This is a genomic window from Brevibacillus sp. LEMMJ03 (genome assembly GCF_007197875.1).
Taxonomy (GTDB): Bacteria; Bacillota; Bacilli; order Brevibacillales; family Brevibacillaceae; genus Brevibacillus; species Brevibacillus thermoruber.
Genome location: NZ_VKJN01000005.1, coordinates 230,687 through 288,357, shown reverse-complemented (window position 1 = coordinate 288,357; position 57,671 = coordinate 230,687). Strand labels below are relative to the sequence as shown.

General features: G+C 61.1%; 51 protein-coding genes and 1 other annotated feature (2 of these 52 running past the window's edge). Of the genes, 44 read left to right on the top strand and 7 right to left on the bottom strand.

What is annotated here, in order from left to right:
- From rph to FOI68_RS09340, 10 genes are all read left to right on the top strand, one after another.
- On the top strand, positions 1–248 hold the end of the coding sequence (gene rph / locus FOI68_RS09385) for a ribonuclease PH (RefSeq protein WP_035300316.1). 535 nt of this gene lie to the left of the window's left edge; only the last 248 of its 783 coding nucleotides appear in the window; its start codon lies off the left edge, out of view; the stop codon is at positions 246–248.
- A complete protein-coding gene (locus FOI68_RS09380) occupies positions 241–843 on the top strand; it encodes an XTP/dITP diphosphatase (RefSeq protein ID WP_035300314.1) in 603 nt (200 codons plus the stop codon). Before rph ends, FOI68_RS09380 begins: the two co-directional genes overlap by 8 nt.
- A 40-nt stretch (positions 844–883) precedes the next feature.
- Entirely contained in the window at positions 884–1,408 is a 525-nt protein-coding gene (locus tag FOI68_RS09375) for a metallophosphoesterase family protein (protein ID WP_035300311.1), read from the top strand.
- A 131-nt stretch (positions 1,409–1,539) separates the two neighbouring features.
- A complete protein-coding gene (gene tig, locus FOI68_RS09370) occupies positions 1,540–2,832 on the top strand; it encodes a trigger factor (protein WP_029097523.1) in 1,293 nt (430 codons plus the stop codon).
- Positions 2,833–3,004: 172 nt separating this feature from the next.
- Complete coding sequence (gene clpP, locus FOI68_RS09365) at positions 3,005–3,592, top strand: ATP-dependent Clp endopeptidase proteolytic subunit ClpP (RefSeq protein WP_255309773.1); 588 nt, start codon at positions 3,005–3,007, stop codon at positions 3,590–3,592.
- Between the two features lie 20 nt (positions 3,593–3,612).
- The gene (clpX, locus tag FOI68_RS09360) at positions 3,613–4,878 is read left to right on the top strand and encodes an ATP-dependent protease ATP-binding subunit ClpX (protein WP_029097521.1); all 1,266 of its coding nucleotides are present in this window, start codon (positions 3,613–3,615) and stop codon (positions 4,876–4,878) included.
- A gap of 346 nt (positions 4,879–5,224) precedes the next feature.
- Complete coding sequence (gene lonB, locus FOI68_RS09355) at positions 5,225–6,916, top strand: ATP-dependent protease LonB (RefSeq protein WP_029097520.1); 1,692 nt, start codon at positions 5,225–5,227, stop codon at positions 6,914–6,916.
- A gap of 156 nt (positions 6,917–7,072) precedes the next feature.
- Entirely contained in the window at positions 7,073–9,412 is a 2,340-nt protein-coding gene (gene lon, locus FOI68_RS09350; RefSeq protein WP_029097519.1) for an endopeptidase La, read from the top strand.
- Positions 9,409–10,077: a ribosome biogenesis GTP-binding protein YihA/YsxC gene (yihA, locus tag FOI68_RS09345; RefSeq protein ID WP_143862936.1), complete on the top strand. Its 669-nt coding sequence runs from the start codon at positions 9,409–9,411 to the stop codon at positions 10,075–10,077. The genes lon and yihA overlap by 4 nt, the downstream gene beginning before the upstream one ends.
- 25 nt (positions 10,078–10,102) lie before the next feature.
- The gene (locus FOI68_RS09340; RefSeq protein WP_255433416.1) at positions 10,103–11,455 is read left to right on the top strand and encodes a protein O-GlcNAcase; all 1,353 of its coding nucleotides are present in this window, start codon (positions 10,103–10,105) and stop codon (positions 11,453–11,455) included.
- Positions 11,456–11,613: 158 nt separating this feature from the next.
- On the opposite strand, the gene FOI68_RS09335 is transcribed toward FOI68_RS09340, so the two are convergent.
- On the bottom strand, positions 11,614–12,555 hold the full coding sequence (locus FOI68_RS09335; protein WP_370512113.1) for a DMT family transporter: 942 nt from the start codon (positions 12,553–12,555) through the stop codon (positions 11,614–11,616).
- Positions 12,556–12,718: 163 nt separating this feature from the next.
- Here FOI68_RS09335 and FOI68_RS09330 point away from each other — a divergent pair, with 163 nt between their 5' ends.
- From FOI68_RS09330 to hemL, 7 genes are all read left to right on the top strand, one after another.
- Complete coding sequence (locus tag FOI68_RS09330) at positions 12,719–14,338, top strand: methyl-accepting chemotaxis protein (protein ID WP_143862934.1); 1,620 nt, start codon at positions 12,719–12,721, stop codon at positions 14,336–14,338.
- A 126-nt stretch (positions 14,339–14,464) separates the two neighbouring features.
- On the top strand, positions 14,465–15,826 hold the full coding sequence (gene hemA, locus FOI68_RS09325; RefSeq protein WP_035300304.1) for a glutamyl-tRNA reductase: 1,362 nt from the start codon (positions 14,465–14,467) through the stop codon (positions 15,824–15,826).
- A 30-nt stretch (positions 15,827–15,856) separates the two neighbouring features.
- Complete coding sequence (locus FOI68_RS09320) at positions 15,857–16,675, top strand: cytochrome C assembly family protein (protein WP_029097513.1); 819 nt, start codon at positions 15,857–15,859, stop codon at positions 16,673–16,675.
- 21 nt (positions 16,676–16,696) lie between these two features.
- Positions 16,697–17,641 carry a hydroxymethylbilane synthase gene (gene hemC, locus FOI68_RS09315; protein WP_143862933.1) on the top strand — a complete coding sequence of 315 codons (945 nt, stop codon included), beginning with the start codon at positions 16,697–16,699 and terminating at the stop codon, positions 17,639–17,641.
- Positions 17,638–18,462 (top strand): uroporphyrinogen-III synthase, encoded by an 825-nt coding sequence (locus tag FOI68_RS09310; protein ID WP_143862932.1) that lies wholly within the window; start codon positions 17,638–17,640, stop codon positions 18,460–18,462. Before hemC ends, FOI68_RS09310 begins: the two co-directional genes overlap by 4 nt.
- A complete protein-coding gene (gene hemB / locus FOI68_RS09305; protein ID WP_143862931.1) occupies positions 18,446–19,420 on the top strand; it encodes a porphobilinogen synthase in 975 nt (324 codons plus the stop codon). Before FOI68_RS09310 ends, hemB begins: the two co-directional genes overlap by 17 nt.
- 7 nt (positions 19,421–19,427) lie before the next feature.
- On the top strand, positions 19,428–20,711 hold the full coding sequence (hemL, locus tag FOI68_RS09300; RefSeq protein WP_143862930.1) for a glutamate-1-semialdehyde 2,1-aminomutase: 1,284 nt from the start codon (positions 19,428–19,430) through the stop codon (positions 20,709–20,711).
- 103 nt (positions 20,712–20,814) lie between these two features.
- On the opposite strand, the gene FOI68_RS09295 is transcribed toward hemL, so the two are convergent.
- Together FOI68_RS09295 and FOI68_RS09290 are read right to left on the bottom strand one after the other, a co-directional pair.
- Positions 20,815–21,738 (bottom strand): hypothetical protein, encoded by a 924-nt coding sequence (locus tag FOI68_RS09295; RefSeq protein WP_143862929.1) that lies wholly within the window; start codon positions 21,736–21,738, stop codon positions 20,815–20,817.
- Positions 21,739–22,027: 289 nt separating this feature from the next.
- On the bottom strand, positions 22,028–22,717 hold the full coding sequence (locus tag FOI68_RS09290; protein ID WP_143862928.1) for an alpha/beta hydrolase: 690 nt from the start codon (positions 22,715–22,717) through the stop codon (positions 22,028–22,030).
- Between the two features lie 187 nt (positions 22,718–22,904).
- Here FOI68_RS09290 and FOI68_RS09285 point away from each other — a divergent pair, with 187 nt between their 5' ends.
- Together FOI68_RS09285 and FOI68_RS09280 are read left to right on the top strand one after the other, a co-directional pair.
- Positions 22,905–23,696: an alpha/beta fold hydrolase gene (locus FOI68_RS09285; RefSeq protein ID WP_143862927.1), complete on the top strand. Its 792-nt coding sequence runs from the start codon at positions 22,905–22,907 to the stop codon at positions 23,694–23,696.
- Between the two features lie 88 nt (positions 23,697–23,784).
- Positions 23,785–25,662: a bifunctional metallophosphatase/5'-nucleotidase gene (locus FOI68_RS09280; RefSeq protein WP_143862926.1), complete on the top strand. Its 1,878-nt coding sequence runs from the start codon at positions 23,785–23,787 to the stop codon at positions 25,660–25,662.
- A gap of 99 nt (positions 25,663–25,761) precedes the next feature.
- Here the strand turns inward: FOI68_RS09280 and FOI68_RS09275 are convergent, their stop codons facing one another.
- Positions 25,762–27,399, bottom strand: coding sequence for an esterase/lipase family protein (locus tag FOI68_RS09275; RefSeq protein WP_143862925.1), 1,638 nt, complete (start codon positions 27,397–27,399; stop codon positions 25,762–25,764).
- 798 nt (positions 27,400–28,197) lie between these two features.
- Between FOI68_RS09275 and FOI68_RS09270 the strand changes: the two genes are divergently transcribed.
- From FOI68_RS09270 to FOI68_RS09230, 9 genes are all read left to right on the top strand, one after another.
- Complete coding sequence (locus tag FOI68_RS09270) at positions 28,198–28,749, top strand: HAAS signaling domain-containing protein (RefSeq protein WP_143862924.1); 552 nt, start codon at positions 28,198–28,200, stop codon at positions 28,747–28,749.
- 1 nt (position 28,750) lies between these two features.
- Positions 28,751–29,590, top strand: coding sequence for a DUF4097 family beta strand repeat-containing protein (locus FOI68_RS09265; RefSeq protein ID WP_143862923.1), 840 nt, complete (start codon positions 28,751–28,753; stop codon positions 29,588–29,590).
- Positions 29,591–29,708: 118 nt separating this feature from the next.
- Positions 29,709–30,746, top strand: a complete 1,038-nt coding sequence (gene hemE / locus FOI68_RS09260) for a uroporphyrinogen decarboxylase (protein ID WP_029097502.1) — start codon at positions 29,709–29,711, stop codon at positions 30,744–30,746.
- A 16-nt stretch (positions 30,747–30,762) separates the two neighbouring features.
- Entirely contained in the window at positions 30,763–31,704 is a 942-nt protein-coding gene (gene hemH / locus FOI68_RS09255) for a ferrochelatase (protein WP_143862922.1), read from the top strand.
- Positions 31,705–31,707: 3 nt separating this feature from the next.
- A complete protein-coding gene (gene hemY, locus FOI68_RS09250) occupies positions 31,708–33,126 on the top strand; it encodes a protoporphyrinogen oxidase (RefSeq protein ID WP_143862921.1) in 1,419 nt (472 codons plus the stop codon).
- A 132-nt stretch (positions 33,127–33,258) separates the two neighbouring features.
- On the top strand, positions 33,259–34,026 hold the full coding sequence (locus FOI68_RS09245) for a GNAT family N-acetyltransferase (protein ID WP_044899574.1): 768 nt from the start codon (positions 33,259–33,261) through the stop codon (positions 34,024–34,026).
- 131 nt (positions 34,027–34,157) lie between these two features.
- Positions 34,158–36,023, top strand: coding sequence for a LysM peptidoglycan-binding domain-containing protein (locus FOI68_RS23930; protein WP_255433415.1), 1,866 nt, complete (start codon positions 34,158–34,160; stop codon positions 36,021–36,023).
- A 13-nt stretch (positions 36,024–36,036) separates the two neighbouring features.
- Positions 36,037–37,035, top strand: coding sequence for an aminoglycoside phosphotransferase family protein (locus tag FOI68_RS09235; protein WP_065068127.1), 999 nt, complete (start codon positions 36,037–36,039; stop codon positions 37,033–37,035).
- A complete protein-coding gene (locus tag FOI68_RS09230; protein ID WP_143862950.1) occupies positions 37,022–38,017 on the top strand; it encodes a protein kinase family protein in 996 nt (331 codons plus the stop codon). Before FOI68_RS09235 ends, FOI68_RS09230 begins: the two co-directional genes overlap by 14 nt.
- Before the next feature lie 57 nt (positions 38,018–38,074).
- On the opposite strand, the gene FOI68_RS09225 is transcribed toward FOI68_RS09230, so the two are convergent.
- Positions 38,075–38,257, bottom strand: a complete 183-nt coding sequence (locus tag FOI68_RS09225) for a hypothetical protein (protein ID WP_029097496.1) — start codon at positions 38,255–38,257, stop codon at positions 38,075–38,077.
- A gap of 156 nt (positions 38,258–38,413) precedes the next feature.
- Between FOI68_RS09225 and FOI68_RS23925 the strand changes: the two genes are divergently transcribed.
- From FOI68_RS23925 to FOI68_RS09190, 7 genes are all read left to right on the top strand, one after another.
- The gene (locus FOI68_RS23925) at positions 38,414–40,519 is read left to right on the top strand and encodes a PP2C family protein-serine/threonine phosphatase (RefSeq protein ID WP_255433414.1); all 2,106 of its coding nucleotides are present in this window, start codon (positions 38,414–38,416) and stop codon (positions 40,517–40,519) included.
- Positions 40,516–41,754: an ATP-binding protein gene (locus FOI68_RS09215; protein WP_035300276.1), complete on the top strand. Its 1,239-nt coding sequence runs from the start codon at positions 40,516–40,518 to the stop codon at positions 41,752–41,754. The genes FOI68_RS23925 and FOI68_RS09215 overlap by 4 nt, the downstream gene beginning before the upstream one ends.
- 93 nt (positions 41,755–41,847) lie before the next feature.
- On the top strand, positions 41,848–42,159 hold the full coding sequence (locus FOI68_RS09210; RefSeq protein ID WP_029097493.1) for an STAS domain-containing protein: 312 nt from the start codon (positions 41,848–41,850) through the stop codon (positions 42,157–42,159).
- A 65-nt stretch (positions 42,160–42,224) separates the two neighbouring features.
- Positions 42,225–42,472: a binding site (T-box leader), on the top strand.
- 38 nt (positions 42,473–42,510) lie between these two features.
- Entirely contained in the window at positions 42,511–45,183 is a 2,673-nt protein-coding gene (locus tag FOI68_RS09205) for a valine--tRNA ligase (protein WP_143862920.1), read from the top strand.
- Positions 45,184–45,226: 43 nt separating this feature from the next.
- Positions 45,227–46,597, top strand: coding sequence for a bifunctional folylpolyglutamate synthase/dihydrofolate synthase (locus tag FOI68_RS09200; protein ID WP_143862919.1), 1,371 nt, complete (start codon positions 45,227–45,229; stop codon positions 46,595–46,597).
- A gap of 1 nt (position 46,598) precedes the next feature.
- On the top strand, positions 46,599–47,981 hold the full coding sequence (gene murC / locus FOI68_RS09195) for a UDP-N-acetylmuramate--L-alanine ligase (protein ID WP_143862948.1): 1,383 nt from the start codon (positions 46,599–46,601) through the stop codon (positions 47,979–47,981).
- 150 nt (positions 47,982–48,131) lie between these two features.
- The gene (locus FOI68_RS09190; RefSeq protein ID WP_044899567.1) at positions 48,132–49,124 is read left to right on the top strand and encodes a ketoacyl-ACP synthase III; all 993 of its coding nucleotides are present in this window, start codon (positions 48,132–48,134) and stop codon (positions 49,122–49,124) included.
- A gap of 64 nt (positions 49,125–49,188) precedes the next feature.
- Here the strand turns inward: FOI68_RS09190 and FOI68_RS09185 are convergent, their stop codons facing one another.
- Both FOI68_RS09185 and FOI68_RS09180 read right to left on the bottom strand, forming a co-directional pair.
- Positions 49,189–50,418: a cation:proton antiporter gene (locus tag FOI68_RS09185; protein ID WP_143862918.1), complete on the bottom strand. Its 1,230-nt coding sequence runs from the start codon at positions 50,416–50,418 to the stop codon at positions 49,189–49,191.
- A 2-nt stretch (positions 50,419–50,420) separates the two neighbouring features.
- Complete coding sequence (locus tag FOI68_RS09180; RefSeq protein WP_035300265.1) at positions 50,421–50,918, bottom strand: cation:proton antiporter regulatory subunit; 498 nt, start codon at positions 50,916–50,918, stop codon at positions 50,421–50,423.
- A 218-nt stretch (positions 50,919–51,136) separates the two neighbouring features.
- Between FOI68_RS09180 and FOI68_RS09175 the strand changes: the two genes are divergently transcribed.
- From FOI68_RS09175 to mreD, 9 genes are all read left to right on the top strand, one after another.
- A complete protein-coding gene (locus tag FOI68_RS09175) occupies positions 51,137–51,391 on the top strand; it encodes a hypothetical protein (RefSeq protein ID WP_035300264.1) in 255 nt (84 codons plus the stop codon).
- Between the two features lie 89 nt (positions 51,392–51,480).
- Positions 51,481–52,089 carry a prepilin peptidase gene (locus FOI68_RS09170; RefSeq protein WP_231558806.1) on the top strand — a complete coding sequence of 203 codons (609 nt, stop codon included), beginning with the start codon at positions 51,481–51,483 and terminating at the stop codon, positions 52,087–52,089.
- A 59-nt stretch (positions 52,090–52,148) separates the two neighbouring features.
- A complete protein-coding gene (locus FOI68_RS09165) occupies positions 52,149–53,393 on the top strand; it encodes a hypothetical protein (protein WP_143862917.1) in 1,245 nt (414 codons plus the stop codon).
- A 232-nt stretch (positions 53,394–53,625) separates the two neighbouring features.
- The gene (locus FOI68_RS09160; RefSeq protein ID WP_338010424.1) at positions 53,626–53,916 is read left to right on the top strand and encodes a DUF4321 domain-containing protein; all 291 of its coding nucleotides are present in this window, start codon (positions 53,626–53,628) and stop codon (positions 53,914–53,916) included.
- 12 nt (positions 53,917–53,928) lie between these two features.
- Positions 53,929–54,513: a Maf family protein gene (locus FOI68_RS09155; protein ID WP_143862916.1), complete on the top strand. Its 585-nt coding sequence runs from the start codon at positions 53,929–53,931 to the stop codon at positions 54,511–54,513.
- 106 nt (positions 54,514–54,619) lie between these two features.
- Positions 54,620–55,318, top strand: a complete 699-nt coding sequence (gene radC / locus FOI68_RS09150) for a RadC family protein (protein WP_035300258.1) — start codon at positions 54,620–54,622, stop codon at positions 55,316–55,318.
- 109 nt (positions 55,319–55,427) lie between these two features.
- Positions 55,428–56,471 (top strand): rod shape-determining protein, encoded by a 1,044-nt coding sequence (locus FOI68_RS09145; RefSeq protein ID WP_029097480.1) that lies wholly within the window; start codon positions 55,428–55,430, stop codon positions 56,469–56,471.
- A gap of 14 nt (positions 56,472–56,485) precedes the next feature.
- Positions 56,486–57,553: a rod shape-determining protein MreC gene (mreC, locus tag FOI68_RS09140; RefSeq protein WP_143862915.1), complete on the top strand. Its 1,068-nt coding sequence runs from the start codon at positions 56,486–56,488 to the stop codon at positions 57,551–57,553.
- Positions 57,553–57,671: the start of a rod shape-determining protein MreD gene (gene mreD, locus FOI68_RS09135; RefSeq protein ID WP_035300256.1), read on the top strand. The gene runs 406 nt beyond the window's last position; only the first 119 of its 525 coding nucleotides appear in the window; it begins with the start codon at positions 57,553–57,555; its stop codon lies off the right edge, out of view. The genes mreC and mreD overlap by 1 nt, the downstream gene beginning before the upstream one ends.

Here is a 57,671-nt window from a genome sequence, read left to right as displayed (position 1 = left end):
AAGATTCGACGGCCACGGTGGACATGAACGTCGTCATGACCGGACGGGGCAAATTTGTCGAACTGCAGGGCACGGGCGAAGAAGCGCCGTTTACCGGCGAGCAGCTTCAGGAACTGCTTTCCCTGGCGAAAAAAGGCATCGACGGACTGATTGCCGCGCAAAAGGAAGCGCTGGCCGACGTACCGCTGACGTTTGCGGACGACAACGAAAACGATCAGGAAACGGTGGCGGAGGAGAGTCATGTCTGAGCGAAAACGAGTGGTGCTGGCGACGCGGAACAAAGGAAAGGTAAAGGAATTCAACAGCCTGTTCGCCGAACTGGGCTGGGAAGGCGTCAGCCTGGACGCGTTTGAAGGCGTGCCGGAAGTGGTGGAGGACGGCGACACGTTTGAAGCCAACGCCTTGAAAAAAGCGATGACCGTTGCTACATACCTGAACATGCCGGCCGTGGGCGACGACTCCGGCCTGGAAGTGGACGCGCTGGAGGGACGCCCCGGCGTCTATTCCGCCCGCTATGCCGGCGAACACGCCAGCGATGAGCAGAACTGGCGAAAGCTGCTGGACGAACTGCGCGGAGTGCCGGCACAGCAGCGGACGGCACGTTTCCGCTGCGTGCTCGTCCTGGCGGAACCGGGCAGCGACCCCGTAGTGGCCCAAGGCACCTGTGAGGGCGTCATCGCCGAAGCCCCGCAGGGCACCAACGGCTTCGGGTACGACCCGGTCTTTTACCTGCCGGACAAGGGGCTGACCATGGCGCAGCTGTCGCCGGAAGAGAAAAACCGCATCAGCCACCGGGCGATGGCGATGCGCAATCTGCTGGCGGCGATCAAGCGGCAGGGATAGCGGTTCGCGGCAGAATACAGGCAGAAGGGAGTGCGGTACAGTGGGCATTCTGATCCTGAGCGACACGCACGGCTTGGTTCGCGAAGTGAAAGAGACGGTGGAACGCCACGCGGCGGACAAGGTCTTTCACTGCGGCGATTTTTGCGTCGACCGGCAGCGGGAACCCTTTGCCGGCATGGTTCTGGTCAAGGGCAACTGCGATGCGGCCGGGGACGTTCCCGACGAACAGCTGACCGAGTGGAAGGACCTGAAAATCCTGCAGACGCACGGCCACCTGTTCGGGGTGAAAAGCTCGCTCATGCGGCTGCACTACCGGGCGGAGGAAACGGGGGCCAACGTTGTGCTGTTCGGCCATTCCCACGTTCCGGTCTGCGGCGTCGAGCGGGGCATCCTGTTTCTCAACCCGGGCAGCCTGCAGCTCCCCCGCGGTTTTGACGTTCCCACCTACGCGTACTTGGAACAGCTTGAGACGAAAAAGCGGGAAGTGCGCGTCAAGGTCACCTATTACGACCACCGCGGCAACCCGTTGGACCGGCTGGGGGGGAGTTTTTCCCTGCGGCGCTGACTTCTTGAAAAATGGTGAATATGTGCTATACTTAAATGGTTATAATGGCTAGAATTGCATCGCCCGTGCCGACTGCAAACCGGTCACTGCGGGCGGTGTTCTGTGGATTCAATCTAGGAGGGGAAGTTTACGTGGCAGCAAAATGGGAAAAGTTAGAGAATAACCAGGGGGTCCTGACGGTTGAAGTAGATGCTTCGCAAGTGGATGCGGCATTGGATCAGGCGTTCAAAAAGGTCGTGAAGAACGTGCACGTTCCGGGCTTCCGCAAAGGAAAAGTGCCGCGCAAGCTGTTCGAAGCGCGTTTTGGCGTGGAAGCGCTCTACCAGGATGCTCTGGACATCCTGCTTCCGGCCGCTTACGGACAAGCTGTGCGGGAAACCGGCATCGAACCGGTTGACCGTCCCGAGGTGGACGTTGAGCAGATGGAAAAGGGCAAACCTCTCATCTTCAAGGCGACCGTAACGGTGAAGCCGGAAGTGAAGCTGGGCGACTACAAAAACCTGACCATCGAATCGAAAGAGTTCAACGTCACCGACGCGGACGTGGAAGCCGAACTGAAGCGCATGCAGGAGCGCCACGCCGAGCTGGTGGCCGTGGAAGAAGGCCCGGCGCAAAACGGCGATCTGGCCGTGATCGACTTCGAAGGCTTCCAGGACGGCGTTGCCTTTGAGGGTGGAAAAGCAGAAAACTACACCCTCGAACTGGGCTCCGGCACGTTCATCGCCGGCTTTGAAGAGCAGGTGGTGGGCATGAACGTAGGCGAGGAGAAGGAGATCAACGTAACCTTCCCGGAACAGTACCACTCTCCGAGCCTGGCCGGCAAAGACGCGGTCTTCAAGGTGAAGCTGAACGGCCTCAAGCGCAAAAACCTGCCGGCGCTGGACGACGAGTTTGCCAAAGACGTGAGCGAGTTCGACACGCTGGAAGAGCTGAAGGCTGACACCAAGAAAAAGCTGGAAGAAAAAGCGGCTCAGGAGAAAGAGCAGTACATCCGCGAGCAGCTCGTGCTGAAAGCGGCGGAAAACGCCGAAATCGACATTCCGGACGTAATGATCGAGCACGAACTGGACCAAATGGTGAACGAATTTGGTCAGCGTCTGCAGTTCCAAGGCCTGAACCTGGACCTGTACTACCAGTTCTCCGGCACCGATGAAAGCCAGCTTCGCGAACAGCTTCGCCCTGACGCGACCACCCGCGTGCGCACCGCGCTGACCCTGGAGGCAATCGCCAAGGCGGAGAACATCACCGCGACCGAAGAAGATGTGAACGAAGAGCTGAACAAGCTGGCGGGCGTATACGGTCGTCCTGCCGACGAACTGCGCAAAATCTTCACCGCTCAAGACGGTATGGCTGCCCTGTACCGCGACGTGCAGACGCGGAAGACGGTCGATTTCCTGGTTGCAGAAAACAAAGTCAGTGCATAAGCTTAGGAAGAACGCATGAACGACCGGCAGGCAGGTTCCCGCTTGACCCGACTGCCAAGCGATATACAAGGCACGATAATGTTCGTGCCTTGTTTTTCACCATCTTGCGTTTTTTCGGCCGCAGCCCTCGTACCGGCGGCTGCACACTACCTCTTTGACAGCAGAGGAGGAGATACATATGCTAATCCCCATGGTCATTGAACAGACGAACCGCGGCGAGCGCGCGTACGACATTTACTCGCGCCTGCTGAAGGACCGGATTGTCTTTCTCGGCAGCGAGATCGACGATGAAGTGGCCAACCTGGTGGTCGCCCAACTGCTGTTCCTGCAGGCGGAAGACCCGGATAAGGACATTCAGCTCTACATAAACTCTCCGGGCGGTTCCGTGACGGCGGGCATGGCCATCTACGACACGATGCAGCACATCAAGCCGGACGTGTCCACCATCTGCATCGGCATGGCGGCCAGCATGGCAGCCGTCCTGCTGGCGGCGGGGGCAAAAGGGAAGCGGTTTGCCCTGCCGAACAGCGAAGTGATGATTCACCAGCCGCTCGGCGGCGTACGCGGCCAGGCGGAGGACATCCGCATCCACGCGGACTGGATTTTGAAAACGAAGCGCCAGCTCAACCAAATCCTGGCGGAACGGACGGGTCAGCCATACGAACGTGTGGAAAAGGACACCGATCGTGACCACTTCATGAGCGCAGAGGAAGCCAAAGCGTACGGATTGATTGACGCCATTATTGAACGGAAAAACTGACCCGTTGTGAGGTGAAGCGCATGTTTAAGTTTAACGACGACAAAGGCCAGCTGAAATGCTCCTTCTGCGGCAAATCGCAGGAGCAGGTGCGCAAGCTGGTGGCCGGGCCCGGCGTGTACATCTGCGACGAGTGCATCGAGCTGTGCAACGAAATCGTCCAGGAAGAGCTGGGCACGGAAGAAGAAATCGACATGAAGGAAATCCCCAAGCCGATGGAGATCCGCAAAATCCTGGACGACTACGTGATCGGCCAGGATCTGGCGAAAAAATCCCTCTCGGTGGCGGTGTACAACCACTATAAACGGATTAACTCCGGCGCCAAGATCGAGGATGTGGAGCTGCAAAAGTCGAACATCCTGCTGATCGGCCCGACCGGAAGCGGGAAGACGCTCTTGGCCCAGACGCTGGCGCGGATTCTCAACGTGCCGTTTGCCATCGCCGACGCCACTTCCCTCACGGAAGCGGGGTACGTGGGCGAAGACGTGGAAAACATCCTGCTCAAGCTGATCCAGGCAGCCGATTACGACGTGGAGAAGGCGGAAAAGGGCATCATCTACATCGACGAGATCGACAAGGTGGCCCGCAAGTCGGAAAATCCGTCGATCACCCGCGACGTATCCGGCGAAGGCGTGCAGCAGGCGCTGCTGAAAATTCTCGAGGGGACGGTTGCCAGCGTGCCGCCGCAGGGCGGTCGGAAGCATCCGCACCAGGAGTTCATCCAGATCGACACGTCCAACATCCTGTTCATCTGCGGCGGGGCGTTTGACGGCATCGAGCAGATCATCAAGCGCCGTCTGGGCAAAAAGGTGATCGGGTTCGGCACCGACTTCAGCGACGGCGTCAAAGGCGACCTGAAGCCGGGCGAGTACCTGAAGTACGTGCTGCCGGAAGACCTGCTCAAGTTCGGGCTGATTCCGGAATTTGTCGGCCGTCTCCCCGTGCTGGCCACGCTGGAACCGCTGGACGAGGAAACACTGGTCCGCATCCTGACCGAACCGAAAAACTCGCTGGTGAAGCAGTACCAAAAACTGCTGAGCCTGGACGGCGTAGAGCTGGAGTTCGAACCGGGAGCGCTGACGCAGATCGCCAAGGAGGCGATCAAGCGGAACACCGGCGCCCGCGGACTGCGCGCCATCATCGAGCAGATCATGCTCGACATGATGTACGAACTGCCGTCCCGAGAAGACATCAGCAAGTGCGTGATCACCGAAGAAACCGTGCGCGACAAGGTGAAGCCGCAGTTGATGACCAAGGAAGGCCGCGAACTGAAAAACGAAAGCGCGTAACCGGCACCGCTGGAAACGCCAGCCATACCACCCCGATCGTCGGGGTGGTTTTTCGTTTGCGCTCCCGTCGCTCCCGTTCGCCCGGCCCGCTGCGCCCGCCGCCCAAGCGGCGGGGAATGCCGGATCGGCTTGTTTACGCCCGCGATTGCGAGGCAATACTACTCAATATAGTTCACGAGACGCTTTTTGATTGGATCACTGTATCAGGAAGGAACTTCTCGCGATCGCGGCCTGATACGGCAAACACAAGCATCCTCGAGGGAAGAACCGGCTTTTGCCGTGTTGACTGCAACAGAAGCGTTTCTTCCGGAAGCGGTGCGAACAGTGAGCGTGGGAGGGTTAACGGATGGACTATACCACATTGGTGATTGCCTGCATCGAAGTAGTCGTCGGGATCATCATAGGAACCTATTTCTGGAATTTGCTCCGCGCCCAGCGGACGACCAAAACATCGAGTGACCGGGAGTCGCGCAAGGACCTGGACCAACTGCGGCGGATGCGGATGATCGCCTTGACGGAACCGCTCTCGGAGAAGACCAGGCCGTCCAAGCTGGAAGAGATCGTCGGACAGGAGGATGGGCTGCGCGCCCTGCGTGCCGCCTTGTGCGGGCCTAATCCGCAGCATGTCATCATCTACGGTCCGCCGGGCGTCGGCAAGACGGCAGCCGCCCGCGTCGTGCTGGAAGAAGCGAAGCGGAATCCGCTGTCGCCGTTTTCCAGCGACGCCAAGTTTGTGGAAATTGACGCGACCATTGCCCGCTTTGACGAACGGGGCATCGCCGATCCGCTGATCGGCTCCGTGCACGATCCGATTTACCAGGGGGCAGGTGCCTTGGGGCAGGCAGGGGTTCCCCAGCCGAAGCCGGGGGCGGTGACCAAGGCGCACGGCGGCATGCTGTTTCTGGATGAAATCGGCGAGCTGCACCCGGTGCAGATGAACAAGCTCCTGAAAGTGCTGGAAGACCGCAAAGTGATGCTGGAGAGCGCCTACTACAGCGAAGAGAACACGCAGATTCCGTCCCACATCCACGAGATTTTCAAGTACGGACTGCCGGCCGATTTCCGCCTCGTGGGAGCGACGACGAGGATGCCGGAAGAACTGCCGGCGGCGCTCCGCTCCCGGTGCCTGGAGATCTTTTTCCGACCGCTCAAGCCGGCGGAGATCGGGAGCATCGTCCGCACCGCCGTCTCCAAGATGGACATGACGATGGAGGACGAGGCCGTCGGCGTCATCGAACGGTACGCCACCAACGGCCGGGAAGCGATCAACACCCTGCAGATCGCCGCGGGGATCGCGCTGACCGAGGGGCGTTCGACGATCCGCGCCGTCGACGTGGAGTGGGTCGTGCACAGCAGCCAAAAGTCGCCGCGCCAGGAAAAGCGGGTGCATGACTCGCCGCAGGTGGGACTGGTCAACGGCCTGGCCGTGTACGGCCCCAACATGGGCAGCGTGATGGAGCTGGAGGTGACCGCCAGCCGGGCGGCGGCACCCGGGGCCGGCCGCGTCACCATGACCGGCCTGGTCGAAGAAGAGGAAATGGGCAGCCGCAGCCGGACGATCCGGCGCAAGTCGATGGCCAAAGGCTCGATCGAAAACGTGCTGACCGTGCTGAACCGGCTGGGCGTCCAGCCGTACGATTACGACCTGCACATCAACTTTCCCGGCGGCGTGCCGGTAGACGGTCCCTCGGCGGGCATCACGATTGCCGCCGCCATTTATTCGGCGATCAAGGAGAGGCCGGTGGACAACCTGGTTGCCATGACGGGGGAAGTGAGCATCCACGGCAAGGTAAAACCGGTCGGCGGCGTGGTTGCCAAGGTGGAAGCGGCCCGGCAGGCGGGGGCGAAACGCGTGCTGATTCCCGAGGAGAACTGGCAGTCGCTGTTTGCCGATATGAAGGGCATCGAGGTGATTCCCGTCTCCACCGTCCAGCAGGCGATCGAGCTGGCCCTCCTGGCGGAACCGGAGACGGAGAGCGCCGGTTTCACCCTGCAGCTTCCTGCGGAAGATCTCGCCTCTTCGCCCCTGTCGTTGTAACGGCGGTGTGCCCGGAGATTAGACATCGGATTCCGTTTGCGCTACAATGATAAAAAGCTTCACTGCGAAGCTTCCGCGATGTTCAAAAACGGCTGTCGGAGCCGTTTTTGCATGTTAAGCAGGCAATTCGTACAGATCAAGGAGAGGTGCATAAGCTTGGGCGAACGTTCCGGTAAACGAGAGATACCGCTTCTCCCGTTGCGCGGGCTGCTTGTGTATCCATCCATGGTTCTCCATCTGGATGTGGGACGGGAAAAATCAGTCCGCGCCCTGGAGCAGGCCATGGTGGATGACAATCAGATCCTGTTGGCGACGCAGGAAGAAGTCCACATAGAAGAACCCAGCGCCGAGCAGATCTACAGCGTCGGCACCGTTGCGCGGGTCAAACAGATGCTGAAGCTGCCGAACGGCACGATCCGCGTCCTCGTGGAAGGCCTGCAGCGGGCCCGAATCGAGGAATACCTGCGGCAGGATGACTTCTTCCAGGTCTCGATCACGTACCTGGAAGAGGAAAAGGCCGACGAAAACGAAGTGGAAGCGCTGATGCGCGCCGTGCTGAGCCATTTTGAACAGTACATCAAGCTGTCCAAAAAGATTTCGCCGGAGGCGCTTACCTCGGTAAGCGACATCGAGGAACCGGGACGGCTGGCCGACGTGATCGCCTCCCATCTGCCGCTGAAAATGAAGGACAAACAGGAGATTTTGGAGACGACCAACATCAAGGAGCGGCTCAACATTCTCCTCGACATCCTCAACAACGAGCGCGAGGTGCTGGAACTGGAGCGCAAGATCAGCAACCGCGTCAAGAAGCAGATGGAGCGGACGCAGAAGGAATACTACCTGCGCGAGCAGATGAAAGCGATCCAAAAGGAGCTGGGCGAAAAGGACGGGCGGCAGGGTGAAGTGGATGAACTGCGCGCCCAACTGGAGAAATCCGACGCCCCCGAGCGGATCAAGAACAAGATTGAGAAAGAACTGGAGCGCCTGGAGAAAATGCCGACCACGTCCGCCGAAGGAGCGGTGATCCGGACCTACATCGACACGCTGCTGTCCCTGCCGTGGACGCGCAGGACCGTCGACAATCTGGACATCCGTCACGCGGAACAGGTGCTGAACGAAGACCACTACGGGCTGGAAAAGCCGAAGGAGCGGGTGCTGGAGTACCTGGCGGTGCAAAAGCTGGTCAATTCCATGCGCGGTCCCATCCTCTGTCTGGTCGGTCCTCCCGGCGTGGGGAAAACCTCGCTCGCCCGCTCCATCGCGCGTGCCCTGGAGCGGGAGTTTGTCCGCATCTCGCTCGGCGGAGTGCGTGACGAAGCGGAGATCCGCGGCCACCGCCGCACCTATGTGGGAGCGCTGCCGGGCCGCATCATCCAGGGGATGAAACAGGCCGGCACGATCAACCCCGTCTTTCTCCTGGACGAAATCGACAAGCTGGCCTCCGATTTCCGCGGCGATCCGGCTTCCGCGCTGCTGGAAGTGCTGGACCCCAACCAGAACGACAAGTTCAGCGACCATTACATCGAAGAGACGTATGATTTGACCAACGTGATGTTTATCACGACGGCCAACAGCACGCATACGATTCCCCGTCCGCTGCTGGACCGGATGGAGGTCATCTCCATCGCCGGCTACACCGAGCTGGAAAAGCTGCACATCATGCGCGACTACCTGCTGCCCAAACAGATGGAGGAGCACGGGCTGGGCAGGGATAAGCTGCAGATGAACGAAGACGCGATGCTGAAGGTGATCCGTCAGTACACCCGGGAAGCGGGCGTGCGCAATCTGAACCGGGAGGCGGCCAGCATCTGCCGGAAAGCGGCCAAGCTGATCGTCAGCGGCGAGAAAAAGCGGGTAGTGGTGACGCCCAAAACGGTGGAGAGTCTGCTTGGCAAACCGCGCTATCGCTACGGCTTGGCCGAGCGGGAGGACCAGGTGGGGTCCGTAACCGGCCTGGCCTGGACACAGGCGGGCGGCGACACGCTGAACGTAGAGGTGAGCATTCTGCCCGGCAAGGGGAAACTGACGCTGACCGGTCAGCTCGGCGACGTCATGAAGGAGTCGGCCCAGGCGGCGTTCAGCTACATCCGTTCCCGCGCCGCCGAGTGGAACATCGACCCCGAGTTCCACGAGAAAAACGACATCCACATTCACGTGCCGGAAGGAGCGATCCCCAAAGACGGTCCATCCGCCGGCATCACCATCGCCACGGCGCTCGTCTCCGCCCTGACCGGCATCCCGGTGCGCAAAGAGGTGGGCATGACCGGTGAGATTACCCTGCGCGGCCGCGTGCTGCCGATCGGCGGACTGAAAGAGAAGGCGCTGTCCGCTCACCGGGCCGGACTGACGACGGTGATCCTGCCCAAGGAAAACGAGAAGGACATCGAAGACATCCCGGAAAGCGTGCGAAAGGACTTGAAGCTGATCACGGTGGAACACATGGACGAGGTCCTGCGCCACGCGCTTACCCGGCAAGCGGTTGGTGAAACGCGATGAAGATCACATCGGCCGAATTTGTCGTCAGCGCCGTCGGACCCAAACAGTACCCGACAGATGGCCTGCCAGAGATCGCTCTGGTGGGTCGCTCCAACGTGGGCAAGTCCTCGCTGCTGAACAAAATGATGAATCGCAAGGGGCTGGCCCGCACCAGCTCCAAGCCGGGGAAAACGCAGACGCTGAACTACTTTCGCGTCAACAACATGCTCTACTTCGTCGACTTCCCCGGCTACGGCTACGCCAAAGTGGCCAAGTCGCTGAAACAGCAGTGGGGCAAAATGATTGAAAATTATCTGAAACAGCGCCAGGAGCTGCGGTTTGTCATCCAGTTGGTGGACATCCGCCACGCGCCCAGCAAGGATGATGTGGCGATGTACGACTGGTGCAAGGAAATCGGCATTCCCACCGTGGTCGTGGCCACCAAGGGGGACAAAATCGCCCGCGGCCGCTGGCTGCAGCATACGAAAGTGATCCGCGAACAGCTCCAGATGCGCGGCGACGATGCACTCATCATCTTCTCCTCGGAAACGGGACAGGGACGGGACGAACTGTGGGGCGAAATCGTCCGCCGCTTGCGGCAGGAAGACGAAACGGCCCCCGAAGCTGAGCAGGATCTCTCCGGCGCGGCGCCGGAAACGGCGGAAACGGGCAGCTCCCCGTCGTAACACCAGCGGGAAGAGAGGGGTGTCCGTGCACAACCGTGAGTTTTTTCCCGTTCGCGGGGTAATTGAAGGCTATTACGGCACTCCGTGGACAAACGCGGAGAGGCTGGACATGATCCGCTTTTTGGGGCGTCACGGGTTTAACGCGTACTACTACTCGCCCAAGGACGATCCCTATCTGCGGGAACGCTGGCAGGAGCCGCATCCGCCCGAGGCCCTGGAGCAGATGGAGGGCTGGATGGCGTGCGCCCGGGAGGCAGGGGTGCGATTTGTCTACTGCCTGAGTCCCGGCCTGAGCATGGAGTACGCCAGCGACGGCCATTTTTCCCGACTATTGGAAAAGTACCGATTCATGTACGAACGGGGCGTCCGCCACTTTGCCCTGCTGTTTGACGACATCCCGCTGGCCTTGATGCATCCGGCGGACGTGAGCCGCTACCGCACGCTGGCGGAAGCGCACGCGGATGTGGCGCTGAGGCTGCGCGAGGCGATGGACGGCTGGGAGGAGCGGGTGGAGCTGACCGTTTGTCCCGCCCAGTATCACGGCATGGGCGACGAACCGTACATCACGGAGCTGGGACGGCGCCTGCCGGCGGCGATCGACCTGTTCTGGACCGGCCGCTTTGTCTGCTCGCCGTTTTTGGCCGAGGCGGACGCCCGCTTTTTTGCGGAACGGACGGGGCACAAGCCGCTGATTTGGGACAACTATCCGGTAAACGACCTGGCAATGGCCGATGAACTGCACATCGGCCCGCTGCGCAACCGCGATCCTGGTCTGTGGCGGCACGCTGCCGGGTATGTGGCCAACCCGATGGCACGGGCGGAGAGCTCAAAAATTCCGCTGCTCACGACAGCGGCGTACCTACGAGATCCGGAAGGGTACGATCCAGCCTCGGCGTGGGCCCTGGCCGTGGAAGAGGTGGCCGGGCCGGAAGACGCCGCCGCCGTACTCCGCTTCGCCGACAACGTGCAGGGCTCGTTTCTCAACGAGACCGAATCGCCGGCTCTGCTGGAGGCGTTTCTGCAGTTTCGCTTTCAGTTTTTGTACGGGGACCGGCAGGCAGGACTGCGCATGCTCGGGCGTGTGTTTGCCGATATGGAGGAGACCGCCCTGCACCTGCTGGAGCGGATGCGCAACCGCAAACTGGCCGCCGAGATCGGCGGCTGGGTGGAGAAGTACCGGCATTGGGCCAAGGTCGGGCAGGCGGTCACTGCCATGATCGAGGCGGGCACAAGCGGCCGGACGCTCCGGGCGGCGTATCACCTGCTCCGGCTGAAGCACTGGATGAAGCGGACCGAACGGCTGCCGCAAAAGGTGTGCGGCAGCGTGATGAAGCTGTTTGTGGAAGCGGTGCTTCTGGAATTGAAACAGACGAGGTAGCAAACCGGGCTCCACGGTCAGCGTGGGGCCTGGTTTGTGTTTGGATGGGAGACGGTCGTCGGGAATGACGAGAGGGGGCAAACCAAACCGGACCGGGCGCCGCGAAAAAACGGGACTGGCATGCAAGCCAGCCCCGTTTTTTCATCCGTCACTGCCCATCACGCCGACTCCCGGCGGCCGGCTTCCTGATTTCTCCTGATGCGCCGGCTTTTCCACCACTCCAGGATCGGCAGCTCCGCCAGGATCATCCCGGAAAAGATCAGGAAGCAGCCCGCCAACTGCCGCGCCGTCAGCACTTCGTGAATCCACAGGTACGAAGTGAGGGCGGCAAACACCGGCTCCAGGGCGAAGATCAGCGCCACGCGGGTGGAGCTGGTCTCCTTCTGCAGCGCCGTCTGGGCCAAAAAGGCGAGCGCGGTGGCGAAGATGGAGGTCACGATCAGGCCGCGGACCACTTCCGGCGCAAACAGGACCGCCGGGTCGAAGGCGAGGCGCCAGTCTTCGAACAACAACGCGTACCCCCAGCTCAGCGCGGCCACCGTCCCCAACTGGACGATCGCCAGCGGGAGGGCAGGAAAACGCGGAGCGTATTTGCCGGTGGCGACGATCTGCAGCGCAAAGCAGATGGCGCAGCCGAAGACCAGCACGTCGCCGAGGTTGAACGCAAGCGTCGAGGTTTGCGTCAGCAGGTAGAGCCCGCAGGCGGCGATCAGGGTGCCGGCGATGGCGGCCGGTTTGACCCGGTCGCGCAGGATCAGAAAGGAAAACAGCGGGACCAGCACCACCGACAGGCCGGTAATAAAGCCCGCTTTGGACGGCGTGGTGTACATCAAGCCAACCGTCTGCAGGCCGTAGCCCAGACAGAGCCAAAATCCGATCAGACATCCGGCCTTGATCAGCGGGAAGCTCCAGCTCCGCAGCTGCTCGCGAAAGAACAGGCAGTGGATGGCGAGCAGAAAGAAAGCGGCGATGGTAAAGCGCACCGCGTTGAAGGCGTTGGGCGGCAGAGCGGCGATGGCCTGCTGGACGACGAGGAACGTGGCCCCCCACACAAACGCGATCACAAGCAGGGTCACGTCAGCCATCCATTGTTTTTTCAACGGTCGTTTCTCTCCTTCCGAATGATTCAGACGATTGCAAACGTTCCGGTTCCATGCCTGCATGATAAGGCAATCCGGCGGGGAAAGCAAGCACAAGCGGAAAACCGCTTGGCAACCGGGAGGAAATATCGGAAAATAAAGAAAAATAAAAAGGGGGATTCACATGAACCAGTCCGTACTTCGGTCGCGGCGGGCCCGCCGGGCGGAAGCCAAAGTGACCCGCACCGCCCAGCGGTTGGCCGAGCTTTTGGCGGGCAGCAGCGGGTTGGAGGAGAAACGGGAAGCCGTCCGGCAGATTCTGGACGAGCAGTTGGGGAATCGCGAATACTTCGTCATCGTCGACGAGACGGGATACGGTCACATCCATACCAACCGGCTGCGGGAGGGCATCGTGTTTGACGACGAGGTGGGGCGGCGGGCGGCCGCTGCGCGCGAGGTCCTGTCCCAGCTTTACCTGCGCAACACGGGGGAGCGGCTGATCGACACCGCCGCTCCGATCGGCACGTTTGGCGGCAGACGGTACGTCCTCCGGATGGGGACGATTCTGCACCGCCCGTTTTTGGGACCGGCGCTGGTCGGTCTCGGCTGTATCCCGCCGCTGTGCGGATGGGCGGCCATGCTTGGGAAGGGCCTGCCGCTTGCGGATGCGGCGGTGTGGGCGTTCGTTTCGCTTGGCGTGGGGTTGATCGGAGGCCTGTGGATGTACCGGACCATGCGCGCCAGCCTGCAGGAATGGCGGGAGCTGACCCGGGCCGTCTCGTCCGGCGATCTGACCCGGAAAGTCGTCACCCGCTCACGCAATGAATTCCACCAGACGGGGCTGGAATTAAACAAGATGGCGATCGGCATCCAGAACATCGTAAGCGAGATCGCGGGCGCGGCGGACATTACGGGGGAGATCAGCCGGAACCAGGCGCTGCAGGCACGGGAACTGCGGGACACCTTTGACGAGCTGAGCGGCATGATGCAGCAGTTTCAGTCGGGGACCGAGGAGCAGGCCCACGCGGCCGCCGCAGCGGTCGAGCGCCTGCAGGAAATGACGGCCATGCTGACGGAGATGCAGGCGGCGCTGAACAAGACGAGAGAGATGAGCGAGAGCGCCGCGATGACCACGGAGCGGGGCAACCATGCGGTGGAGACGGCTTCCCGCCAGGTGGGACAAGCGGAGTCCGGCATGGCCGAAACGGCGGAAGCGATCCGCCATCTGGCACAGGCTGCGGAACAGATCCGGCAGCAGGTGGCGGCGATCACCAAGATTGCCCGGCAGACCAACATGCTGGCGCTCAACGCATCCATCGAGGCAGCCCGCGCCGGGGAACACGGCCGGGGCTTTGCCGTGGTGGCGGCGGAGATTCGCGAGCTGGCGGAGGAGACCGCGCAGTTTGCGGACAACATCCTGTCCACCGCAGCCGCCATTCATGCGGACGTGACCGAGACCGCGGAAGAGGTGGAGCGCCAGTTGGGCGACCTGCGACTCTCCAGCCGTCACGTGCGGGAAGCGGGCGAGGCGATCCGCAGCCTGCAGGTGGTGGTGGACGCCAACCAGGCGCTGTCGGCCCAAAACGCCGCGAGGGCCGAGCGGCTTGTCCAGCACTGCGGGGCGATCGGGCAGACGCTGACCCAGGTGAAGACGATCGCCGGCCAGATTGCGGAGAGCGTCTCGGCGGCGGCCAGCGCGGTCGAGCAGCAGGCCGGCGGCGTGCATCTGCTGGCTGAGGAAGCGGGGACGCTGGCCGAGAAGACGATGGCGCTGCAGCGAATCACGAAGCGGTTTCGCGTGTAGCATAGAGACCCAGGTGCACCCGTTAATAAACTTTTCACAATTACAACTGGTCGTTTGGGGACATAATGTTATAATAATAGTGCATTTTACACAGAGCCGGCTGGCATGTAATACCGGGAGGACGTTATGGATATCCTTTTGCTGGGTCTCAATTACAAAACAGCACCAGTCGAAATTCGGGAAAAATTCACGTTCAGCGATGACGGGACGGCACGCGCTCTTCATCTCCTCTCCCAGACGAAGAGCATCGCGGAATGCGTCATTCTCGGAACGTGCAACCGCACGGAAATCTACGTGGTCTGCGACCAGTTGAACGTGGGGCGGGACTACGTGCTGAGATTTCTGGCGGAGTGGTTTGGGGTCGACAAAGAGTCGTTCAAGCAGCATCTTTATATAAAAGGAAACGAAGAAGCGATTGAACACCTGTTCCGCGTCGTCTGCGGCCTTGACTCCATGGTGGTGGGCGAGACGCAAATCCTCGGACAGGTGCGGGACGCCTTCCTGCTCGCCCAGCAGCTCGAGACGACCGGCACGGTGTTCAACATGCTGTTCAAGCAGGCGGTCACGTTTGCCAAGCGGGCCCACACGGAAACGGGGATCGGCCAAAACGCCGTCTCCGTCAGCTACGCCGCGGTGGAACTGGGGAAAAAGATTTTCGGCTCCTTCGCGGGCAAGGAAGTGCTGATCGTCGGCGCGGGCAAAATGAGCGAGCTGACCGCCAAACACCTGCACGCCAACGGTTCGCAGCACGTGCGGGTCGCCAACCGGACCTTGGAGCGTGCCCGGCTTTTGGCGGAGAAATTCAAAGGGGACGCCTGTACGATGGAGCAGCTCCCTGAGGCGCTGCTCACCGCCGACATCGTCATCAGCTCCACGGGAGCTGCAGGCTATGTGATCACCAAGGAACAGCTCATGCCGATCATGCAGCGGCGCAAACACCGTCCGCTGTTCATGATCGACATCGCCGTGCCGCGGGATCTGGACCCCAGCCTGCACGACCTGGACAACGTGTACCTCTACGATATTGACGATCTGGAGGGCATTGTCGCCAGCAACCTGGCGGAGCGTTCCCGCGAGGCGGAGCGGCTGGAAGGGATGATTGCCGATGAAATCGTCGCCTTCACCACCTGGTACCAGACGCTGGGCGTTTCGCCGCTGATCGCCGCGCTGCGTGAAAAGGCGGAGGCCATCCACAGCGAGGGGATGCGCAAAATGGAGAACAAGCTGTCCAACCTGACCGAGCGCGAGCTGCACATCATCCGCAAGACGACCAAGGGCATGATCAATCAATTATTGCACGATCCGGTCGTCCGTTTGAAAGAGCTGGCAGCCAAGTCGAACGGGGAAGACGTGTTGGACATGTTCTCCGCCATCTTTGCGCTGGAAGAGATCCTGGAGCGGTTCGAGCGGGAAGCCAACTGGGAAAAAGAGAAAAAAAAACACTTGTCCACTCGTGAGCAGGTCTTTGCGTCCCGCGTCCGCGAGTAGATACCGAAATGGAAAGAGAGGAGAGCGTACATGGCCGACGCGAGATGGATCTACGACTTGACGATCTTTCTCTACGCTGCAAGTGTTCTCTTCTATTTCAACGACTTCTTGCAAAGCAACCGGAAAGTCAACCGTCTGGCTTTCGGGTTGCTTGCTGTCGTTTGGGCCTTGCAATCCGCTTTTTTCGTCTCACAGATGGCGGAGAAATCCTACTTTCCCGTCATCACGCTGTTTGAGACGCTCTTTTTTTATTCCTGGGTGCTGGTCACCCTGTCGCTCGTGATCAACTATTTTTTTCGCATCGATTTGCTGGTTTTTTTTACCAATGTGATCGGCTTTGTCGTGCTGGTGCTCTCCATGTTTTTGCCGGAGACGCCGCTGACGGCCGTATCGGAGACGCTCACGTCGGAACTGCTCTTGATCCACATCACGCTGGCGATGTTCAGCTACGGGGCGTTTTCCCTGTCGATGATCTTTTCGGCCATGTATCTCCTGCAGCATAAAATGCTGAAAGAAAAGCGCTGGACGCCGCTTTTACGGCGGCTGCCCAGCCTTGACATGCTGGAAGTATACGCGTACCGGATGAACGTGGTCGGGGTGCCGATGCTGCTCTTGGCGATCATCCTCGGGATCATCTGGGGCAAGCTGGTCCTGCCGGAAAAGTTCTGGCTCGATGCCAAGGTGCTGCTGTCGATCCTGGTGCTGGGGGCGTATTCGTACTGGCTGTACAAGCGCTTCAGCGACACGTGGCAGATGCGGCGTCTGGCCCAGTTTAACCTGACGGCGTTTCTGCTGCTGCTGGTCAACTTTCTGGCCACCGACATCTCCAAATTCCACAGTTGGCTGTAACCGCCATGCAAGGAGGCTACCATGAGAAACTGGAAGGTGGGAACGCGCCGCAGCATGCTGGCGCTCACCCAGACCAATTGGGTCGTGGACCAATTGAAACGGCTCGCGCCCGAAGCGGCGTTTGAACTGCATGAAATCGTCACCAAAGGAGACCGCATCCTGGACGTCACGCTGTCCAAGGTGGGCGGCAAGGGGCTGTTCGTCAAGGAAATTGAGCAGTCGCTGCTGGACAAGGAGACGGACCTGGCCGTGCACAGCCTGAAGGACATGCCGGCGGAACTGCCGGAAGGGCTGGTGATCGGCGCGATTCCAAAGCGGGTGGACCCCCGCGACGTGCTCTTGTCCAAGGACGGCAAGACGCTGGATGAGCTGCCGCACGGGGCGCTGGTGGGCACGAGCAGCCTGCGCCGCTCCGCACAGCTTTTGGCCTACCGGCCGGACATCCAGATCGAATCGCTGCGCGGCAATATCGACACCCGCATCCGCAAACTGAACGAAGGCAATTTCGACGCCATCATCCTGGCAGCGGCCGGACTGGAGCGGGTCAAGTGGGACGGGACGATCAGCCAGTACCTGCCGGTGGAGATCAGCGTGCCGGCTGTCGGGCAGGGGGCATTGGCCATCGAGTGCCGGGCCGACGACGAGGAGACGCTCGCGCTTCTGCGCCGCCTGGACGACCCGCCGACCCGCCTGGCGGTGACGGCGGAGCGCAGCTTCCTGCACCGCCTGCAGGGCGGCTGCCAAGTGCCGATCGGGGCCTATGCCACCGTGGCGGAAGCGTCGGGCGATGCCGCGCCGACGGTGACGCTGACCGGACTGGTCGCGTCGCCCGACGGCAAACGGGTGTTCAAGCGGACGGCCACCAGCACCGATCCGGCCGCACTCGGCCGGGAGCTGGCTGAAACCCTGCTGGCGGAGGGAGCCGGCGAGGTGCTGGCAGAGGTGCAGAAGGAGAATCAGGGATGAACCGGCCGGCGCCGCTTGGAGAGGATCGCCTGCCGCTTTCCGGCGTCCGGGTGATGGTGACGCGGGCCCGCAGCCAGGCCCGCGAGCTGGTGGAAAAGATTGAGGCGCTGGGCGGCGAGGCATACGTGTTTCCGCTGCTGAAAATGGTGCCGCCGGCCGACACCGGACCGCTCGACGACGCGATCGCCCGCCTGGATGCGTTTGACTGGGTGATGTTCACCAGCGTCAACGGCGTCCGCTTCTTTCTGGAGAGAATGCGGCAGTTGGGCGTGAGCCCGGACCGGATGACCGCCCGCGTGGCGGCGGTGGGGCCCAAGACGGCGGCCGAACTGGACAAACACGGCTGGACGGCGGACGTCATTCCGTCCGACTACGTGGCCGAGGGAATGCTCGCCGCGCTCCGGGGGCGTCTGGCACCGGGCCAGCGGGTGCTGCTGCCGCGGGCCGACATCGCCCGCAAGACGCTGCCGGACGAACTGCGCCGCATGGGGCTGCAGGTGACCGAGGTGGACGCCTACGAGACGGTCATCGACGGCGAGGGCGCCCTGGAAGCGGCGGAGCGGCTGCGGCGGGGGGAAATCGACGCGATTGCGTTTACCAGTTCATCCACGGTGCAGCACTTCATGCAGGTGATGGCCCCGTACGGGTTGGACGGCTTGCTGGCCTCCGTGCGGATCGCCTGCATCGGGCCGGTTACGGCCAAGACGGCCAAACGCCTCGGCCTGCCGGTTCACGCCGTGGCCAGGGAGTACACGGTGGACGGCTTGTTGCAAGCGTTGACAGCAAATCTGGGAGGGGATGTACATGGCACTCACATTTGACCGTCATCGCCGGCTGCGTTCCAGCGCGGCGATGCGCAGTTTGGTACGCGAAAACCACGTTCGTGTGGAGGATCTGATCTACCCGATCTTCGTGGTGGAAGGATCGAACGTCAAGGAGGAAATTCCCTCCATGCCGGGCGTTTATCACTTCTCGCTGGACCGCCTGAACGAGGAGATCGATGAGGTGGCGGCGTTGGGCATCCAGTCCGTGCTGGTCTTCGGCGTGCCGGAGCACAAAGACGCCTGCGGATCGGAAGCCTACAACGACGACGCCGTGACGCAGCGGGCCATCCGTCAGATCAAGGAGAGACATCCGGAGCTGGTCGTCATCGCCGACACGTGTCTCTGCCAGTACACCGACCACGGTCACTGCGGCGTGCTGCACGACGGCGACGTGGTCAATGACGAATCACTGAAGCTGCTGGCGGCGACGGCTGTCTCGCAGGCGAAAGCGGGAGCGGACATCATCGCGCCGTCCAACATGATGGACGGCTTCGTGGCGGCGATCCGCGCGGAGCTGGACGAAGCCGGCTTTACCCACGTGCCGATCATGTCCTACGCGGTCAAATACGCCTCGTCGTTCTACGGTCCGTTCCGCGACGCGGCCCACTCCGCGCCCAAGTCCGGCGACCGCAAGACGTACCAGATGGATCCGGCCAACGCCCGCGAAGGGCTGCGCGAAGCGGCTTCGGACGTGGCGGAGGGGGCTGACTTCCTGATGGTCAAACCGGGGCTGGCGTTCATGGACATGGTGCTGCGCCTGCGGGAGTCCTTCCATCTGCCGATCGTCGTCTACAACGTGAGCGCCGAGTATTCGATGGTCAAAGCGGCGGCGGCCAACGGCTGGATCGACGAAGAGCGGATCGTGATGGAAACGATGGTCGGCTTCAAGCGCGCCGGTGCCGACCTGATCATTACCTATCATGCCAAAGACGTGGCAAAATGGCTGGCGAGGTGAGCGGACGATGAACATGGAGAAATCGGTCCGGCTGTTTGCGGAAGCGCAGCAGTACATACCGGGTGGGGTAAACAGCCCGGTGCGGGCGTTTAAAAGCGTGGGCGGCAATCCCGTCTACATCGCCAAAGGGGAGGGGTCCCGTGTCGTTGACGTGGACGGCAACACCTACATCGACTACATCGGCTCCTGGGGTCCGCTGATCCTGGGACATGCCCACCCGAAAGTGCTGGCGGCGATCCAGGAAGCGGCCGCGCTCGGCACCAGCTTTGGCGCTCCGACCGAACGGGAGACGGAGATGGCCAAACTGGTCTGCGAGATCGTCCCGTCGGTCGAAGTGGTGCGGATGGTCAACTCCGGCACGGAGGCGACGATGAGCGCGCTCAGGCTGGCGCGCGGCTACACCAAGCGGAACAAGATCATGAAGTTCGAGGGCTGTTACCACGGCCATGCCGACAGCCTGCTGATCAAGGCGGGGTCCGGGGTGGCCACGCTCGGTCTGCCCGACAGCCCCGGCGTGCCGGAAGCGACGGCCATCAATACGATCACCGTACCGTACAACGATCTGGAGAGCGTCAAGATGGCGTTCGAAGCGTTCGGCGACGATCTGGCCGCGGTGATCGTGGAACCGGTCGCCGGCAACATGGGCGTCGTGCCGCCGCAGCCGGGCTTTCTGCAGGGCTTGCGGGAGATTACGCAGCGCTACGGAACGCTGCTGATCTTTGACGAGGTGATGACCGGCTTCCGCGTCGCCCGCGGCGGCGCCCAGGAGCTGTACGGCATCACGCCCGACCTGACGACGATGGGCAAGGTGATCGGCGGCGGCCTGCCGGTCGGCGCTTACGGCGGCAGGCGGGACATCATGCTGCAGATAGCTCCTGCGGGACCGATCTACCAGGCGGGTACCCTGTCCGGCAATCCGCTGGCGATGGCTGCCGGATTGACCACGCTGCGGGAACTGGGGCAGGAAGGAGTCTACGAGCGGCTGGAAGCACTCTCCGCCCGGTTGGCCGAAGGACTGGCGGACAACGCCCGCAAGCTGGGCATCCCGCATACGGTGAACCGCGTCGGCTCCATGGTCTGCCTGTTCTTTACGGAGACGCCGGTCGTCAACTACGAGACGGCCAAGACGTCCGATTTGGAGCGCTTCTCCAAGTATTTCCGCCACCTGCTGGAAGAAGGCGTAATGATTCCGCCGTCCCAGTTCGAGGGCATGTTCGTCTCGCTGGCCCACACGGAAGCGGACATTGAGCGCACCATCGAAGCCAGCTACAACGCGATGAAAAAGCTGTAAGCCGGCACACGGCGAAGAAAAGCTGCAGGCGCCCGCACTGCCGGGAGCGTTGAGATAACAAAAGTCCCTGTCCGGTTGCGGCAGGGACTTTTGTTTTGGAGGATTATCTCCCCAGTTCTTTCCAGTATTCAAAGGAGTGGATCGCCACTCCCGCAAAGGAAGGGTGCTCCGCCATGAGTGCGGGCAGCTTGTCCAGTTCGCTGTCCATGTACGCGCTGCCTTCCTCGAAAAAGGTGATGAAATTGCCCTCGCTGCTCTGTTTCGTTTCGACGGCGACAAGCACCTTCTTGTCGTACCGGTCGGCCATCTCCAGTTCCTGGGTCACGATCGAGGAGATGCTGTTCGGTCCGGCCGCCCGGTCGCGGTAAGCCATCACGGTCACGTGATCGTGCTTGGCGATCATCCATTCGGCCAGCGAGGTGTCAGGGCTGCCGGGGATGGGGGTATTGTCCAGCCAAAATGGCAGATCACAGCCAATCTGCAGCGAGGGATTCTGCCTGATTTTGCCGACGTACGCCTCCACGTTGCCCATCCACTGCCGGATGACCGCTTCCCGGTCCGTTTTCCACGCGGGCAGGACGTACGGTTCGATGTCCAGGTGAATGCCGGTGATTTTTTCATGGTCGCCGGCCGCGAGATTGTACTGGTTGACCCAATCGACCAGGGCGAGGATGTCCTGCCGGTTTTGTTCCAGCCCCCAATCGGCTTTCCCGCCCAAGACATGCACGTCGATCCCGGCGGCGCGGGCTTTGCCGATGAACGGCCGGTAATACGCGGGGGTGAGCGAGGTGTCGATTTTCAGATACAGCAGGGTCACGCCTTGCTCCGCGGCAAACGAGAGGATCTGATCCGGCTCCGAGGCGGTCAGGTACGTTTGCCAGAGCCATGTGGCTTTCAGCGGCTTCTCTTCGGCAGGATTCACTTGGGCAGTTTTCACTTCGGCAGTGTTCTCTTCGGTGGAGAGTCCTGTCATAAATACGCTCAGCACGATAAGCAGGATAAGTGCCGGACGAGATACATGTGTCATGACGCTTCCTCCAGGTGTGATCAGAGTCGTGAACGCGAGGTCCCTTACTCATATCGGCACGAGGGGCTTTCGTCGTGAGCGTTTTTGCAGCGCAAAACGAGAAATGGGTCGAAAGTCTGAGGAGTGGGAACGCAATTCGGATTGTTTTCGGTGCCAAAGATCTGGGGGAGCGAAAAACGTGGGACAGGGAAAAGCAAGCGGCACGCCGCCGGAAGAGGGAAGGGGGACGGGCTGCGGCGAACCGCCGGCGGTGCCGGGAACAGACAGGGCGGCCTCCGCAGCCCGTATCCTATCGCGCCGGTATCGGGAGGCGGTCGGAGAGGAACAGGGCCATGTCCCGCATGAGGCTGCGCAGCACGTCGAGCGACGCCTCCGCGTCCAGACCGATTTCCAGCGCGTGGTTGGCCTGAGGGACAATGTGCAGCGTCACGTTTGGCCGGGTCTTGGCGAGCAGCCGGATCACCGGTTCGCTGTAATAGGGATCGCCGGTGCCGATGGCCAGAAAGACCGCCTGCGGGCAGGTGAGCAGATGGTCGGCAACCGTTTGAAGCGTCAGCAGGGGCGTAAGCAGGATGACGGCCGCCTGCGCATGCCGGGGAGAGCGGCAGACGCCGTTCACGATGGGCAGCGTGCCGATCGACTTGCCCAAAAACAATACCTGCTCGTAGTCAGAATGGTGCAGCACCCGCTCCGTGACGGCGCGGACATCCTCCTGCATCACCCGGCTGCGCTCGTCTTCCGGCAGGTTCCAAAAGACGGTGTTGTCCTTGCCGTACGCGTAGCGGACGTGCACCACGTCTGCCCCGAACCGGAGCAGCGTCATGGTGGAGAAGTGCAGGAGCGGCTTGTCAAACAGGTAGCTCGCTCCCGGGCAGACAAAGCAAACGGCGCGGCCCTGACCGCCATCCGGCCGAATCAGGGTATAGGGCACCTCCCGCTCGCCGCTGACCGGTGCGCTTCCTGTGATCGCCTGTACCATGGGAACCACCTCAGTTCATTACCGTGTTTTTCCAATCATACAGGGGCAGGACAAGCCCTGGCAAGGGGACTTGTTCCGCTCCGGATCATCGGGGTTTCGACGTGATCCGGTTTTCTCCCGGCAGGTTTATCGATCCGTCTGGCCGGGCAACACTTTGAAAAAAAGGACAGAAAGAAGGGGATTCACGATGATGAAACAGGCTTCCTTGCCAAACGGCGTTCGCCTCGCCTACACCGATGCGGGCAGCGGCGAACCGATTCTGTTGGTACATGGTTTTTGCGGCAGTTCCGCCTATTGGCAAAAAGTGATACCCGCTCTGGCCGAGCGGTTCCGCGTGATTGCGCCTGACCTGCGCGGACACGGCGGCAGTTCCGCGCCGGACGAGCCGTACACGATGGAACGGATGGCAGAGGACCTGGTCCACCTGCTGGATGCGCTGGAGGTGGAACGGGCGGCGCTGCTGGGCCACTCGCTGGGCGGTTACGTGACGCTGGCGTTTGCCGAGCGCCACGCGGACAGGCTGACCGGCTTCGGGCTCATCCACTCCACCGCGTATCCCGACGACGAACAGGGCAGGGCCAACCGCGACAAGGGCATGGAGAGCATCAGGCAGAACGGGATGGAGCCGTTCGTCAAGGCGCTCGTGCCCAAGCTGTTTGCCCCGGACAGCGCCGCGGCCCGTCCTGACGACGTGCGGCTGGCCAGGGAGATCGGCCTTGGGACCGATCCAAAGGGCGCGATCCACACGCTGCAGGGGATGAGAGACCGGCCGGACCGTCGGCACGTCCTGCAGGAAACGGGCCTGCCCGTCCTGCTCGTCGCCGGCGAACAGGACCAGATCGTGTCCCCGGCCAAGACCTTTACGGCAGACGGTCCGCACGTCCGCCAGGTGCTGCTCTCGAAAGCGGGCCACATGGGCATGCTGGAAGTCCCGGATGACCTGACGGAGGCGATTGACCAATTTATGAGAAGTTTCTGACAGAACATGGACAAATCGCAAGAAAATTTTGCTATAATCAGTAGTGCTGTCCTATCCTATCATTTTTGTTTTGGGGGGAGAAACAATCATGAAGAAAGCACGTCGCATCAGTCTGGCCGTTTTGGCCGCAGCGATCTGTTCGTCGCTGATGGCCGGGTCGGCGTTTGCCGCGCCGCTCCATCCGGTGCAGCACGTGGACTGGATGGTGAAAAAGTCCATCCTCTCGCCGGGACAAAACGGTGATCTGGCGCTGAACCGCAGCGTGACGCTGGCCGAAGCCGCCGTGGTCTTTGCCAAGCTGAAGGGAGCCAACACGGCCGCCCCGACCGGCAAAGGCACCCACTGGTCCGCCCCGTACCTGACTTGGCTGAAAAACCAGGGGGCGATTACCGAGAACGACGTCAAAAACCCGACGCAGCTTCTGTCCGCCGCCAAGCTGACGGATTTGGCGAAAAAGCTGGGCTACACGCTCAAGCTGGAAAACAAGGCGCAGGTGACCCGCGGCGAATTCTTCCAGGCGCTGGGGGACGCGGCCACCACGCACATCACCATCGCCCACACCAATGACACGCACGGACACATCCAGGAGGACAAAAACCTCAAGGAATTCGGCTTTGCCAAGATTGCCACGCTGCTGAAAGAGTGGCGCCAGGAAAACGAGAACTTCCTGCTGCTCGACGCCGGCGACACCTTCCAGGGCACCGTCTTCGTCAACCAGTTCAAGGGAGAGTCCGTCGTGCCGATTCTCAACCACCTCGGCTACAACGTGATGGCGGCGGGCAACCACGAGTTTGACTTCGGCTACGAACAGCTCCTGAAGCTGCGCGACATGCTGAAACACCCGATCATTTCCGCCAACGTGTTCAAGGCGGACGGCACGGAGCTCCTCGTGCCCACGTACAAGGCGGAGATCGGCGGCAGGAAGTTCGCGTTCGTCGGCTTTGTGGCGGAGGACACGCCGATTCTCACCCACCCGGACAACGTGAAAGGGCTGACCTTCAAGAATCCGGTGGAAGTGGCGAAGGTGGTCGTGCCGCAGTTGAAAAAGGAAGTAGATCACGTGATCGTGGTCTCCCACGTGGGGATCGACGTGGACCGCGAAATCGCGAAGAACGTGCCGGGCATCGACCTGATCGTCGGCGGCCACTCCCACACGCCGCTGAAGACGCCGGAAGTGGTGAACGGCACCTACATCGTGCAGGACTGGGAATACGGCAAGTCCCTGGGCCGTGCCGACCTGTACTACCTGGGCAAGGAACTGGTCGCGTTCAGCGGCGGGCTGAAAGAGTACGACGAGAGCGTACAGGCTGACCCGGACGTGGAGAAACTGGTGCAGGAGATCGTCAGCAAGATCGACGAAGTCATGGGCGTCGTGATCGCCAAGGCGGAAGTGGATCTGGACGGCGACCGCAGCCTCGTGCGCAAAAAGGAAACCAACGTCGGCAACCTGATCGCCGACATCATGCTGGAGCGCACGAAGTCGATCAAAGGACACGAAGCGGACGTAGCCCTGATCAACGGGGGCGGCATCCGCACCCAACTGAAAGCGGGCGACATCACGAAGAAGGACCTGTACACGCTGCTGCCGTTCCCGAACACCCTGACCGTGATCGAAGTGACCGGCGAAGAGCTGAAGAAGGCGCTGGAAAACGGCGTCAGCCAAGTGGAGGAAGGCGCAGGACGCTTCCCGCAAATCAGCGGCATGTCCTTCACCTACAACCCGAGCAAGCCGGCCGGCGAGCGGGTCGTGGAAGTGAAAGTGGGCGGCCAGCCGCTTGATCTGAAGAAAACCTACAAGGTAGCCACCAACGACTTCCTCGCGGCGGGCGGAGACGGCTACGAAACGTTCAACAAACCGGGGTTCAACACCGGCCTCACGCTCTATACCATCGTCGAAGAAGCGCTGACGAACAAAAAGACGGTAAACCCGAAGGTAGAAGGACGCATCGTGGAAGTCAACGAGTAATACGAGAAATTCGCAGCCAAAAACGCTGAAACCAAGCAGCGAGCAACAGCGAAAGCCCCCCGTCCGGACAAGCTGCCGGGCGGAGGGCTTTCCGTCGTCTTATTCGGGACGGGGGATCTCGCCGTCTTCATCCGTGACGGCAAAATTGTAGTTGACCGATCGCGTAAACGCTTCTCCCGATTCGTCCACGCCCGACACCTCAAACGACAGGTTGTAAACTCCCGGTTCGGACGGCACCTGGAACCGGACGTTCATCTCGCTGTCGCTGGCCGCATGGACGCGGAGCTGTTGCAGCGCCGTTCCCTTGCCGGAGCCGGCTCGACGCAGTGCGGCCTGCTGAAGCGAGGTCTGTTTCGCTTTTCCGCTGCGGGTCGCAAGCTGCAGCGAAGCGGTGTCGTTTTTCTTGAACACCTGCTTGTCCGCCCGCCATTTGAGGTCCACGCCTCCTTGGACGGCCGCCAGCAGGAAGTACGCGTCCCGCTCGCCGCTGATTCGCGCGGTCCACTCCCCTTTTTCCGGCTTGTCGAGCGAAAAGACGCGATGTACGGCTTTGCCGAAAATGCCGAGTTCGTCCGGCACCGCTTCCCCTTCCTCCGGCTTGTACACCTCACCCGACGGACTGATGAGTTCCACCGCCGTCGCTTTGTCGGCCACCATGATGTCGATCAGCACGTTTTCGATGCCGCCTTCCAGGGGAATGCGCTCCGTCTGCACGCCGTCCACTTCGCCGCCGCGGTAAATCGCGCCGGCAGCCTCGTCCCCGCTGCGCGCGGGTACCCGGACGGCCTGATCCGCTTCCTCGGCCAATCCAGCGTCGGCCCATTCAGCCTCGGCCGCTCCGGCTTCGCTCCATCCGGCGGAAGCCAGTTTCAGCTTGGGCCGGACCTGCTCCCAGGTCTTGGAGGCATATCGCAGCATGGAGTGGGAGAGCTTTTCCGAGCCGTTGTCCGTAAACGCCCGGATGCCGTACGGCAGACCGAACGCCGAATCGAGGGAGACGGCCCCGTCATCCGAGCCAGGGAGGACGGCATGGGCGAACCAGGTGGCGGAAAACCAGCCGTCGTCGCCGGTCGCCGCTCCCATGTACGTGGCGGCCTTGCGGGCTTCCGGCCGGCTGTCCGTCTGCTCGCGGAACTGGGCCATGTAGGAGGTTTGCAGCGAGTAGACGGCATCGTCGCGCATGCCCAGAATCTCCGCCAGCCACCACGTCCAATCGCTGTAGGCCAGGTCGGCCAGCTCCGACCCCTTGTTGGGCGTGCCCAATTGATGAACGACGTTGACATAGGGATGCGCTCCGTAATGCACCAGCGCCGCCTGCGTGTCAATGCCGCCTTTCGAATGGGCGATCACGTTGATCTGCGGGACATGGTAGTAGTCGGCCGCTTTCTTGATGACGTCCGCCAGCACGCTGCCGTTGGTCCACATGCTGCCGCCGGCGCCGTCCGCATCCGGCAGCTGGACAAAGGCGGTCCGGTATCCGGCGTTGTAGGCGGCGGTGTAATAGTCGTCATCGGCCGTCCACGTGGTGTAGTCGGAGTGAAGCCCCTGCACGAACAACAAGACCGGTTTGTCATCCGAAGCGTTGGGCGGAATCGCTCCGGTGTACCAGTCCCCCGATTTTCCGTTCGGATTGTCGTCGTGCAGCGTGGGACTGGGGGCTGCTGCGGCAGCGGTCGGCCAGGCAAGCGCAAGGGTGAGGGAAGGGGCGAGCAAGGCGGGCAGAAAACGGCGGCTCATCACGGGTTCCTCCTTTAAAAGAAAGAATTTTTGGAATAATTACCTGAATTTTACAACAATACCGACAGCTTGTCTACTGAATCCATCGAACCGGCCCAATAAAAAATGATGCAAATGGCTTGACGGAATGACGACTGCGCTTCTGCAGCTGCAGAGAGACGCAGTGATGATGAAGCACATTGTCACGATGCGCGAAACCCATTTCGCATCATGATTCAATTTTCGGGTAAACGGGGGTCCAGGCCGTTTTCTGAACAAACGTCCAAACGCGAGGCTTTCCCGGCAATCGCCCGTCGGGGTTCCTAAACAAAAAACGCTGCGTTGACGCACTTTCCCTCCATGCTGTCTACTTTTTTCGCATCAGCGTGAGAAAATGGACAAGGAAACTGATTCCCGCCAACATGTTCGCTGTAAAAGTGAGGAACGTTAGCAAGCCAATGGTTCTTGTGGGAACAATCTTGAGAAGAAAAATCACGATTGCAAAGATGATCATCAGACAGGAGCAAATGAGCCCAAGTGCATATCGTTTTTTCATCGAAGCCCTCCCGATGTCTTCACGTTTGAAGAGGGTAAGCGCCTGTTGTTTTACTGGTATACGTATGGTAAAATACAACAGTTTCATCTACTGTGTTTGTTTGGAAATGTACGGATACGCCTGTTTTCCTGTGATTGGGAATCCCGCATGTCAAAAGACCGTCAGATCAGCGTTTTCAACCACGTGAAATCTGGCGTCTTTCATTTTTGGAGCGGCGCTTGTTGGCCTACGGGGTCAACCGGATTATCCAGGAGGGATCGGATATGACGAGACGTGAGTTTATGAATGAGCTGGACAGCTTGCTGCGCGAGCTTCCGGACAAGGAGCGGCTGGACATCCTGGCCGACTACACGCAGCACTTTTTGAACGGCGTGAAGAACGGAAAAAGCGAGCAGGAGATCGCCGAAGCGCTGGGCAGTCCCAGGCTGCTCGCACGGGAGATTCTGGCCGGCTACCGGATTCACCAGGCGCAGTCCGACGCGTCCATCGGCAACATAACGCGGGCGGTAATCGCGACCGTCAGCCTCGGCTTCTTCAACCTCGTCTTTGTCCTCGGGCCGTTTCTCGCGATCATCGGCGTGTTGATCGGCCTCTACGCCGCTTCCCTGGCACTCTTGATCGCACCGGTCGGCCTGCTGTTTCCATTCGTCATCCCCGAAACGTCCGATCAGCGCTCCATCATGGTGTTTGCCGGCATCGCGTCGTTTGGGCTGGGCGGCATGATGGCGATCGGGCTGTTCCGGCTGACCGGCTGGCTGTACCGGCAATTTTTGCGCTACCTGCATTTCAATCTGCGCATGATTAGGGGGAAGTGAGATGAATCGCGTCACCAACCGACTGTTCGGCTTTTTCTTTCTCGCCTTTCTTGTGGGAGTGGGAGGGCTGGTCTGGCAGTTTCAGCAGGGGGAGCACTTCCATTTTGACATGCAGACGATCGACGAGCAGCGTACGATCGCGCAGCAGGTGAAAGGCATCGACCTGAAGACGGAGACGGCGGATGTCGTCCTCGCCGCCGCCCGGGAGACATCGATCAGCGTCCGGCTGGTCGGGGAGGCGCCCGCAGAGCGCAAGCCGACGCTGCAGACGGAGGTAACCCCTGACGGCATCCTCCGGGTCACTGTGGTGGAGCCGGATCGGATCAGCTTTTTCTTCACGCCCCGTACCCGAATGGAACTGCAGGTGACCATTCCCGCCGCCGCCTATCAGGACATGCAGGTCACCACCGCGACGGGAGACATCCGCGCCGGCGGCCTGCAGGCCAAGCGCGTGACGATCCAATCCAGCACCGGTGACGTGGAGCTGAACGGATTGGAGGGAGACCGGCTGGCGGTGAGCACCGACACGGGTGACATGGACCTGGCCGGCATCCGCGGCGAAGTCAGCATCGAAAGCGACACCGGCAACGTGGAAGATCTGGTGCTGACGGAACTGGGCGGAAATGTCGACATCACGACCGATACGGGAGACGTGGAGATCAACGTGGAGAAGAAGGCGGCAGTCCGGCTCGACCTGAAATCCGACACGGGTGACGTGGAAGCCGACTGGCCCGGGCTTTCCTACAGCGAACAGACGGATCACAGGCTGGACGGATCGAGCGGCGCCGGCGGTCCGCGCATCCTCGTTCGCACCGCGACCGGGGACATTCGCATCCGGTAGGAACTTTTTGGAAACACTATGAAACGATAACGATTTTGACACAAAAGAGGCGGGATTTGTCGAATGGTGGATGGTATCATGAGAGAGGATCATTCTTTGTACAAAGAGAGGTTTGTTCATGAGCGCAAAACCGTTTAACGATACGTTTTTGAAAGCCTGTCGCAAAGAGCCGACGGAGCACGTTCCGGTCTGGTACATGCGGCAGGCGGGGCGCTATCAGCCGGAGTACCGGGCGATTCGCGCCAAGTACAGCTTCTTCGAGATGAATTACATACCGGAAGTGTGTGCGGAAGTCACGCGTCTGCCCGTTGAGCAGTTGGGCGTCGATGCCGCCATTTTGTTCGCCGATATCATGACGCCGCTGAAGCCGATCGGGGTGGACGTCAACATCGAGTCGGGCGTCGGACCGGTCATCGCCAATCCGGTCGAAACGCTTGCCGACGTGCAGCGCCTGGGCGAACTGGACCCGGAATCGCACGTGCCGTATATTATGGAAGCGATCAAAATCCTGCGCCAGCAGCTCTCCGTACCGCTGATCGGCTTCGGCGGCGCGCCCTTCACCCTGGCCAGCTACATCATCGAGGGCGGCCCGTCGAAGCACTACCACAAGACGAAAGCGTTCATGTACACGCAGCCGGAGGCATGGCAGGCGCTGATGGACAAACTGGGAGAGATGACCATCCGCTACCTGAAGGCGCAGATTGGCGCCGGTGCGCAGGCCGTGCAGGTGTTTGACTCCTGGGTGGGCGCGCTCAATGACGAGGACTACCGCGCCTATATTGCGCCGGTGATGCACCGCATCTTCAGCGCGCTGAAAGAAACGGGCGTGCCGACGATCTACTTCGGCGTAGGCGCCGGCCACCTGCTGAAGGAGTGGGACCGCCTGCCGGTGGACGTGGTCGGTCTCGACTGGCGCACCTCCATCCGTACGGCGCGGGAGCTGGGGGTCACCAAGGCGCTGCAGGGCAACCTCGACCCGACGCTCCTGCTGGCGCCGTGGGAGATGCTGGAGGCCAAGGCGAAGGAGATTCTGGACGAGGGGACCAGGCAGCCCGGCTACATCTTCAATCTGGGACACGGCGTCTTCCCGGACGCGAAGGTGGAAACGCTGCAGAAACTGACCCGATTCATCCACAGTTACCGCCGGGACACGTAACGGGAGGTGCTCACAGATGGCGAAACGTAAACTGGGTCTCCTGCTGATGGCGTACGGAACGCCGCGCAGCCAGGACGAAATCGAACCGTACTACACCCATATCCGCCGCGGCCGCAAACCGCCGGAAGACCTGCTGAACGACCTGAAGGCGCGTTACGAAGCGGTCGGCGGGATCAACCGTTTTGCCGAAATTACGGACGAGCAGGTGCGGGCGCTGGAAGCGGAAATGAACCGCCGTCACCCCGATGTGGAATTTGTCGGCTACCTCGGCTTGAAGCACATCGCGCCGTTTATCGAGGACGCGGTGGACGCGATGCACCGCGACGGCATCGCCGAGGCGATCAGCCTGGTGCTTGCCCCCCACTACTCCAGCTACAGCGTCAAAGAGTACAACGGCCGGGCGAAAGCCCATGCGGAGAGCATCGGCGGCCCGGTGATCCACAGCATCGACAGTTGGTATGAGGAGCCGGGCTTTATCGATTACTGGGCGAATGCGATTCGCGACACGTTTGCCGCCATGCCGGAAGCGGAGCGGGAGAAGGCGGTGGTCATCTTCTCGGCCCACAGCCTGCCGGAGAAGATCCTGCAGATGGGCGACCCGTACCCGCAGCAGTTGGAGGATACGGCCAAACGGATTGCCGAGGCGGCCGGCGTCACCCACTACGCGGTGGGGTGGCAAAGCGCCGGCAGCACGCCGGAACCGTGGCTGGGGCCGGACGTGCAGGACTTGACCAGAGAGCTGCACGCGGCACATGGCTACACGTCGTTTGTTTACTGTCCGGTCGGTTTCGTCGCCGAACATTTGGAAGTCCTCTACGACAACGACATCGAGTGCAAAGCGGTGACGGAAGAACTGGGCGCCAACTACTACCGCCCGCCGATGCCCAACGCCAGACCGGCGTTTATCGCCTGTTTGGCGGATGTCGTCGGGAAGAAGCTGGCGGACTTGGGGAAATAGCGTATGAGCGACAAACACCTGCATGTGACGATCGTGGGCGGCGGCATTACGGGACTGAGCGCCGCCTACTACCTGCAAAAATGGAGCCGCGAAGAGGGCATTCCGGTCCGCTTTGCCCTGCTGGAAGAAAGCGGCCGGTTGGGCGGCAAAATCCAGACGTGGCGGCACCAGGGATTTACCATCGAGCTGGGGGCGGACTCCTTTTTGGAGCGCAAAACCAGCGCCTCCCAACTGATTGCAGACGTCGGGCTGGGCGATCAGCTTGTGCACAACCACGCCGGCCAGGCGTACATCGTCCATAAGGACCGCCTCGTTTCCATACCGGAAGGGGCGGTAATGGGCATTCCCACCAAACTGCTGCCGTTTGTCTGGACGCCGCTGGTATCGCCGCTGGGCAAACTGCGGGCCGCCGCCGATCTGGTGCTGCCGGGCGGAAAGCCGGGCGAGGACCAGTCGGTGGGTCACTTTTTCCGCCGCCGCCTCGGCGACGAGGTGATCGAAAACGTCATCGAGCCGCTCATCTCCGGCGTGTACGGCGGCGACATCGACAAGCTGAGCCTGCTCTCCACGTTTCCGCAGTATGCGCAAATGGAACAGAAGTACCGCAGCCTGATCCTGGCGATGAAAAACGCGCGGCCGCCGGCAAAGCCGGAACAGTCGAAAAAGCCGACGGGCATGTTCATGACGCTGAAGGGCGGGCTGCAGTCGCTGGCGGAGCGGATCGAGCAGCTGCTGCCGGAAGGGGCGGTGCAAAAGAATACCGGAGTGCGGCACATGGAAAAGCGGCCGGAGGGGTATGTGCTGCAGTTGAGCGACGGTCGGACGCTGCGGACGGATGCGGTGCTGCTGGCCGTGCCTCATCCGGTGGCACAAGAACTGCTGCGTCCGTACGTCGACATCCCGCCGCTCAGCGGCGCAAAGCCGACGATCATGGCCACGGTGGCGCTGGCTTACCCGGCGGAGGCGGTACCCCTGGATGTGGAGGGGACGGGCTTCGTCGTGCCGCGCAAGGCCAACTACACCATCACCGCCTGCACCTGGACGCATCGCAAGTGGCCCCATACGACGCCCGAGGGAAAAGCGCTCGTCCGCTGCTACGTCGGCAAGCCGGGCCACGAGGAGATCGTCGACCGCTCCGACGAAGAGATCGTCGACGTGGTCATTCGCGATTTGCGGCGGGTCATGAAGGTCGGCGACACGCCGGAATTTTACCGGGTCACCCGCTGGAACAGGGGACTTCCGTACATGGTCGGCCATCAGCAGTGGCTGCGCGACGTGACCGCCAAAGTGGGCGCGGCGCTTCCCGCGGTTCGGCTGGCCGGCGCCTCGTACGGCGGAGTCGGAGTGCCCGACTGCATTGACCAGGGGAAACGGGCGATTCGCGAACTGCTGGACCACTTGACTCAAAAACCGGGGAACTGACACCCCGGTTTTTTTCTGTACCCGAGACGTCATATATATGTCAAAAAACCTGACATAATGCTTGTGTTTTTGTCGTGCCCATTCGATAATGGAAGTATTGGAAATCACAGACATCGAGGAGGAAGGGGTTTCATGGAAAGCGACGTGCGGTTGACAGCGCTGCTGGAAGAACTGGCGGCCAATGCCTGGCCTGCCCATGAGCAGCAGACGCTGGGAAAGTGGCGGCTTCGCGCAACCTTCGGGACGACGAAACGGGCCAACAGCGTGTTTGCGGTGGGGCCGTTTCCGGCATGCGACGATTGGATGACGGTCGTTGAAGACTTTTATCAGCGCCGTTCGCTTCCCGCCTGCTTTTGCGTAAGCGACGCCTCTCCGGCGGAACTGGACGGCATGCTGGCGGCGAGGGGATACGAAAAAGTGGATGAATGCTATGTGATGACCGCGAAGATGTCCGACTGCATCGAGCGCGTGGATTTTGACAGCCGCTTTACCTGCCGGTTTGCCGGTGAAGCGGATGACGAATGGATCCGGGACTTCATCCGTTTCGAGCATTTTGCGCCCGCACGTCATCGTGCGTACACGCACATCTTTTCGGCGATCAGGCCGGAAAAGGCGTTCGCCAGGATCTGTGAAAACGGGGAAACCGTAGGGCTCGGCACCGTCGTGGTGGAGCGGGGGTGGGCGTCTCTCTGCAACATTGTGGTTGCGCCCGCTCACCGGCGAAGGGGCATCGGCGTCCAGCTCGTCGGATCGCTTGCCGGGTGGGCCCGCGACCATGGCGCCAGCGGCTTGTACCTCCAGGTCGTCAAAGAGAACGCGGCGGCCGTCAGCATCTACAAGAAACTCGGCTTCGTGCCTGTTTCCGGCCATCATTACCGCATCAGGCCGACGACCTGCTAGGCGGCGCACGGCCCGTCCCTCCGCCGCACGGCTATCGCTTCTTTTGTGTTCCTCCCATTTTGCAGTGCTAAACGGCTCGTCCTGTCCATATAGTATAGGGAAATGTCCTGCACTTGAAAGGAGGAGCACGAATGGCGATACAGGATGGGCTGCTTTCGTTCGCCATCAAGGAAACCATTTTCCTCTCCGCGGATCGCGCCGGGATTGGCGAATTGAAAGAGCTGGAATTGGTCCCTGATATTGAGGTGCTGGAAAACCAGTCCTTCATCTCCATAACAGGCTGCCTGCAGTTGTACGGAACATACGAGCCGGCCAGGGGCGCCTCGGAGCCCACCGAAGGCGGAGCGGAAACCCTGGTGGAGGCGGTGACGTTCGCTCCGTTTCCGCAGGCGGGAAACAGCGGAGGGCTGTTCGGTTGGGAAGCGGAAGTGAATCACCGGATTCCCCTCAACATCACGATCCCCGTCAGCCGCATTGCCGAACTGGGGGACATTTACGCGGTCGTAGACGGCTTTGATTGCCAGGTGGAAACGCCCCATCAACTACTGATCGAAGCGGAACTGAAAATCGCCGGCATCCAGTTGGCCGAGCAGGCTCAACGATCCGCCCTGCAGCCCGACTCGGCAGCGGAATCGGCAAATGACGCCGCCCTGGAGACAGATCCGGACTGGGCATCCGCCCCGCAGGTCGAACCGGCGATGCGGCCGGAGCGCGACACGGCGGAAGCGGACTTGTCCGTGCGTGCGGACGTGCAGATGGAGACGGATTCGGACATGCATCCGGACGTGGTTCCGGAGAGCCGCGCGGCGGAAGAGTGGCGGTCCGACTCGATCAGCTCGGACCAGTGGGATCGCGTGGCGCATCCAGCTTCGCTGGAAGAGCTCGAACAGAGGCTGTCCGAACTGGAGAGGGAGATGGAGCGGGAGCCTCATGCGGAGGCAGGAGAGCCGCCGGAGTTCGCGGCGATGTTTGACCGGCCTGCGTCGCCCCTGCCCTCTTCCCGGACGGATTTTGGCGATGTGACCGACCACACGGTGTACGGTGATGTGACCGCCCCATCGGTGTACGGTGACGTGACCGACGCATGGGATCAGCCGGCTTTGGAGGCTGACGAATACCGCTCGACGTCGTTTGAGCAGATTCTCCCCTGGGACGAGGTGACCCGCGCGTCCGCACGGGAGGAGTCAAGCAGGCGGGAGAGCGCCCCTGATCCCGCTGCCTCCGGATTCGCATCCTCGAAAGAGGCGGAGGTGAAAGAAACGGGCGGCGTTGAGGCCCAAGCAGAGGTGAAAGAAACGGGAATCGCCAAGACCGAAGCGGACGAATCGGGAATTGTCGAGGCCGGAGCGAAGGCGGAAGAAACGGGAGTGGTCGAGGCCGGAGCGAAGGCGGAAGAGACGGGAGTGGTCGAGGCCGGAGCGAAGGCGGAAGAGACGGGAGTGGTCGAGGCCGGAGCGAAGGCGGAAGAGACGGGAGTGGTCGAGGCCGGTGCAAAGGCGGAAGAAACGGGAATGGTCGAGGCCAAGGCGGAGGCGGAAGAGACAGACATCGTCGAAGCGCAGGCGGAGCCGGACGTTCTGGAAGCGCAGGCTGCTCCCCAGGAGGAAGAGGAGCGGGAGGTGCGTGTGGCCATCTCCGGCAAGCCGACCAAGGAAGAAGGGGAGAAACTGAACCTGACGTCCATCTTTTCCCAGGCGAGCCGCGCCCAGCAGGAAGCGCAGGCGGCCGAAAGCGCCGAGTCGTCCTCCAGTTCTTCCCGCAGGGCGGCCGCGTTCGAGCCGGACAGTACGACGCTGGAAGCGATGCACAACCTCACCTCGTTCATCCGCAGCAAACAGGAGCGGTACAGCCAGATGAAACTGTGCATCATTCAGCGCAACGATACGCTGGAGTCCATTTCCCAGCGGTACTCCCTGCCCATCTCCCGGATCCTGGAAGTGAACAAGTTGAACGCGGACCAGGTTGTGGAGGGGCAAATTTTGTACATTCCAGTGTGAGGAGCGGGGAACCGTGGAGAAAATCGACCTTTCCGAGATTTGTCGGCGCTATCGGGCGAGGGTAATCCACATGACGCCGCTGGAGGACTGCTATCTGCTGGAGACGAACCGGGGCACCAAGGAACTGCGCATTTGGCCGCGTGTGGACGTGATGCGCTGGTCGTTTGCCTGGCGGGAGAGGATGGCCCGGCAGGGGTTTCGCGAACTGGAACGGTTCATCCGCACGCGGGATGCCAAACCGTATCTGGTGACGGCCAGCCGCGGCATTACCCTGACGGACCATCTGCGCCACATCGAACCGGTGCCGACGGATCACGAGACCGTCCGCCAATGCGGCCGGATCGTCGGCATGATGCACGCGGCCCAGCGGGAGAGCGGCCTGTTTCCCGCCGTCGACTTCTGGCGCCAGGAACAGCTTCAGGCAGTGGCCGAGTCGAGGCGGGCACGGGAATTGTGGGAAGCGGTGCGTGCCAAGTACAAGCGGGCGGAGGGGGAACGGCGGCGGGTGGCCGAATTGTTTCCCCTTGTGCTCCAGCGTTTGCAGCGCAGCGCCGACCTTTTGGCCAGCACGCGGATCGAGCCGGCCGCGCTGTCCGTCTCGCACGGCGAGCTGCACCGGGACAACTGGGGCATGATCAACGGCAAGCTTTACCTGCGCGGCTTTTTCCAGCCGACGCTGTCCGTTCAGCAGCGGGATGTGGCCGTCTTTTTGCGGGATCTGTACCTGACGCACGAAGACGAAGATCAAGTAGATGCCTTTCTCGACGGATACGAGGAGGCAAAACCGCTCAGTTACGGCGACTACACGCTGATGCTGGCGTTTCTGGCGTCGCCTCTGGAATTGTGGAAACAAATGGAAATCTACGTGGGGGATGATGGTCAGCCGGAAGGGGCCTCGGCTGCGGAGATCGAGCAGGCCCTTGTCCGACAACAAGCCGTCGACGGTTTGCTGCGGCGCGTGGCTGAGCGGGCCGAGGGAGCAAGGGGTGAGTCGGCGCATGAGCCGCTTTGACGATATTTTTCCGCTGTTTCGTGAATACGACATGTACGCCCAGACCGTCGATGTGCTGAAACCCCCCAACGTGTACAAGGCGTTGACCCCTTACGGATCGTTTGTCTGCAAGCGGACGCGGATCTCTTCGCAGAAGCTGCTGCTCGTCAGCGGCGTATTGCGCCATCTGCAGCAGCGGGGATGGGACGGAGCCGTGCCGTATTTTTACACGAAATACGACGAGCCTTACGTCCGGCAGGGAGAGACCACGTATTACCTGACCGCCTGGCTGCCCGGAGGCGAACAGTGGGCGGATCAGCCGCTGGCCTGGGCGACGCCGACCGTGGAGCGATTGGCCGAGCTGCACCATTTGACGCAAAACTTCCGGTTTGACGATCCCCGGAAGGTGGAGCCGCTGATCGACTCTCTCCTGAACCGCTGGCAGCATCTGCTGGCACATGCGGAGAAGGCGGCCGATCTGGCCCGTGAGCGCCTGTATCCGTCGCCGTTTGACGTGGTCTTTCTGGCCAATCAGGCGTACCTGTCCGAGCTGGCAAAGACGGCGATCGCCCGTCTCCGGGAGTGGCGGGAACGGCACCAGACGCACGCCCATTTCCGCTTGTCCCTCATCCACGGCTTCCCCCATCCGGCCCACATCATGCCCGACCGTTCGGGAAAGGGGAAGCTGCTGAACTTTGACCGCGCCCTCTTTGACACGCCCACCCGTGACCTGACCCTGTTCTACCGTGCCTATTTTCACCAGGCGGGCGACGAGGCGGGAGCGAGCCAACTGTTTCATCACTACGCCAACATCTTTCCGCTCCGGCCGGAAGAAATCGACTTGCTCGCCGTCTTCCTCACCTACCCGGAGAGGGTGATGCGGGATGTCGAGATTTACTACGGCGGCACGCGGGATTGGAGCGAGCTGTACGCCGTCAAGCGGCTGGAAAAAGACATGGACCGGCTGATGCGGCTCAACCGCTGGATCCAGCAGGCCTTTTAACAAGCAGCGTCTCACCGTGTGGGGCGTTGTTTTTTTGCCCGGCTGTCTTCCAGCCGCCTACAGCCAGCCGAGGGAAATGGCCACGTACAAGAGCGCCAGGATGGCCAGCAGGACGACGTCAAACGATGTGGGAACGATCACCGTGCGGATGAACTGAAAGACGATCAGCGGCAGCAGAATCTGCTTGCAGCCGTACTTGATCCGCAGATAGGCGGGGTGGTATTTCCAGCGGCTGTTCATCGGAATCACCTCGTTTCAGCATATGCGGAAAGCATACGGCCAGTGCCTTGCGCCAAACGCGCCGCCTGCCGGGCGAAAAACAGGTTTGGACGCGGGAGAGAGCGGGAAGGTAAAATGAAAAAAGTCTGATAGGTTTGCGAAAAAAGGGGATCCGCGATGATCTGGGAAGCTCTGCTTTACACGCTGGGCACGGGCGCGGGCGCATATATGGTGTGCTTGTCCCGCCGGCCGGCTGGCGTAAAGCGTTGGGATGACGCTGCGTTTTTGCAGGGATGGGGACTGATCGCCTGGGGAGCCGGCCACCTGCTGGCTTTCATCCCGGCCGCGTGGGTCCGGATGATCAGCCTGTCCTTGTGCTTGTGCTTTTCGCTCCTTTTTCTGCTGGCGCTGCACGCCTTGTTTGCCCCGTTCCTCTGCCACGAGCGGTGGAAGACGGTGCTGGACGCGATGACGCTGTGCGCCATGTTGGGCACATCTGCCGTCTGCCTGCTGCTCATGCCGGACATGGCCCGCCACTTGGCCGCCCAGATGGCGCTGCAAAGCGGGTTCCTGCTGCTGCTCCCGACCGTCTCCCTGGCTCTCGCCAATCGGCGGATGGCGGATGCGGCCCGAGAGGAACGGCAGCGCCTGCTTGCGGCCACCCTGCTGTTCACGGCTTTGGCGGCGGCGGTGCCCTTTTTGCCTCCGGCTCTGCTGTTCGGAGCGGGGGCGGCTTCGCTCGGATTTCTCTGCCGGTCGCACCAGCGGCGTGAGCGCGGCCGTGAACGGTCGCTGGCGAGCGACGACTGCACCCATTCGTACGAAAGGCTGACATTTTCTCTCCATGATGCCGCCATGGTGGCGGTGCTGCTGGCGGGAACCGTGGTCGCAGCCGTAACCGTCGCCGGCATTCCGCGCCTCAGTCTGATCGGCATGGGCCTGGGGGCTCTGGTCGCGCTGGCGAGGCTGGCGCTGACGATCCGGGCCAACCGGATCTTGATGGGACGTGCCTTTTGGCATGTGGGCAGCCTGGAGCGGAAGTTTGCGGAGCAGCTGGAGCAGATTCGGCGGAAAAACGCCCAGATGGCGCAGCTTCTGCAGTTGAAGCAGCGCTACGAACAGCTCCTGATTGTCAGCAACGAGCAAAGCATGAGGGAAGTGAGCTACGAAAACCTGCAGCAGGTGATCGAGGAACTGGTGGACGCCTGGTACGTCAAAATGGGCACGCTTTTGTACCTGCGGCTGTCGCTGGAGTCGGCGGATGGCGTCGTCTATTACGAGAGCGTCCGGGGCAATCCGGACCATCCGCACATTCGGCATACGGTGGCGGAGCAGATCGTCGTCGACGAACAGCGGGATTCGCCGCTTGCGCCCCGCTACGTGGTGGTGCTGGCCAAGACTGCGGCCGAAGAGGCGGACGAGAGGGAGATGGAGCACCCCTTTTTCCAACTGCTCGCGGTCAACGTGCGGGGGCTGGTCCTGCGCTGTCTGCACGAAAACCAGTCGCTTGAACTGCGCCTGATGGAGCAGGAGATGGAGCTGGCGCGGAGAATTCAACTGCTGCTGATCCCCGAGGAACGGATGGTGCTGCCGCGCCTGCAGGCAAAAGCGGTCTATCTGCCGGTTGCCTACGTGGGCGGGGATTACGTGGATTACGTCCGGATTGACCAGCGCTACACCTGCTTTGTCGTGGCGGACGCATCGGGACACGGCCTGCCGGCCAGCCTGATGGCCAACGGCATTCGCAGCGCGCTGCGGGCCGTGATCCAGACGTGCTGGGAGCCCGATCTGATTCTCGACAGGCTGAACAAACTGCTGTATGCGGATTTGAGCAAAACGCGCTCGTTCATCACGATGCTGATCGCGGTGTACGACGCGGTTGCCCACAAGCTCTTTCTCAGCCGGGCGGGCCATCCCCAGCCGGTTTACCTGTCGGCGAGCAGGGTCGGCCTGCTCCCCTGCGCCGGGGGCTTGGGCCTGGGGATGTCGCCCGACAGCCGCTACGTCCGGGAGGAAATGCCGATTGCCGAAGACGGCATGCTGCTCGTCTACACCGACGGCCTGCCGGACCTGAAGCAGCACGATTCGAACCGCTATCCCGACAAGTGGCGCCGGGAATTGTCCGCGCTGTGGGACGAATGCCGGACATCGCCCGAAGACCGCATCGCCCTGGTGGAAAAGCGCGTCTGGGAACTGACCCGGGCCGGGCAGCAAACGGATGACATATCCTTGTTGATCCTTCAGTTTCAATCGGCTGCGAAGAAAGAGGGGGAAGGAGCATGATACTGTGTGAGCGGTGTCCCGACGATCCCGCCTGCCGCAACTGCCTGAACGAACTGCGGGCGGGTCGCTCGGCGCAAAAGGTGCTGCCGCCCCGGCAGGTTCGTCTGACGCTTTTGGCGGACGGCGTGGAGGCCGTCGCGGAGCTGCGCGCGGTCAGCCGGACGGCAGTGGGGCTGTACTGTCCCGGGCAGCCGCTGCAGGGCCGGATCGAGGTGGAACTGGCCGCCGACTTCCGGATTATCGGCAGCGTGGTCCAGGGGATCCGCAACGTGCCGTATTACGTGCTGGATATTGAAAAGGTGCTGCGCCGGGACGAGGTGCTGGAGCGGCTGCTCCTGGAGGAGTTTCACAGTTGGCATCTGAGCGGGGAGCTGGACCCGGCCGCGCTGTTGAAAAGCATGCGGGAGCGGGACGACGAGCGGAGCCGGATGATCAAGCAGGAACTGCAGAAGCTCTCCATCCTGCGCCAGTTGGAGGCGATCTACCTCTACCTGGTGGAAGACGGCCACCTGCGGCCGCTCGGGACGGCTCGGGTGGACGAGCCGCTGGAGCGGGAGATGCGCCGCCTGGCGGCACGGGCGGCGGACGGCGGAGCCGCGCTCAGGGAACAGGTGGTGGCGCCGGACGGGAGCCGTGTCTACGAGCTGTACGCGTCTCCCCTGCCGGACCGGACGTGCGGCCTCGCCCTGATCGACATCACGGCGGCCATCGCCGAGGAGCGGCGGCGGCAGAAAAAAGAGTGGGACTTGTACAAGCAGGTGCTGGCGGCGGTGACCGGCGACAAGCTGGTCCTTTTGACCGACGAGGAACTGTTTGCGCTGATCAGGGAGGGGCAGATGCTGGCCGCCATTGACGTGCGGGCTCCGGAGGATTTGGGCAGGCTGCGGCGCGAGTGCAGACGGGTGCTGGAGCCGCTCGGAATGGCGGACAAGCGGCTCATGCAGTACATCGTGGCGCTGAACGAAGCGGCCAGCAATACGCTGAAGCACGGCAGCGGCGGAACGGTCACCCTCTACCGGGCGAATGGGGATGTGTGCCGCGCCGTCGTCCATGACCAGGGGGGCGGCATCGACCTCGAAGAACTGCCGCGGGCGACGCTGATCCAGGGCTATTCCACCCGCGAATCGCTGGGAGTCGGGTTTCACGTCATGCTGCGGTGCTGCGACCGGCTCTTGATCGGCAGCTCGCCGGCGGGCACGAAACTGGTCTTGGAGTGCCGCGTCCAACCTGTGTGAATGTTTGGAAAATGGACAGAAGGGTAACAATGTAAGCAGAGGAGCCGTCAGTACCGTTGACGTGATGAGAAAATCAAGGAGAGGAGTTTGCGCATGGAATACCGGGCAATGGAAGCGGACGGACAGGCCGCGCTGTTTTTCGCCGGAGAACTGGACATGGCCGTAGGGGACAAAGTGGGGCGGCTGCTGCGCGAATACGGGGAGCGGAATCAACAGGTGACGGTTGATTTTCGTGACGTGACGTTTGTCGATTCATCGGGGATCTGCAGCCTGTTTTTCACCACCAAGGACCTGCTTGCGGCGGGCAAACAAGTGGAAATTGTCAACGTGCGGGAAGAGATTTTGGACATCCTGGAACTGCTGGGGTTTGCGGAGGCGCTCGGCATTGGCGTCAAAAAAGCGTAGGAGGCCGGGTTTGACGGGCCGTGCGCAGTTTGTATATAATAACGTAGGATCAACAACGCCACAGTGAACAAGCGATGAACGGGAAGAGTAGGCCAGGACGCCTTGGCAGAGAGGGAGAATCATCTGCTGCGAGATTCTCTAAGGCAGGGAATGGCCGAAGGTCGCCCGGGAGTTGTTTCGGTGAAGCGGCGCCGCTTAGCCGAAACCGGTCAACAGCCGTTATGTGTCAGAGGGAACGCACGTCCCCGCCTGTTTTCCGGGAGGTCGTGCGTTAACAAAGGTGGTACCGCGAAACAATCCTTTCGTCCTTTGGATGAAAGGCTTTTTTTATTTTCCGAAGGAGGCTGTGCTATGTCGACACAACCGACGCAAGACATCGACCATCTGCTGCCGAAGAACTACGATCCGAAGGCGGCGGAAAGCAAATGGTATCCGTACTGGATCGAAAAGCAGTTTTTCAAGGCGGAGCGTGATCCGGACAAACGCCCGTTCACGATCGTCATCCCGCCGCCGAACGTGACGGGCAAGCTTCACCTGGGGCACGCCCTGGACACGACCCTGCAGGACATCATCACCCGCGCCAAACGGATGCAGGGCTACAGCACGCTGTTCCTGCCGGGGATGGACCACGCCGGGATCGCCACCCAGGCCCGCGTGGAGGCCAACCTGCGCGAACAGGGCATATCCCGCCACGATCTGGGACGGGAGAAGTTTCTGGAGAAAGTCTGGGAGTGGAAGCACATCTACGCCCAACACATCCGCGACCAGTGGGAAAAGCTGGGGCTGGCGCTGGACTATTCGCGCGAGCGCTTCACCATGGACGAAGGGCTCTCCCGGGCGGTTCGCGAGGTGTTCGTCCGCCTCTACGAAAAAGGCCTGATCTACCGCGGCAACCGCATCATCAACTGGGACCCGGTCGCCCGCACGGCCCTCTCCGACATCGAGGTAATCTACAAAGAGGTGAAGGGCGCACTGCACCACATGCGCTACCCGCTGGCTGACGGCAGCGGCTACATCGAAGTGGCGACCACCCGTCCGGAGACGATGCTGGGCGATACCGCCGTCGCCGTTCATCCGGATGACGAACGATACAAGCACCTGATCGGCAAAACGGTGATCCTGCCGATCGTCGGCCGGGAAATTCCGATCGTGGCCGACGACTACGTCGACCCCGCATTTGGTTCCGGCGCCGTGAAAATCACGCCGGCCCACGATCCGAACGACTTTGAGATCGGCCTGCGACACAACCTGCCGCAGATCGTGGTCATGGACGAAACCGGCACGATGAACGAAAACGCCGGCCGCTATCAGGGACTCGACCGCTTCGAGTGCCGCAAGCAGATCATCAAGGACCTGACCGAGCAGGGTGTCATGTTCAAGATCGAGGAGCACATCCACCAGGTGGGCCACAGCGAGCGGAGCGACGCCGTCGTGGAGCCGTACCTGTCGACGCAGTGGTTCGTCAAGATGCAGCCGCTGGCCGACGCCGCCGTCGCCAACGCGTACAGCGAGAACAGCGTCAAATTCGTGCCGGAACGCTTCAAGACCAACTACCTGCGCTGGATCGAAAACATCCGCGACTGGTGCATTTCCCGCCAGCTCTGGTGGGGTCACCGGATTCCGGCCTGGTACTGTCAGGACTGCGGCGAGACGATCGTGTCCCGCGACGATGTGACCGAGTGCCCGCACTGCCACAGCCACACGCTGGAGCAGGATCCGGACGTGCTCGACACCTGGTTCTCGTCCGCTCTCTGGCCGTTCTCCACGCTGGGCTGGCCGGAAGAGACCGAGGACATGAAGTACTTCTATCCGACCAACGTGCTGGTCACCGGCTATGACATCATCTTCTTCTGGGTCGCCCGGATGATTTTCAGCGGCCTGGAGTTTACCGGGCAAAATCCGTTTGAGACCGTGCTGATCCACGGCATCATCCGCGACTCCGAAGGGCGCAAGATGTCCAAGTCGCTGGGCAACGGCGTCGACCCGATGGAAGTCATCGAAAAATACGGGGCCGACGCGCTCCGCTTCACGCTGGCGACGGGCAACTCGCCGGGCAACGACCAGCGCTTCTACTGGGAGAAAGTGGAGGCGAACCGCAACTTCGCCAACAAGATCTGGAACGCCTCCCGCTTTGCCCTGATGAACATGGCCGGCTTCCGCTACGAGGACATCGATCTGACTGGCGAGCTGTCCACGCCGGACAAGTGGATCCTCTCCCGTCTGCAGGCCACCATCGCCGACGTGACCCGTCTGATGGACGCGTTTGAGTTTGGCGAAGCGGGCCGGGTGCTGTACAACTTCATCTGGGACGATCTCTGCGACTGGTACATCGAGATGGCCAAACTGCCGCTCTACGGCAGCGACGAGGCGGCGAAGAAGACGACCCAGTCCGTGCTCGTCACCGTGCTGGATCAGACGCTGCGCCTCCTGCATCCGTACATGCCGTTCATCACCGAGGAAATCTGGCAGGCGCTGCCGCACCAGGGCGAGAGCATCACGGTGGCGGCGTGGCCGACCGTCAACGAACAGTGGATCTTCCCGGACGCCGAGGCGGAGATGAACCTGCTCATGGAAGTAATCCGCAGCGTGCGCAACATCCGCGCCGAGGTCAACGTGCCGATGTCCAAAAAGATCGAGCTCTTGATCAAACCGGGCGACGCCGTTGCGCTGGAACGCCTGAAGCGGGGCGAAGAGTACATCGTCCGCTTCTGCAATCCCGAACGCCTGGAGATCAGCGAGCAGTTGGCGACGCCGGACAAGGCGATGTCCGCCGTAGTGACGGGCGCTGAACTGTTCCTGCCGCTGTCCGGCCTCATCGATCTCGACCAGGAGATCAAGCGCCTGGAAAAAGAGCTGGCGACGCTGCACAAGGAAGTGGAGCGGATCGAGAACAAGCTGAACAACCCGGGCTTCATGGCCAAAGCCCCGGCAAAAGTGATCGACGAAGAAAAGGCCAAACTGGCCGATTACATGGAGAAGCGGGACAAAGTGATTGCCCGCCTGGCGGAACTGAAAGGCGAATGAACCGCCGTCCTTTCGCATATTTTTGAGAATGGAGCAATGCGGTATGAACGAAAACCGTTTGGAAGGATACAGAGAAACGCTTGACTGGCTGCACGGGCTGCTGAGATTCGGGCAGAAGCCGGGCCTGGAGAGGATGCGGTGGATGCTGGAGGAACTGGATCATCCCGAGCGCAGGCTGGCGTTTGTCCACGTTGCCGGCACGAACGGGAAAGGCTCCACCTGCGCCTATTTGACGCAGATGCTGCTGGAAGCCGGTTACAGCGTGGGCACGTTCACCTCTCCGTATCTGCTCGATTTTCGCGAGCGGATTCGGTTCAACGGCGTCATGATTCCGGAGGATGACCTGGTGGCGGTGGCCAACGAAGTGAAGCCGCTCGTGGAGCGCTGCGCGGCGGAAACGGCCTACGGTTCGCCCACGGAGTTTGAGGTGATCACCCTGATCGCCATCCTCTACTTCGCCAAGATTGCCAGACCCGCCGTTGTCGTGTGGGAAGCGGGATTGGGGGGACGGCTCGACTCCACCAACGTCGTCTATCCGCTCGTTTCCGTCATTACCAACATCGGCATGGATCACACGGATGTCCTCGGAGACACCCTGGAGGAGATTGCCCGGGAAAAAGCGGGGATCATCAAACCGGGTGTGCCCGTGGTTACCGGCGAACGGCGGCCGGAGGTGCTCGCCGTTTTCCGGGAACACGCCGAGAAAACACGCAGCACGCTGTACACAATCGGTCATCACTTTGACGTTGAGCAGCAGGAGGAGCGGATGGGCGAGCAGCTCATCCGCTACCGCAGCCTGCACCGCCGGCACGAGGCCGATTACCGGCTGGCCATGAACGGCCCCCATCAGGCGGAAAACGCCGCCGTTGCCCTGATGACGATCGACGTGCTGCGCAACTTCTTCTCCTTTTTGCTGGAAGACGAAGAAATTGCCCGCGGTCTGCAACAAACGCGCTGGCCAGGACGTCTAGAAGTCGTCTCGTCAAGACCGATGGTCGTGTTGGACGGGGCACACAACCGGGAGGGAATAGAAGCGCTCGTGAGCAGTCTGGAGCGGTTGGTGACGGCCGACACCCGGCTGCACCTGCTGTTTGCCGGACTGGCGGATAAGCCGCTCGCTCGGATGGCGGAGGCGCTCAAACCGCTGCAAGGGCGTGTGAAGACCATTCACCTTGCGACGTTTGACTTTCCTCGCGCCGCCGGGAGCCGGCAGTTGTACGATGCGTTTTGCTCGGGAGGATGGCAGGCGGAAAGCCTCGAGTCCGTTTCCGACTGGCAAGCGTTTCTTTCTTCTTGGGTGAAGGACAGCCGGAGGACAAACGGCGACGATTGGTTGGTTGTCTGCGGTTCGCTCTACTTCATCGCCCAAGTTCGCGCTTTCTTTCCCACTACAGTAGAAGAGGCAGGTGAATAGGGTGGATCAGGCCCAACGCGTCCACTTTGTGGGCATTGGCGGATATGGCATGAGTGCCATCGCCCGCGTCTTGATCGACCTTGGCTACAAGGTAACCGGCTCAGATGTCGCAATGAACGACCTGGCCAAAAAACTGGTGGAACGGGGAGCCGTCGTGCATATCGGCCACGACGCCAAACATGTCGAAGGCAGCGATCTGGTCGTATATTCCACCAGTATTCCAAAGGATAACCCGGAAGTCGTCGCGGCGCAGGCGAGAGGCATTCCCGTGCTGCACCGCTCCCAGATGCTGGCCCGCATTCTCAACGAGCGGACGGGCGTGGCCGTTGCGGGCGCGCACGGCAAGACGACGACGACTTCGATGATCGCCCACGTTCTGGAAGAGTGCGGGGTGGACCCGACGTTTATCATCGGCGGAGAACTGCTGAACGCGGGAACCAACGCGAAAGCGGGCAAAAGCGATTTCGTCGTCGCGGAAGCGGACGAGAGCGACGGTTCCTTTCTGGAGTACCGGCCCGTGTACGAAATCGTCACCAACATCGAGCCCGACCACCTGGAACATTTTGGCGGCGATTTCAACAATCTGAAGCGGGCGTACGCGCAGTTCCTCAGTCACTTGAAACCGGGCGGAAAAGCGATCCTGTGCCTGGACGATCCGCATGTCCGGGAGATGATGGCAGCCGTATCCGAGACCGTCATCACGTACGCCATCCACCCGTCGTTTGCGGATCAGGCGGAGTTCAGCGCACGGTCGATCGTCTGCGGCGACCGCCGCACCCACTGCGAGGTGTACCGCCGCGGGACGCTGCTCGGTGAGCTGACGCTTCACGTACCGGGCAAGCACAACGTCGCCAACGCGCTGGCGGCCATCATCGTCTGCCTGGAAGCCGGGCTGAACTTCGCCGAGATTGCGGAGGCGCTGGCCTCGTTCAGAGGGGCGAAACGGCGGTTCCAGATTATCGGAGAGGCGCGTGACATTCTCGTGGTGGACGACTACGCCCACCATCCGACGGAGATCATCGCCACGCTGAACGGCGCCCGGGCGTCGGGCAGGCGCGTGATCGCCGTCTTTCAGCCGCAGCGATACACCCGCACGTATTTTCTCATGGATGAGTTCAGCCGGGCGTTCAAAGAAGCGGACGAGGTGATCGTCACCGACATCTACTCCCCGGCAGGCGAGGCCAAAATCGAAGGGGTGACCGCCGAAGCGCTGGTGGAAAAGATCCGCACCAACAGCCACCCGCGCGCGCAGTACATCCCGACGAAAGAGCAGGTGCAGGAGCATCTGGTCAACGCGCTGCGGCCAGGCGACATGGTCTTGACCATGGGCGCCGGCGACATTTGGAAATCCGCCTACTGGCTGGTGGAAAAACTGGTCAAGTAGCGGCATGCACATGCTGGCGAAAAACGCCCGGACGACGACGGTCCGGGCGTTTTTTTGCGGGGGCCCCTGCAGGAGAAGTGCATAACTTAGTACCAGGTGATAATACTTGGTGTTATAATAGGGAGTACAATACGAGCGAGGTGAGGAAACATGAGTATGGAAACGGCATCGAAAGCACGCATCACGGCCATTGGCACCTACGTGCCGGCGCGTGTGCTGACCAACTTTGACCTGGAAAAGATGGTGGACACGTCGGATGAGTGGATCGTGCAGCGCACCGGCATACGGGAGCGGCGGATCGCCGATGAAGACCAGTTCACCAGCGATTTGGCGATTGCCGCCGTTGAGGACATGATCAGGTCGTATGGGAAAACGGTGGCGGATGTCGACCTCATTCTCGTCTCCACGACCACGCCGGACTACCCCTTTCCCAGCGTCGCCAGCCGGATTCAAGCCCGCTTTGGAATCGGGCAGGCGGGAGCGCTGGATGTGAATGCCACCTGCGCCGGGTTTGCCTATGCCCTGCACATGGCCAACGGCATGATCAGCGCGGGTCTGCATCGAAAAGTGCTGGTCGTGGCGGCGGAAACCCTGTCCAAGGTAACCGACTACACGGACCGGACCACCTGCATCCTGTTCGGCGACGGCGCCGGGGCGGTGCTGGTGGAGCGGGATGAGCAAAACCCGGGATTCCTCGCCGCCCATCTGGGGACAAAAGGCGAAGGAGGCATTCATCTCTACCGCACGGGGTTGTCGCGGCGAATGGGCGAGGCGGAACTGGCAGGAAACGGCTGTATCGTGCAAAACGGCCGGGAAGTGTACAAATGGGCGGTCACCACGGTTCCCAAAGGCATGGCGGAGGTGGTGGAGCGGGCAGGACTCACGCTGCGGGACGTGGATTGGTTCATTCCCCACAGCGCCAATCTGCGGATGATCGAGTCCATCTGCGAAAAAAGCGGATTTCCGCTGGAGAAGACGCTGTACAGTATGGAGTACTACGGGAATACTTCGGCGGCCACCATTCCGCTGGCGCTTTCGATGGGCATCCGCGACGGAAAGGTGAAGCCCGGGGATACCCTGCTCCTCTACGGCTTTGGCGGCGGGCTGGTGCACGCCGGTCTGCTGGTCAAATGGATGCCGTAATCGGTCGCAAGAGGCCGCCCGGAACACATCCGGGCGGCCTCCTTCTATTCGCCTTCACCTGCTGTCAATGCTGGCCGGAACTTTCCGCGGGCTTCTTCTGCCGCGTCCGATCCAGAGGGAGCACCCGGTTCAGCAGGTTGTAAATCCGCTTCGATTCCTTCGTCAGCAATGGTCCCAGAATCGCCAGAATTAACACGTAAAGGGCGGCAAACGGCTGGAGGATGTCGAGAAGGCCGCCGGCTTTGCCCAGATTCGCCATGATGATGGAGAATTCACCGCGTGACACAATGGTGAGTCCGATGTTGGAGGAAGCTTTGGGAGACAGGCCGGCGCTCCGTCCGGCGAGCAGACCGGCCGTAAAGTTGCCGATCAGCGTGATCACGACGGCCGCGATAGACAGCCACACGGCCCCGCTCAGCGCCAAGGGATCGATCGTCAAGCCGAAACTGAAGAAGAACATGGCGCCAAAAAAGTCGCGGAAGGGCAGAATCATGTGCTCGATTCTTTTCATATGCTCCGTTTCCGCCAGCACCAGGCCGACGAGCAGCGCTCCGATCGCCTCTGCGACGTGGATCGTCTCGGAGAAGCCGGCGACCAGAAAGAGGCCGGAAAACACGACGAGCATGAACACTTCATTGGATTTGATCTGCAGCGCGCGATTCAGGAAGGGGACAGCCTTTCGTCCCACGATGATGAACAGCAGCATGTAGCCGAGCGCGATCAATGCGGAAGAAATCACGCCCGCAATCGATGAGGCCCCGCTCAGCACCAGTCCGGACAGGATGGAGATGTAGAGGGCCAGGAAGATATCCTCAAACATGATGATGCCGAGGATCATCTCCGTTTCCGGATTGGCCGTCCGTTTCAAGTCGACCAGCACCTTTGCCACGATGGCGCTGGACGAGATGGTGGTAATGCCGGCAATCACCAGCACTTCTTTTGCGGGAAAACCGGCGGCCCACCCGAACAGAAGCCCAAGCGTGAAGTTGATGGCAATGTAGATGGTGCCGCCTACGGCGATCGAGCGCCCTGCTTTGATCAGGCGGCCGACGGAGAATTCAAGCCCCAGGTAGAACAGCAGGAACAGCACGCCTACCCGGCCCATAAATTCGATGAGCGGAGCACTCTCAATGAAGCGAAGGTCAAACAGGCCGATATCAGGGGCGTGGGGCCCCACCGCCATGCCGACCAGAATGTAGAAGGGAACAATGGAAAAGCGGAGTCTGATGGAAATGAAGCCGGCGATTGCAATCAACGCGATGGCCAGGCCAACCTCAAACACGATGTGCTCCAATATCATTCACCTCCCGTGCTAAGCGTGGTTTTTAACGCCTTCACCTGCTTTCTTTCCCCGGCAACCACCAGGGTTGAGCCGGCGGAGAGAACCTGCTCCGGCCCGGGACTGATGATCTGTTTGTGATCCTTTTCAATGACGGCAATGACGATCGCCCCTGTATTTTGGCGGATGTCCAGTTCGCCGATCGTTTTTCCGACGCAGATCGAACCGGGTTCGATCTTGTACCATTCGATGACCAGCTCATCCAGGGCAATTTCAATGGAATCGAGGGCTTTCGGCTTATAGGTCATCCCGCCGATAATGCCGGCTACCTGGCGCGCCTCGTCGTCATCCAGCGTGACCATGGAGATGTTTTCATCCTGGTCGTCCTTGTCAAAGTGGTACAGCTCTCTTCGACCGTCGTCGTGAATGACGACCACCAGCTTGTCTCCTCCCCTGGTATCGATTTGATACTTCCGCCCGATACCAGGCAAGTCACACTCCCGAATATTGAACACAACAATCGCCTCCTGTCAGATGAGCTAACGTCAACCATGTCTTCAACGAGGGGGAGGGAATTCTTTCATGGTAGTATGGCGTGCATTCCTCTCTTTTATTGAATACGGCGTTGACATAAGTATATTCGAATACGATTATATAAAGTACGACGTCAAATCGTCTACATTTTGAAACAAGATGATTCAAAATTGACACATTTGGCAAAGGTGATACGTCCGTGGCAAACAAACAATATCGGTTGACGGAGGCGGAATGGCAGTTTATTCAGAGAATCCGGCAGATGAACATGGACACCTTTCTGGATATCATCATCGCCCTGCGAAACGAAATCAAGGCGCTGGAAAAGAAGGCGGAAATCGTGAAGGAAACGCAGAAGCAGGGATGGCAAGAGGATTTCCGATACGTCAACGAGCGCATAGACCACCTGCACCAGTTTGAGCATGGCCTGCGAAAAACGAGATCGCTGGATTGACGCGTGCGGCCGCGCTCTGTTTTTGTCCCATTGCAAGGAAATAGAATCGTTGCAGGGAAGAAAAACGGGGAGGGAGCATCGCTGTGGACATGTGGGGAGCGCTCTTCGCGGGCGGCCTCGGTACTGCCGCCGGCTGGTACGTCTGGAGACAGGCCTGTCGTTTTGGCCCGTCCGCTCCCTGCCGCTCTCCGCTTTTCCACCGGGCGGCTGTGTCGCTTCTCTGCGGCATCCTGTTTGCCATCGTCCGGATGCAGGACGGGAGAGGCATCACAGAGCAGCTTCCCACCCTCCTACTCATTGTATTCTGTCTGCTGGTTTCCCTGACGGATGTTCTGTTCAGGCGCATCCCCAACGCCGTCCTGCTGGCGGCGCTGCCCGTCCTGCCGGGCCTGCGTTGGCTGGAGCATTCGGACGTCTGGCTTTCCTCGCTGTTGGCAGGGGGCTTCGGACTGCTGCTGTTCGGGACCATCTCCGCGCTTCGGCCTGACGCGGTGGGGATGGGGGACGCCAAACTGGCGGGCGTGCTGGCGGCGGCGGTCGGCTGGCGGACGTTTGCCGGTGGACTTACCGTCGGCTGCGCGCTGGCGCTGGCGGCAGGCGTCCTGATGCTGCTCGGCGGACGGGCGGGACGGGGGGCGTCGCTGCCGTTTGCCCCGTTTCTATGCGCGGGCGTCCTCGCCGTCCACGTGCTGTCATAACCTGTCCCTGTCCGACGTACACTGGTACAAACAGAGCCTGTTTGGAGGAGGGCGTTGTCGTGAGCGGGCAGAGAAAAACGCAGGTGACGGTAAAATTGAACGGCGAGCGGTGGGAAGGAAGCCGGACGGAGAAGAAAACGGGGCAGGCGGACGGAGGACAGCCCCCGATCGAGTGGCGGAAGGCGGCGGGGATTCCTCCCGTTCCGACCGTCAAAACGTCGCGGGAAGAGGATGCGTGGTCGCTCTTGAGAGAGCTTCGCGGAAAGAACCCGCAGGTGACGGGAGAGCGGGATAGCGGCGGCGAGCCGCAGCGGGAGGTGGAGTTCTCCCCGGATGAGGAGGGGAGCGGCCGTCTCGGACGCGGCCGGTTTGTCCTGCCGGGATGGATGCGTGAAGGCACGGTAGCAAAAAACCTGTTTGCCACCGGCGGCGCCGTGGCGATCGGGCTGGTGTTCGGACTGCTGGTGCTCAGCGTGTTTGGCGAAGAGCAGCTTTCCCGGTCGTATCAAAGCGTGTTGAGCGATACCGTGACGACGTTTTCGGCCGGGGGGACGGGAGGAAAGACGGACGGGATGAAAGCAGCCGGACCGACCCCTCCCGAAGCCGCGGGGACAAACGCGGCCGGCACGGAGCAGGCGGTGGAGCTGCGGCTGCCGGAGGAGCGTTTGCACGTGGCCCAGACCGGAGTGTTTCAACCGGAGGCGTCCGCCGCAGAGGCGATCAAGCCGTTGGACAAAGCGGGCATCCCGCACTTTCTGTACAAGGGGGAGGACAAACAGTATCTGTTTGCCGCCGCGGCACCCACCCGTGACGCCGTGCTCGGATTTGCCAGCAGCCTGAAGGCAAGGGGAATGGACGTCTACGTCAAGGAATTGGTCCTGCCGGGCTTCTCCGGGAGCGTCTCTGTAAAAGGAGCGGCGGGGACAGCCCAACCGGCGGATTTGAACGCGTTTTTCCAAACCGGTCTGGAGATGGCCCGCACCCTGGCCGGCCAATCCGGTCACGTGATCAGCTCGGCCCAGCCGGCGCTGTCCGCGGAGGAGGCGTCCGCGCTCAAGGAACAGCACCGCCGCTTTCTGGAGCAGAGCCGGGCCGTTTCCGCGCCGGAGTCGTGGCAGTCCCTGTTCGCCGGAATGGTCAACGGCATGAACCAGGCGGTGCAGGCCCGCGACAAAATGGCGGAGGCGATTGCCGGCAGCAAGACGGCCAGCGCGGAATCGTACGCCTGGCAGGTGCAGGCAGGCGTGCTGACGTTCTGGGAGAACTACGCCAACTGGGTCCGGCAGGTGAAGGCGGAGGAATAACGGCGCAAAACCAAGACTTCCATGCAGGTTTTCTTGCAGGAAGTTTTTTCTTTTCATACAGTAGTCATCAGGGATTGTTTCGCCCTGTCCCATTTGCTACACTTATGGTTGGCAAAAAAGAAATCCCTTGAGAGAAAAAGATGTTCGAACAGCTTCGTTCCGGTGCTGCCGGGCTGCCGCACGGCACCGGTCGGGCAGCCGTCGTCGGCTGCGCCGCACCCATGCGGGACGGATGCGGGGAAGGTGGTTCGGACGCAGAGACAAGAGGGAGATGAGGGATTTGAAGGGGAAAGAAACACTTACGCTTCTGCTTCTTTTGATTTCCGGGATGTTATGCGGCAGTATCCTGGGAGAGATTTTGGGACCGTGGATCCCGTTTCTCGCAAAGAGCAAAGAGATATCATGGACCCCAGCGGCAGATTTGGAAATCCTGAAGTACGACCTTACCGTTCAGGTAAAACTAAATCTGGCCAGTATGGGAGGGCTTGCTCTCGCCTTTTGGATATATCGCAGAATGAAGTAGGTTGAACATGACATGACAACAGAAACATCACTCATTTTGGCTTCCTCGTCGCCGAGGAGGCGGGAACTGCTGCAGACGTTGGGTCTGCCGTTTACCGTCATGACCAGTGACGTGGACGAGACGACGCAGCCGGGAATGTCCCCGGAAGCGGTGGTGGAAGAATTGGCCCTTCGCAAGGCGCGGGCCGTCGCTTCCCGCCTCGACGCCGGCGTCGTGCTTGGCTCCGATACCGTCGTGGTCCTGGACGGACGTATTTTGGGCAAGCCGGCTGACGAGCCGGACGCTTTTCGCATGCTCTCCGCGCTCCAGGGGCGGGAGCATACCGTGTACAGCGGCGTCGCCCTGATCGATGCCGCGACCGGCCGCTTCGAGGTGGCTCACAGCAAGACCGCGGTGCGGATTCGCCCGCTGACCGAGCGGGAAATTCGCTCCTACATCGCGACCAAGGAACCGATGGACAAGGCCGGATCCTACGCCATTCAAGGCATTGGCTCCACCCTTGTGGAAAGCATCGAAGGCGACTACTTTACGGTGGTCGGACTGCCGCTGTGCTTGACGGCCGGCATGCTTTCCCGCTTTGGGATCACCCTGCTGTAACGCTGCAGTGCTGCGCACACCGCGGCAACGGCCTCTCCCCGCTCAGGACGCTTCTCTGCCAGCCGTTTCCGCAAACCGATCACGTTTTGCTGGAGGCGGTAAAAAAATGTCGGCAACCACCTGTAACGAAACGCGCAAGAAAAACGTCCCTTACTATGACCGTCCAAGGGAAAGACTGCTTCGCGAAGGAGCGGGCCATCTGTCCGATGCCGAGCTTCTCGCGATCCTATTGCGCACGGGCAGTGAACAGGAGACGTCGTTTGAACTTGCCCAGCGCTTGCTGGCTACGTTTGGCGACTTGCGCGGCCTGGCCCAAGCCTCTCACGCCGAACTCACCCGCTTGAAGGGAATCGGACAGGTGAAAGCGATCGAGCTGCATGCTGCGTTCGAGTTGGGGCGCAGACTTCTGGGGGGTTCGGGGCAGCGCCGTGCGTCCATCCGTCTGCCGCGCGACGTGGCGGAACTGATGCTTCCGGAGCTTGGCCATCTGACGCAGGAGCATTTTGTCTGTCTGTTCCTCAACACCAAAAATCACGTCATCGGCAAGAAGACGATTTTTGTCGGGAGCCTGGACACCTCCATCGTGCATCCGCGGGAAGTATTCAAAGAAGCGATTCGCTGCAGCAGCGCGTCGGTCATTTGTTTACATAACCATCCCAGCGGCGACCCAACGCCCAGCAGGGAAGACCTCGCCATTACCCACACCCTGCGGGAAGCCGGCGAACTGCTCGGCATTACCCTGCTGGACCACATCATCATCGGTGACGCCAGGTACGTCAGCTTGAAAGAGCAGGGCTACCTGTAACGGGCGGGCACCGGCTCCGCAAGAAGGACCGGCTTCACCGAGCATGCTTTACCAGAGCTTTTTTCTCATCATAGGTTTGTAACCGGACAAAAGCGGAAGGAGTTTTTTTATGTTTGGTGGATTTTCTCGTGACATGGGGATTGACCTCGGCACTGCCAATACACTGGTCTATGTAAAAGGAAAGGGAATTGTCGTTCGCGAACCGTCCGTCGTGGCGATCCGCACCGACACCAACACCATCGAAGCGGTCGGGAACGCGGCCAAGAGCATGATTGGCCGTACACCCGGCAACATCGTCGCCGTTCGCCCGATGAAGGACGGCGTTATTGCCGATTTTGACACGACGGCAACGATGATGCGCTACTTCATCAACCAGGCGCAGAAGAACCAGGGGCTGTTCAGCCGCCGCCCCAACGTGATGGTTTGCGTTCCGTCCGGCATTACCGCGGTGGAAAAACGGGCCGTGGAAGACGCCACCAAACAGGCCGGCGCGAAGGAAGCGTACACCATCGAAGAACCGTTTGCCGCAGCGATCGGCGCGGACCTGCCGGTGTGGGAACCGACCGGCAGCATGGTCGTGGACATCGGCGGGGGTACGACGGAAGTGGCGATCATCTCCCTCGGCGGCATCGTGACGTCCCGGTCCATCCGCGTCGCGGGTGACGAAATGGACGAGGCCATCATTCAATACATCAAACGCAAGTACAACCTGATGATCGGCGAGCGCACCGCGGAAACGCTGAAGCTGGAAATCGGCTCCGCCGTCGCTCCCGACGAGCTGGAGACCGTCGAGATTCGCGGGCGCGATCTGGTGACCGGGCTGCCGAAAACACTTTCCGTCAGCAGCGCGGAGATTGCCGAAGCGCTGGCGGAAACGGTGGCGGCCATCGTCGAAGCCGTGAAAGTAACGCTGGAGAAAAGTCCGCCGGAGCTGGCCGCCGACATCATGGACCGCGGCATCGTGCTCACCGGCGGCGGAGCGCTGCTGCGCAATCTGGATCGCCTGCTGAGCAAGGAAACCGGCATGCCGGTGCACGTGGCGGAAAACGCCCTGGACTGTGTCGCGATCGGAACCGGCCGCGCGCTGGAAAACCTCCATCTGTTCAAATCGAAACACGGAATTACCTCTTCCCGCCAAAAGCGCGGTAAATAAACGGAGGTTGCGGCATGTCGTTTTTCGGGAACAAGCGGCTGATTATTGTGCTTGTGGGCCTGGTCCTGTTGATCTCCATCGTGGGCTTTACGTCCCGGGAACGGGCTCGCCTGACCTGGCCGGAGATGTTTTTCAAGGATGTGTTCAGCGTGGTGCAGGGGATCTTTTACCGCCCTGCCCAGGCTGTTTCCACCTTTTTTCAAGAAGTTGGCGACGCGTACAACGTGTACGAAGAAAACCGGGCGCTGAAGGCAAGCCTGGACCAGTACGCCCGGATGACGGCGGAGCTGCACGCGCTCCAAGCGGAAAACGAACGCCTGCGCAAGCTTTTGCAAGCGGAGGAGTCGTTGAAAAACTCCTATCAGCTTCGCTACGCCGAAGTGGTGGCGAGAAATCCGGACACCTGGAACAACGTCATCACGATCGACAAGGGTCTGAAACACGGCATCAAGAAAGACATGGCGGTCATGACCGCCAAGGGATTGATCGGTCGGGTGCAGAGCGTGGCCAACTTTTCCGCCACCGTGGAGCTTTTGACCAGCTACGAGCGGCGTGATAACATCTCGGCCACGATTCAAACCGTGCAGACGGTCAACGGCACCGTTACCCACCATCCCGTCAGCGGTGTCATTGAAGAATACGATTCGCAGGAACGCCTGCTTGTCATGCGCAAAATTCCCTGGGGAGAGAAAATCGAGCCAAAGCAGCAGGTGATTACCTCCGGATTTGGCGGAGTGATTCCGCCCAATCTGCCGGTTGGATACGTCGTGCGGGTCCAGCCTGACGATTACGGACTGACGCAGACCGCCTATATCCAGCCGAGCGCCGACTTTTCCCAACTGAACGAAGTGATGGTGGTAGAGCGCAACTTCTCCTTCTCGCCCACCGGCGAGCTGATCCCCAATCAGCCGCAGGGACAGCAGACGGCTCTGCACCAGCAGCAGGCGTCTCAACAAGTAGGTTCAGCCGCGCGGCAGCAGGCAGCCCAGCAGTCGCAGCCGTCCGCAGCATCGGGCCGCGGCGCTGCCCCGTCCAGCGGGCAGGGAAGCGCGGCTGCGGCTGACAGCGGAGGTGGACAGTAATGCCGCGGTTTCTCCTCGCTGTGACGCTGCTTTTGCTGTTTGTTCTGGAAGGAACGCTGGTTCAGGTCTTTTTGCCTGACAAATGGGGTCTGTCTTTGATGACAGTACCCCGCTTTGC

Excerpts from the sequence above, each read along its gene's own strand:
- FOI68_RS09380 (WP_035300314.1), top strand. The coding sequence starts at position 241 with ATGTCTGAGCGAAAACGAGTGGTGCTGGCGACGCGGAACAAAGGAAAG.
- clpX (WP_029097521.1), top strand. The coding sequence starts at position 3,613 with ATGTTTAAGTTTAACGACGACAAAGGCCAGCTGAAATGCTCCTTCTGC.
- lonB (WP_029097520.1), top strand. The coding sequence starts at position 5,225 with ATGGACTATACCACATTGGTGATTGCCTGCATCGAAGTAGTCGTCGGG.
- yihA (WP_143862936.1), top strand. The coding sequence starts at position 9,409 with ATGAAGATCACATCGGCCGAATTTGTCGTCAGCGCCGTCGGACCCAAA.
- FOI68_RS09330 (WP_143862934.1), top strand. The coding sequence starts at position 12,719 with ATGAACCAGTCCGTACTTCGGTCGCGGCGGGCCCGCCGGGCGGAAGCC.
- hemA (WP_035300304.1), top strand. The coding sequence starts at position 14,465 with ATGGATATCCTTTTGCTGGGTCTCAATTACAAAACAGCACCAGTCGAA.
- FOI68_RS09320 (WP_029097513.1), top strand. The coding sequence starts at position 15,857 with ATGGCCGACGCGAGATGGATCTACGACTTGACGATCTTTCTCTACGCT.
- hemC (WP_143862933.1), top strand. The coding sequence starts at position 16,697 with ATGAGAAACTGGAAGGTGGGAACGCGCCGCAGCATGCTGGCGCTCACC.
- FOI68_RS09310 (WP_143862932.1), top strand. The coding sequence starts at position 17,638 with ATGAACCGGCCGGCGCCGCTTGGAGAGGATCGCCTGCCGCTTTCCGGC.
- hemB (WP_143862931.1), top strand. The coding sequence starts at position 18,446 with ATGGCACTCACATTTGACCGTCATCGCCGGCTGCGTTCCAGCGCGGCG.
- hemL (WP_143862930.1), top strand. The coding sequence starts at position 19,428 with ATGAACATGGAGAAATCGGTCCGGCTGTTTGCGGAAGCGCAGCAGTAC.
- FOI68_RS09295 (WP_143862929.1), bottom strand. The coding sequence starts at position 21,738 with ATGACACATGTATCTCGTCCGGCACTTATCCTGCTTATCGTGCTGAGC.
- FOI68_RS09290 (WP_143862928.1), bottom strand. The coding sequence starts at position 22,717 with ATGGTACAGGCGATCACAGGAAGCGCACCGGTCAGCGGCGAGCGGGAG.
- FOI68_RS09285 (WP_143862927.1), top strand. The coding sequence starts at position 22,905 with ATGATGAAACAGGCTTCCTTGCCAAACGGCGTTCGCCTCGCCTACACC.
- FOI68_RS09280 (WP_143862926.1), top strand. The coding sequence starts at position 23,785 with ATGAAGAAAGCACGTCGCATCAGTCTGGCCGTTTTGGCCGCAGCGATC.
- FOI68_RS09275 (WP_143862925.1), bottom strand. The coding sequence starts at position 27,399 with ATGAGCCGCCGTTTTCTGCCCGCCTTGCTCGCCCCTTCCCTCACCCTT.
- FOI68_RS09270 (WP_143862924.1), top strand. The coding sequence starts at position 28,198 with ATGACGAGACGTGAGTTTATGAATGAGCTGGACAGCTTGCTGCGCGAG.
- FOI68_RS09265 (WP_143862923.1), top strand. The coding sequence starts at position 28,751 with ATGAATCGCGTCACCAACCGACTGTTCGGCTTTTTCTTTCTCGCCTTT.
- hemE (WP_029097502.1), top strand. The coding sequence starts at position 29,709 with ATGAGCGCAAAACCGTTTAACGATACGTTTTTGAAAGCCTGTCGCAAA.
- hemH (WP_143862922.1), top strand. The coding sequence starts at position 30,763 with ATGGCGAAACGTAAACTGGGTCTCCTGCTGATGGCGTACGGAACGCCG.
- hemY (WP_143862921.1), top strand. The coding sequence starts at position 31,708 with ATGAGCGACAAACACCTGCATGTGACGATCGTGGGCGGCGGCATTACG.
- FOI68_RS09245 (WP_044899574.1), top strand. The coding sequence starts at position 33,259 with ATGGAAAGCGACGTGCGGTTGACAGCGCTGCTGGAAGAACTGGCGGCC.
- FOI68_RS23930 (WP_255433415.1), top strand. The coding sequence starts at position 34,158 with ATGGCGATACAGGATGGGCTGCTTTCGTTCGCCATCAAGGAAACCATT.
- FOI68_RS09230 (WP_143862950.1), top strand. The coding sequence starts at position 37,022 with ATGAGCCGCTTTGACGATATTTTTCCGCTGTTTCGTGAATACGACATG.
- FOI68_RS09225 (WP_029097496.1), bottom strand. The coding sequence starts at position 38,257 with ATGAACAGCCGCTGGAAATACCACCCCGCCTATCTGCGGATCAAGTAC.
- FOI68_RS23925 (WP_255433414.1), top strand. The coding sequence starts at position 38,414 with ATGATCTGGGAAGCTCTGCTTTACACGCTGGGCACGGGCGCGGGCGCA.
- FOI68_RS09215 (WP_035300276.1), top strand. The coding sequence starts at position 40,516 with ATGATACTGTGTGAGCGGTGTCCCGACGATCCCGCCTGCCGCAACTGC.
- FOI68_RS09210 (WP_029097493.1), top strand. The coding sequence starts at position 41,848 with ATGGAATACCGGGCAATGGAAGCGGACGGACAGGCCGCGCTGTTTTTC.
- FOI68_RS09205 (WP_143862920.1), top strand. The coding sequence starts at position 42,511 with ATGTCGACACAACCGACGCAAGACATCGACCATCTGCTGCCGAAGAAC.
- FOI68_RS09200 (WP_143862919.1), top strand. The coding sequence starts at position 45,227 with ATGAACGAAAACCGTTTGGAAGGATACAGAGAAACGCTTGACTGGCTG.
- FOI68_RS09190 (WP_044899567.1), top strand. The coding sequence starts at position 48,132 with ATGAGTATGGAAACGGCATCGAAAGCACGCATCACGGCCATTGGCACC.
- FOI68_RS09170 (WP_231558806.1), top strand. The coding sequence starts at position 51,481 with ATGTGGGGAGCGCTCTTCGCGGGCGGCCTCGGTACTGCCGCCGGCTGG.
- FOI68_RS09160 (WP_338010424.1), top strand. The coding sequence starts at position 53,626 with ATGCGGGGAAGGTGGTTCGGACGCAGAGACAAGAGGGAGATGAGGGAT.
- FOI68_RS09155 (WP_143862916.1), top strand. The coding sequence starts at position 53,929 with ATGACAACAGAAACATCACTCATTTTGGCTTCCTCGTCGCCGAGGAGG.
- radC (WP_035300258.1), top strand. The coding sequence starts at position 54,620 with ATGTCGGCAACCACCTGTAACGAAACGCGCAAGAAAAACGTCCCTTAC.
- FOI68_RS09145 (WP_029097480.1), top strand. The coding sequence starts at position 55,428 with ATGTTTGGTGGATTTTCTCGTGACATGGGGATTGACCTCGGCACTGCC.
- mreC (WP_143862915.1), top strand. The coding sequence starts at position 56,486 with ATGTCGTTTTTCGGGAACAAGCGGCTGATTATTGTGCTTGTGGGCCTG.